This is a genomic window from Rahnella sp. Larv3_ips (genome assembly GCF_003697865.1).
Lineage (GTDB): Bacteria > Pseudomonadota > Gammaproteobacteria > Enterobacterales > Enterobacteriaceae > Rahnella > Rahnella rivi.
In genome coordinates this window covers 6200-49511 of the sequence record NZ_MJIB01000007.1, presented here as the reverse complement: position 1 = coordinate 49511, position 43312 = coordinate 6200, and the positions used below count along the sequence as shown (strand labels likewise).

The 43312-nt window shown below is 51.2% G+C and carries 60 protein-coding genes and 1 other annotated feature; of the genes, 47 read left to right on the top strand and 13 right to left on the bottom strand.

The features are described from left to right. Window positions 1-309: 309 nt before the first annotated feature. From clpB to rluD, 3 genes are all read right to left on the bottom strand, one after another. Window positions 310-2883, bottom strand: coding sequence for an ATP-dependent chaperone ClpB (gene clpB, locus ED901_RS13170; RefSeq protein WP_056772696.1), 2574 nt, complete (start codon window positions 2881-2883; stop codon window positions 310-312). Between the two features lie 130 nt (window positions 2884-3013). Beyond that, the gene (gene yfiH, locus ED901_RS13165) at window positions 3014-3751 is read right to left on the bottom strand and encodes a purine nucleoside phosphorylase YfiH (protein ID WP_122096177.1); all 738 of its coding nucleotides are present in this window, start codon (window positions 3749-3751) and stop codon (window positions 3014-3016) included. Continuing rightward, on the bottom strand, window positions 3751-4728 hold the full coding sequence (gene rluD, locus ED901_RS13160; protein WP_122096176.1) for a 23S rRNA pseudouridine(1911/1915/1917) synthase RluD: 978 nt from the start codon (window positions 4726-4728) through the stop codon (window positions 3751-3753). Before rluD ends, yfiH begins: the two co-directional genes overlap by 1 nt. Before the next feature lie 130 nt (window positions 4729-4858). Between rluD and bamD the strand changes: the two genes are divergently transcribed. The 5 genes from bamD (at window position 4859) to pheA (ending at window position 7719) form a co-directional block, all read left to right on the top strand. Beyond that, window positions 4859-5593 (top strand): outer membrane protein assembly factor BamD, encoded by a 735-nt coding sequence (bamD, locus tag ED901_RS13150; protein WP_056772705.1) that lies wholly within the window; start codon window positions 4859-4861, stop codon window positions 5591-5593. Continuing rightward, window positions 5559-5789 (top strand): hypothetical protein, encoded by a 231-nt coding sequence (locus ED901_RS25135; protein WP_162997868.1) that lies wholly within the window; start codon window positions 5559-5561, stop codon window positions 5787-5789. Before bamD ends, ED901_RS25135 begins: the two co-directional genes overlap by 35 nt. 119 nt (window positions 5790-5908) lie before the next feature. Continuing rightward, complete coding sequence (gene raiA, locus ED901_RS13145; protein ID WP_056772708.1) at window positions 5909-6253, top strand: ribosome-associated translation inhibitor RaiA; 345 nt, start codon at window positions 5909-5911, stop codon at window positions 6251-6253. A gap of 133 nt (window positions 6254-6386) precedes the next feature. Beyond that, window positions 6387-6511, top strand: a sequence feature (Phe leader region). Continuing rightward, the gene (locus ED901_RS25620) at window positions 6388-6435 is read left to right on the top strand and encodes a hypothetical protein (protein ID WP_369794779.1); all 48 of its coding nucleotides are present in this window, start codon (window positions 6388-6390) and stop codon (window positions 6433-6435) included. It overlaps the preceding feature by 48 nt. A gap of 53 nt (window positions 6512-6564) precedes the next feature. Next, the gene (pheA, locus tag ED901_RS13140) at window positions 6565-7719 is read left to right on the top strand and encodes a bifunctional chorismate mutase/prephenate dehydratase (RefSeq protein ID WP_056772712.1); all 1155 of its coding nucleotides are present in this window, start codon (window positions 6565-6567) and stop codon (window positions 7717-7719) included. Between the two features lie 60 nt (window positions 7720-7779). On the opposite strand, the gene tyrA is transcribed toward pheA, so the two are convergent. From tyrA to ED901_RS13125, 3 genes are all read right to left on the bottom strand, one after another. Further along, window positions 7780-8901 (bottom strand): bifunctional chorismate mutase/prephenate dehydrogenase, encoded by a 1122-nt coding sequence (gene tyrA / locus ED901_RS13135; protein WP_056772715.1) that lies wholly within the window; start codon window positions 8899-8901, stop codon window positions 7780-7782. A 6-nt stretch (window positions 8902-8907) separates the two neighbouring features. After that, a complete protein-coding gene (locus ED901_RS13130; RefSeq protein ID WP_056772717.1) occupies window positions 8908-9984 on the bottom strand; it encodes a 3-deoxy-7-phosphoheptulonate synthase in 1077 nt (358 codons plus the stop codon). 293 nt (window positions 9985-10277) lie between these two features. After that, window positions 10278-10868 (bottom strand): phage repressor protein CI, encoded by a 591-nt coding sequence (locus ED901_RS13125; protein ID WP_122096175.1) that lies wholly within the window; start codon window positions 10866-10868, stop codon window positions 10278-10280. A 169-nt stretch (window positions 10869-11037) separates the two neighbouring features. Here ED901_RS13125 and ED901_RS13120 point away from each other — a divergent pair, with 169 nt between their 5' ends. From ED901_RS13120 to ED901_RS13010, 24 genes are all read left to right on the top strand, one after another. After that, window positions 11038-11313 (top strand): DUF5347 family protein, encoded by a 276-nt coding sequence (locus tag ED901_RS13120; RefSeq protein WP_072158066.1) that lies wholly within the window; start codon window positions 11038-11040, stop codon window positions 11311-11313. Further along, entirely contained in the window at window positions 11313-11534 is a 222-nt protein-coding gene (locus ED901_RS13115; RefSeq protein WP_122096174.1) for a TraR/DksA family transcriptional regulator, read from the top strand. Before ED901_RS13120 ends, ED901_RS13115 begins: the two co-directional genes overlap by 1 nt. Before the next feature lie 93 nt (window positions 11535-11627). Next, window positions 11628-13568: a replication endonuclease gene (locus ED901_RS13110; protein WP_122096173.1), complete on the top strand. Its 1941-nt coding sequence runs from the start codon at window positions 11628-11630 to the stop codon at window positions 13566-13568. Between the two features lie 112 nt (window positions 13569-13680). Further along, complete coding sequence (locus tag ED901_RS13105) at window positions 13681-13875, top strand: hypothetical protein (RefSeq protein ID WP_122096172.1); 195 nt, start codon at window positions 13681-13683, stop codon at window positions 13873-13875. Between the two features lie 205 nt (window positions 13876-14080). Further along, window positions 14081-14284, top strand: coding sequence for a tail protein X (locus ED901_RS13100; RefSeq protein WP_056772730.1), 204 nt, complete (start codon window positions 14081-14083; stop codon window positions 14282-14284). Beyond that, a complete protein-coding gene (locus ED901_RS13095) occupies window positions 14275-14496 on the top strand; it encodes an HP1 family phage holin (RefSeq protein WP_056772733.1) in 222 nt (73 codons plus the stop codon). Before ED901_RS13100 ends, ED901_RS13095 begins: the two co-directional genes overlap by 10 nt. Then, on the top strand, window positions 14477-14986 hold the full coding sequence (locus ED901_RS13090; RefSeq protein WP_122096171.1) for a lysozyme: 510 nt from the start codon (window positions 14477-14479) through the stop codon (window positions 14984-14986). Before ED901_RS13095 ends, ED901_RS13090 begins: the two co-directional genes overlap by 20 nt. Beyond that, window positions 14987-15412 carry an Rz-like lysis system protein LysB gene (lysB, locus tag ED901_RS13085; RefSeq protein ID WP_122096170.1) on the top strand — a complete coding sequence of 142 codons (426 nt, stop codon included), beginning with the start codon at window positions 14987-14989 and terminating at the stop codon, window positions 15410-15412. It begins immediately after the preceding gene. Continuing rightward, window positions 15297-15545 carry an Rz1-like lysis system protein LysC gene (gene lysC, locus ED901_RS25400; RefSeq protein WP_240993928.1) on the top strand — a complete coding sequence of 83 codons (249 nt, stop codon included), beginning with the start codon at window positions 15297-15299 and terminating at the stop codon, window positions 15543-15545. The genes lysB and lysC overlap by 116 nt, the downstream gene beginning before the upstream one ends. Then, window positions 15508-15969, top strand: coding sequence for a phage tail protein (locus ED901_RS13080; RefSeq protein ID WP_122096169.1), 462 nt, complete (start codon window positions 15508-15510; stop codon window positions 15967-15969). The genes lysC and ED901_RS13080 overlap by 38 nt, the downstream gene beginning before the upstream one ends. An 81-nt stretch (window positions 15970-16050) precedes the next feature. After that, the gene (locus ED901_RS13075; RefSeq protein WP_122096168.1) at window positions 16051-16692 is read left to right on the top strand and encodes a phage baseplate assembly protein V; all 642 of its coding nucleotides are present in this window, start codon (window positions 16051-16053) and stop codon (window positions 16690-16692) included. Further along, on the top strand, window positions 16689-17039 hold the full coding sequence (locus tag ED901_RS13070) for a GPW/gp25 family protein (RefSeq protein ID WP_056772748.1): 351 nt from the start codon (window positions 16689-16691) through the stop codon (window positions 17037-17039). The genes ED901_RS13075 and ED901_RS13070 overlap by 4 nt, the downstream gene beginning before the upstream one ends. A gap of 5 nt (window positions 17040-17044) precedes the next feature. Then, window positions 17045-17953: a baseplate assembly protein gene (locus tag ED901_RS13065; protein ID WP_122096167.1), complete on the top strand. Its 909-nt coding sequence runs from the start codon at window positions 17045-17047 to the stop codon at window positions 17951-17953. Continuing rightward, the gene (locus ED901_RS13060) at window positions 17946-18473 is read left to right on the top strand and encodes a phage tail protein I (protein ID WP_122096166.1); all 528 of its coding nucleotides are present in this window, start codon (window positions 17946-17948) and stop codon (window positions 18471-18473) included. Before ED901_RS13065 ends, ED901_RS13060 begins: the two co-directional genes overlap by 8 nt. 11 nt (window positions 18474-18484) lie before the next feature. Continuing rightward, entirely contained in the window at window positions 18485-20014 is a 1530-nt protein-coding gene (locus ED901_RS13055; RefSeq protein WP_122096165.1) for a phage tail protein, read from the top strand. Then, on the top strand, window positions 20014-20445 hold the full coding sequence (locus ED901_RS13050) for a tail fiber assembly protein (protein ID WP_122096164.1): 432 nt from the start codon (window positions 20014-20016) through the stop codon (window positions 20443-20445). Before ED901_RS13055 ends, ED901_RS13050 begins: the two co-directional genes overlap by 1 nt. A gap of 138 nt (window positions 20446-20583) precedes the next feature. Next, window positions 20584-21753, top strand: a complete 1170-nt coding sequence (locus ED901_RS13045) for a phage tail sheath protein (protein WP_122096163.1) — start codon at window positions 20584-20586, stop codon at window positions 21751-21753. Between the two features lie 14 nt (window positions 21754-21767). Continuing rightward, window positions 21768-22277 (top strand): phage major tail tube protein, encoded by a 510-nt coding sequence (locus tag ED901_RS13040; protein WP_056772763.1) that lies wholly within the window; start codon window positions 21768-21770, stop codon window positions 22275-22277. A gap of 60 nt (window positions 22278-22337) precedes the next feature. Beyond that, window positions 22338-22622 (top strand): phage tail assembly protein, encoded by a 285-nt coding sequence (locus ED901_RS13035; RefSeq protein WP_056772765.1) that lies wholly within the window; start codon window positions 22338-22340, stop codon window positions 22620-22622. Window positions 22623-22654: 32 nt separating this feature from the next. Beyond that, window positions 22655-22777, top strand: coding sequence for a GpE family phage tail protein (locus ED901_RS13030; RefSeq protein ID WP_200930282.1), 123 nt, complete (start codon window positions 22655-22657; stop codon window positions 22775-22777). Next, window positions 22770-24464: a phage tail tape measure protein gene (locus tag ED901_RS13025; protein WP_122096162.1), complete on the top strand. Its 1695-nt coding sequence runs from the start codon at window positions 22770-22772 to the stop codon at window positions 24462-24464. Before ED901_RS13030 ends, ED901_RS13025 begins: the two co-directional genes overlap by 8 nt. Next, window positions 24461-24931: a phage tail protein gene (locus ED901_RS13020; RefSeq protein WP_056772772.1), complete on the top strand. Its 471-nt coding sequence runs from the start codon at window positions 24461-24463 to the stop codon at window positions 24929-24931. Before ED901_RS13025 ends, ED901_RS13020 begins: the two co-directional genes overlap by 4 nt. A gap of 21 nt (window positions 24932-24952) precedes the next feature. After that, on the top strand, window positions 24953-26095 hold the full coding sequence (locus tag ED901_RS13015; protein ID WP_240993926.1) for a contractile injection system protein, VgrG/Pvc8 family: 1143 nt from the start codon (window positions 24953-24955) through the stop codon (window positions 26093-26095). Window positions 26096-26161: 66 nt separating this feature from the next. Next, window positions 26162-26344 (top strand): ogr/Delta-like zinc finger family protein, encoded by a 183-nt coding sequence (locus ED901_RS13010; protein WP_072158068.1) that lies wholly within the window; start codon window positions 26162-26164, stop codon window positions 26342-26344. A gap of 187 nt (window positions 26345-26531) precedes the next feature. Here the strand turns inward: ED901_RS13010 and ED901_RS13005 are convergent, their stop codons facing one another. The 3 genes from ED901_RS13005 to ED901_RS12995 all read right to left on the bottom strand — a co-directional run bounded on the left by ED901_RS13005 (window position 26532) and on the right by ED901_RS12995 (window position 28970). Next, entirely contained in the window at window positions 26532-27581 is a 1050-nt protein-coding gene (locus ED901_RS13005) for a site-specific integrase (RefSeq protein WP_122096160.1), read from the bottom strand. Window positions 27582-27689: 108 nt separating this feature from the next. Further along, a complete protein-coding gene (locus ED901_RS13000) occupies window positions 27690-28085 on the bottom strand; it encodes a hypothetical protein (RefSeq protein ID WP_122096159.1) in 396 nt (131 codons plus the stop codon). A gap of 9 nt (window positions 28086-28094) precedes the next feature. After that, on the bottom strand, window positions 28095-28970 hold the full coding sequence (locus tag ED901_RS12995) for a phage repressor protein CI (protein WP_122096158.1): 876 nt from the start codon (window positions 28968-28970) through the stop codon (window positions 28095-28097). Window positions 28971-29093: 123 nt separating this feature from the next. On the opposite strand from ED901_RS12995, the gene ED901_RS12990 reads away from it, so the two are divergent. The 8 genes from ED901_RS12990 (at window position 29094) to ED901_RS12955 (ending at window position 33736) form a co-directional block, all read left to right on the top strand. Beyond that, the gene (locus ED901_RS12990; protein ID WP_240993925.1) at window positions 29094-29471 is read left to right on the top strand and encodes a Cro/Cl family transcriptional regulator; all 378 of its coding nucleotides are present in this window, start codon (window positions 29094-29096) and stop codon (window positions 29469-29471) included. A 48-nt stretch (window positions 29472-29519) separates the two neighbouring features. Further along, entirely contained in the window at window positions 29520-30026 is a 507-nt protein-coding gene (locus ED901_RS12985; protein ID WP_122096157.1) for a phage regulatory CII family protein, read from the top strand. A gap of 2 nt (window positions 30027-30028) precedes the next feature. Further along, a complete protein-coding gene (locus ED901_RS12980) occupies window positions 30029-30199 on the top strand; it encodes a phage filamentation protein Fil family protein (RefSeq protein WP_122096156.1) in 171 nt (56 codons plus the stop codon). 7 nt (window positions 30200-30206) lie between these two features. After that, window positions 30207-30509 carry a hypothetical protein gene (locus ED901_RS12975; RefSeq protein ID WP_122096155.1) on the top strand — a complete coding sequence of 101 codons (303 nt, stop codon included), beginning with the start codon at window positions 30207-30209 and terminating at the stop codon, window positions 30507-30509. Between the two features lie 67 nt (window positions 30510-30576). Then, window positions 30577-30855, top strand: coding sequence for a DUF2732 family protein (locus tag ED901_RS12970; RefSeq protein ID WP_240993924.1), 279 nt, complete (start codon window positions 30577-30579; stop codon window positions 30853-30855). Further along, a complete protein-coding gene (locus tag ED901_RS12965) occupies window positions 30855-31196 on the top strand; it encodes a DUF5405 family protein (RefSeq protein ID WP_122096154.1) in 342 nt (113 codons plus the stop codon). The genes ED901_RS12970 and ED901_RS12965 overlap by 1 nt, the downstream gene beginning before the upstream one ends. Further along, window positions 31189-31413 (top strand): TraR/DksA C4-type zinc finger protein, encoded by a 225-nt coding sequence (locus ED901_RS12960; RefSeq protein WP_122096153.1) that lies wholly within the window; start codon window positions 31189-31191, stop codon window positions 31411-31413. The genes ED901_RS12965 and ED901_RS12960 overlap by 8 nt, the downstream gene beginning before the upstream one ends. 79 nt (window positions 31414-31492) lie before the next feature. Further along, window positions 31493-33736 carry a replication endonuclease gene (locus ED901_RS12955; RefSeq protein WP_122096152.1) on the top strand — a complete coding sequence of 748 codons (2244 nt, stop codon included), beginning with the start codon at window positions 31493-31495 and terminating at the stop codon, window positions 33734-33736. Window positions 33737-33775: 39 nt separating this feature from the next. Here ED901_RS12955 and ED901_RS12950 read toward each other — a convergent pair whose 3' ends face one another. Next, on the bottom strand, window positions 33776-34507 hold the full coding sequence (locus ED901_RS12950; RefSeq protein WP_122096151.1) for a hypothetical protein: 732 nt from the start codon (window positions 34505-34507) through the stop codon (window positions 33776-33778). Between the two features lie 96 nt (window positions 34508-34603). After that, window positions 34604-35218 (bottom strand): hypothetical protein, encoded by a 615-nt coding sequence (locus ED901_RS12945; protein ID WP_122096150.1) that lies wholly within the window; start codon window positions 35216-35218, stop codon window positions 34604-34606. Window positions 35219-35420: 202 nt separating this feature from the next. Between ED901_RS12945 and ED901_RS12940 the strand changes: the two genes are divergently transcribed. From ED901_RS12940 to ED901_RS12930, 3 genes are all read left to right on the top strand, one after another. Next, window positions 35421-35618 carry a hypothetical protein gene (locus ED901_RS12940; RefSeq protein WP_122096149.1) on the top strand — a complete coding sequence of 66 codons (198 nt, stop codon included), beginning with the start codon at window positions 35421-35423 and terminating at the stop codon, window positions 35616-35618. 115 nt (window positions 35619-35733) lie between these two features. Then, window positions 35734-35874: a hypothetical protein gene (locus ED901_RS25130; RefSeq protein WP_162997867.1), complete on the top strand. Its 141-nt coding sequence runs from the start codon at window positions 35734-35736 to the stop codon at window positions 35872-35874. Window positions 35875-35938: 64 nt separating this feature from the next. Continuing rightward, window positions 35939-36259: a hypothetical protein gene (locus ED901_RS12930; RefSeq protein ID WP_122096147.1), complete on the top strand. Its 321-nt coding sequence runs from the start codon at window positions 35939-35941 to the stop codon at window positions 36257-36259. Here ED901_RS12930 and ED901_RS12925 read toward each other — a convergent pair. After that, window positions 36252-37268, bottom strand: a complete 1017-nt coding sequence (locus ED901_RS12925) for a phage portal protein (protein ID WP_122096146.1) — start codon at window positions 37266-37268, stop codon at window positions 36252-36254. The two genes, ED901_RS12930 and ED901_RS12925, sit on opposite strands and share 8 nt — an antisense overlap. Further along, window positions 37268-39031 carry a terminase ATPase subunit family protein gene (locus tag ED901_RS12920; protein ID WP_122096145.1) on the bottom strand — a complete coding sequence of 588 codons (1764 nt, stop codon included), beginning with the start codon at window positions 39029-39031 and terminating at the stop codon, window positions 37268-37270. Before ED901_RS12920 ends, ED901_RS12925 begins: the two co-directional genes overlap by 1 nt. A 143-nt stretch (window positions 39032-39174) precedes the next feature. On the opposite strand from ED901_RS12920, the gene ED901_RS12915 reads away from it, so the two are divergent. The 7 genes from ED901_RS12915 to ED901_RS12885 form a co-directional block, all read left to right on the top strand. Then, a complete protein-coding gene (locus tag ED901_RS12915) occupies window positions 39175-40008 on the top strand; it encodes a GPO family capsid scaffolding protein (protein WP_122096144.1) in 834 nt (277 codons plus the stop codon). 44 nt (window positions 40009-40052) lie between these two features. Then, window positions 40053-41198: a phage major capsid protein, P2 family gene (locus ED901_RS12910; protein WP_122096143.1), complete on the top strand. Its 1146-nt coding sequence runs from the start codon at window positions 40053-40055 to the stop codon at window positions 41196-41198. Between the two features lie 3 nt (window positions 41199-41201). Next, the gene (locus ED901_RS12905) at window positions 41202-41858 is read left to right on the top strand and encodes a terminase endonuclease subunit (protein WP_122096142.1); all 657 of its coding nucleotides are present in this window, start codon (window positions 41202-41204) and stop codon (window positions 41856-41858) included. A 96-nt stretch (window positions 41859-41954) separates the two neighbouring features. Then, window positions 41955-42428, top strand: coding sequence for a head completion/stabilization protein (locus tag ED901_RS12900; protein WP_122096141.1), 474 nt, complete (start codon window positions 41955-41957; stop codon window positions 42426-42428). Continuing rightward, window positions 42428-42631: a tail protein X gene (locus tag ED901_RS12895; protein ID WP_056779122.1), complete on the top strand. Its 204-nt coding sequence runs from the start codon at window positions 42428-42430 to the stop codon at window positions 42629-42631. Before ED901_RS12900 ends, ED901_RS12895 begins: the two co-directional genes overlap by 1 nt. 5 nt (window positions 42632-42636) lie before the next feature. Next, on the top strand, window positions 42637-42846 hold the full coding sequence (locus ED901_RS12890; RefSeq protein WP_056779250.1) for a phage holin: 210 nt from the start codon (window positions 42637-42639) through the stop codon (window positions 42844-42846). Next, window positions 42827-43312: lysozyme (locus ED901_RS12885; RefSeq protein WP_205965103.1), on the top strand; the 486-nt coding region annotated here is incomplete at its 3' end. The genes ED901_RS12890 and ED901_RS12885, both read left to right, overlap by 20 nt.

Sequence of the window (43312 nt, the reverse complement as noted above, 5' to 3'; positions counted from 1 at the left end):
GTTACGCGCTTTCGCTTGCTAACTCGAGGTGGCGTATATTACGCTTTCCTCATTCAGTGTCAACCGTTTATTTCACCCGGTCATCACTGTTTTTAATCTTTCCGACCCGGTTACTTCGTGATGTTGTTCACGTTGTTCCCTGTCGATGGAGCGGCATTATAGGGAGTTCTGAGCAGGCCGCAAGGGTTTATTGAAAATACTTTTCCGACCGTTCACAAATAAAGCAAATGGATTAATAACGTTCAAAATACGCATAAAAAACGGGCTCCAAATTACTTTGGAGCCCGTTTTGACCTCTATAGCCTTAGATTACTGCCTTGCGACGATATGATCATTTTCCACATCAACAACAATAGGCTTACCTGGAATCAACTTACCCGACAAAATTTGCTGGGCAAGCGGGTTCTCAATTTGCTGCTGGATGGCACGTTTCAATGGGCGTGCACCATATACAGGATCAAATCCGGTATTCCCGAGCAACTCCAGGGCCGCATCTGTCAGCGTTGCTGAGTAGCCGTGTTCTTCGAGACGTTTGTACAAACGCTCCAGCTGGATTTTCGCGATATTTTTGATATGCGCATGAGCCAGCGGATGGAATACCACGACTTCATCTATACGGTTGATGAATTCCGGACGGAAGCTGTGAGTGACAACTTCCATTACCGACTCTTTCATCTGCGCATAGGTGGCCTCACCAAAGTGCTGCTGAATGATGTCAGAACCCAGGTTAGAGGTCATGATCACAACGGTATTACGGAAATCGACCGTTCTGCCCTGTCCGTCAGTTAAACGTCCGTCATCCAGCACCTGTAATAAGATGTTGAACACATCCGGATGCGCCTTCTCTACTTCATCTAATAAGATGACAGAGTAAGGACGACGACGAACCGCTTCAGTCAGGTAACCCCCTTCCTCATAACCGACATAACCCGGAGGCGCACCGACCAGACGTGAAACGGAGTGTTTCTCCATAAACTCTGACATATCGATGCGGACCATCGCGTCATCACTGTTAAACAGGAATGTCGCCAGCGCTTTACACAACTCTGTTTTACCCACACCGGTCGGACCGAGGAACAAGAATGACCCGATCGGACGGTTTGGATCCGACAAACCTGCGCGACTACGACGGATAGCATTCGATACCGCTTCAACCGCTTCGTTCTGACCGATTACACGGCTGTGCAGTTCCGCTTCCATACGCAGCAGTTTTTCGCGTTCACCTTCCAGCATCCGGGCGACAGGGATCCCTGTCCAGCGTGCCAGCACGTCCGCAATTTCCACATCAGTGACGCGGTTACGCAGCAGCTTCATGGTTTTGCCTTCGGCCTGAGTCGCTGCAGCCAGCTGTTTTTCCAGCTCAGGTATTTTGCCGTACTGCAATTCAGACATGCGACCCAAATCGCCAACACGACGTGCCTGCTCAAGCGTGATCTTAGCCTGCTCCAGCTCAGCTTTAATATTCTGCGTCCCCGTCAATGAGGCTTTCTCAGCTTTCCACTCTTCTTCCAGCTCAGAGTATTCACGTTCTTTCTGGTTAAGCTCCGTTTCCAGCATCTCCAGGCGTTTCACACTGGCATCATCAGACTCTTTCTTGAGTGCCTGTTGTTCCAGCTTGAGCTGAATAATACGGCGCTCGAGTCGGTCCAGAGACTCAGGCTTCGAGTCCATCTGCATACGGATACTGGATGCAGCCTCATCTATAAGGTCAATGGCTTTATCGGGCAACTGACGATCCGAAATGTAGCGATGCGAAAGCGTAGCCGCCGCGACAATTGCCGGGTCAGTAATCTGAACATGATGATGCAACTCATAGCGTTCTTTCAGACCACGTAAAATAGCGATGGTGTCTTCAACAGAAGGCTCGGCAACAAACACTTTCTGGAAACGACGCTCTAACGCCGCGTCCTTCTCTATATACTGACGATATTCATTTAAGGTTGTCGCACCGACGCAGTGAAGTTCACCGCGCGCCAGCGCAGGTTTGAGCATGTTGCCGGCATCCATCGCACCGTCGGCTTTACCTGCGCCTACCATCGTGTGCAATTCATCGATGAACAGAATGACGTTACCTTCCTGTTTTGCCAGATCGCTCAACAGGCCTTTCAGACGTTCTTCGAATTCACCGCGATATTTCGCCCCGGCCACCAGCGCACCCATGTCTAATGACAGTACGCGTTTGTTTTTCAGCCCTTCAGGCACTTCACCATTAATGATGCGCTGCGCCAGACCTTCGGCAATCGCTGTTTTACCTACACCCGGCTCACCAATCAGAACCGGGTTATTTTTGGTACGACGCTGCAGAACCTGAATGGTCCGGCGAATTTCTTCATCACGACCGATGACCGGATCCAGTTTGCCTTGCTCGGCACGTTCGGTCAGATCGATAGTGAATTTTTTCAATGCCTGACGTTGGTCTTCGGCATTCTGATCATCCACTTTCTCACCCCCACGCATTTGATCGATAGCCGCAGTCATTTTCTCGGCTGTTGCGCCGCAAGCTTTTAACATATCTGTTAATGAGCCGCGGTCTTTCATAACAGCCAGAACAAAGAGTTCTGACGAAATAAACGTATCGGCACGTTGCTGTGCCAATTTGTCACAAAGGTTTAAAACACGTACCAGTTCATGCGAGGGCTGAACATCCCCGCCGGTACCTTCAACTTGCGGCAAACGCCCCAAAGCCTGATCAACCTCCGTGCGCAGTTTCTGGGTATCAACCCCAGCAGCTGTTAATAAAGGGCGCACGGTTCCGCCTTCCTGCGTGAGCAAAGCGCTCATCAGGTGGACAGGTTCGATAAATTGATTGTCGCGCCCGAGCGCGAGAGACTGAGCATCCGCGAGGGCAAGCTGGAATTTACTTGTAAGACGATCCAGACGCATAACACCTCCAATACTGAACAAAATTGCTACTGGAGAATAGATGAGGTCAACCCTGACGTTTTCAAGGTTATCTTGTCAGTATATTAATTGGACTATCGGGATGAGTGGTGAAGGGGATTGATTTAAAGGGTTATACCCGCCAAATCAGACTGGCCTGGCGTCCGGTGATCCCGTCACGCCGATAAGAGTAAAATTGGGTGTTGTCAGACACAGTGCAATACTCACCGCCGTAGATGGCGGTGACGCCCGCACTTTGCAAGCGCAGCCGTGCGAGTTGGTAAATGTCGGCCATGAATTTGGCACCTGCCGGTGTAAAAGCCGCTGATGCAGCAGAGTCTGCAGCAACAAAGGCTTCACGCACTTCGCCACCCACTTCAAAATGAGCAGGGCCGATCGCCGGTCCCATCCATGCCATGATCTGTTCAGGTGCGGCTTCAAATTGCGCAACCGTGTTTTCCAGCACACCCGCACACAATCCGCGCCAGCCAGCATGTGCTGCCGCGACTTCATCACCCGAGCGGCTGCAAAACAGCACAGGCAAACAATCTGCCGTCATCGCAGCGCAAACTACGCCTGGTTCGCAAGTATAGGCAGCATCAGCAATAAGGGTGGGTACTACGGGAGTGTGCGAAGTAAGACGAACAACATCGGTGCCATGTATCTGCTCCAGCCAGTGCGGTGCAGCAGGTAAACCGCCGAGCGCAATCAGGCGCTGCCGGTTGGCCGAGACGATCTCTGGCTCGTCCCCGACATGGCTGCCGAGGTTGAGCGAACCGTAAGGAGGCAAACTGATGCCTCCTTTACGGGTTGTCGCACATGACCGAACCGAGGCGGGTTGCGGCCACTGAGGCAGAATAAGCGCACTCATTACCAGTTCATCTGATCCTTGAACTCTTCGGTATCCGCTTTCAGCGCCGTAATCAGGTCAACCATATCCTGAGGAAGTGGCGCATGCCATTCCATCTGAATACCGGTTACCGGATGGTAAAGGCGCAGCATTGTCGCGTGAAGAGCCTGACGATCGAATCCGCGCAGCATATTGATAAAGGACTCGGAGGCCCCTTTTGGCAAACGCGGACGGCCACCGTACAGCTGGTCACCCAGCAGAGGATGGTTGATGTGCGCCATATGCACACGGATCTGGTGAGTACGGCCAGATTCCAGACGCAAACGCAAACGCGTATGGGCGCGGAAATGTTCCATGATGCGATAGTGCGTGGTCGCCGGTTTGCCGGTTGGATGCACCGCCATATGCGTGCGCTTGGTGGAATGGCGCGCAATCGGCTCATTCACTGTGCCGCCTGCCGTCATTGTACCAATCGCCACAGCTTCATATTCACGGGTAATTTCGCGGGCCTGAAGAGCAACAACCAGGTGAGTTTGCGCAGGGACTGACTTCGCCACTACCATCAAACCGGTGGTATCTTTATCAAGACGGTGAACGATGCCGCAACGTGGAACATCTATAATCGCAGGGTAGTAATGCAGTAAAGCATTCAGTACCGTGCCGTCTGGATTCCCTGCGCCCGGATGAACAACCAGATCGCGGGGTTTATTGATGACTAAAATATCGTTATCTTCATAGACGATATCTAAAGGGATATCTTGTGGCAGCCAACGCGCTTCTTCTTCAATTTGCGCATCGATTGCGATAGCCTCGCCACCCAACACTTTTTCTTTTGGTTTGGTCACTTTTTTGCCATTGACCGTAACCCTGTCTTCAAGGATCCAATCTTTTATGCGAGATCTTGAATAATCAGGGAACAATTCGGCCAAAGCCTGATCTAACCGTTGACCGAGTTGAGATTCGGCCACCGTTGCGGTGAGTTGTACTTGTTGTGCCATATGCAGCTTCTTGGTTAACGTTGGGTTTTCACGGCGATGCCGTTTAAAATAATGTGCTATTGTAGCTGGTCTTTGTCGGGAGCTTAACGGACAGTCTCCCAGAATAACACCTGAGGATAATCAAAACGTCATGACGCGTGTGAAATATCTGGTGGCAGCAGCCACGTTGAGCCTGGCGCTGGTCGGTTGCTCCAGTTCCAAAGAAACGGTTCCCGATAACCCGCCTAACGTCCTTTATGCCACTGCCCAGCAAAAGCTGCAGGACGGTAACTTTAAAGGGGCGATTGCGCAATTAGAAGCGTTGGATAACCGCTATCCATTTGGACCTTACTCGCAGCAAGTTCAGTTAGATCTGATTTATGCCTATTACAAGTCTGCTGACTTGCCAATGGCTCAGGCCTCTATTGATCGCTTTATGCGTCTGAATCCAACCCATCCAAATATTGACTACGTCATGTATATGCGTGGTTTAACGGATATGGCGCTGGATGACAGTGCACTGCAAGGATTCTTCGGTGTCGATCGTTCTGACCGCGATCCGCAGCATGCACGCGCGGCATTCCGTGATTTCAGCCAGCTTATCCACGCATATCCAAACAGCCAGTACGCAACTGATGCGACTAAACGTTTGGTATTCCTGAAAGAGCGTCTGGCGAAATACGAGCTGTCAGTGGTGCAATACTACACTAAACGCGGTGCTTACGTCGCTGTCGTTAACCGTGTAGAGCAAATGCTGAAAGATTATCCGGATACTCAGGCAACGCACGACGCGCTGCCGTTGATGGAAAGTGCCTATCGCGAACTGCAGCTGAACAACCAGGCTGATAAAGTTGCGAAAATTATTGCCGCCAACAGCGCTGCATAATTTCAAATGTCCGAACACAAAAACGGTAGCTCTGGCTGCCGTTTTTTTTTGGGATTTTTTTAAGGCACGAACTGAAGGGATTAAAAAACAAGCAGAAAATGATGGGAGTGAAGATCAGGAAAAGCGCACTGATCTTATCAATCATGCTTCATCCGCTGACAAGTCTCAAGACCTTTCCCGCCATTCATTACCCTGAGTCACAGAATCATCACCATTGACAAAAAGTGACAAAAAACCACGACACAGGGGACGCAATTCACAAAAAAGGCTGGTATGTTGGATTCATCGGAGACGGAAAGAAGAGAGGTAAATTATATGACAGTCAACATTACCAGCAAGCAAATGGACATCACTGCCGCTATTCGTGACCACATCGAAGGCCGTCTGAAAAAACTGGAAAAATGGCAAACTCAGTTAATTAACCCGCACATTGTTCTGTCGAAAGAACCACAGGGATTTGTCGCCGTTGCGACCATCAGTACGCCAAACGGCCAGCTGATCGCCAGTGCGACCCACGATGATATGTATGCCGCGATTAACGAGATGACAGCCAAGCTTGAACGTCAGCTCAACAAAGCGCAGCACAAAGGTGAAGCCCGCCGTGCCGAGTCCGGTGTGAAGGAATTGAACCTTGAACCGGTGGAGGAAGAAGAGGAATAACCGGCTTAACAACATGTCTGTGAACAACGCGCTCCTGGAGCGCGTTTTTTGTGTCCAAAGGAAATCTTATTGACACAGGGAAAACCCAGCGGTTACTTTAAGACTCTGCTCAAACTTATGGAAACAATGTATACATGAATACCCGTCTGTTTTTCTTCGCATTCTTTTTTACCTTCCCCTGATTGGGAGGCGTTTCGTCGCGAAAGAATGAATGCGAAGACGAACAATAAAGCCTCCTGAAAAGGGGGCTTTTTTTATGCCTGCGTTTTACACATTTTGCTGAAAGAAAGAACATCTAAAAGGGTAACAACATGACCGAGAACTCATTGCTGGCACTGCGCGAACGCATCAGCGCATTAGATCTGAAACTGCTGGCCCTGCTGGCAGAGCGACGCACAATGGCGATAGAAGTCGCGCAATCTAAAATGCACTCTCACCGCCCTATCCGCGATAAAGAACGTGAAGCAGAACTGATTAACACTTTGATTCAGGAAGGAAAAAAACAAGGACTGGACGGACATTACATCACCCGCGTTTATCAGCTGATCATTGAAGATTCTGTGCTGACGCAGCAGGCTCTATTGCAGCAACATCTGAATAAAACCCCTTCTGATTCCGCCCGTGTTGCCTTCCTCGGCCCTAAAGGATCCTACTCCCATCTTGCAGCACGTCAGTTCGCCGCCCGTCATTTCGATCAATTCATCGAATGTGGCTGCCAGAAATTCCAGGATATCTTCTCTCAGGTCGAAACCGGCCAGGCCGATTACGCCGTGTTGCCGATCGAAAACACCAGTTCCGGCTCAATCAACGACGTTTACGATTTGCTGCAACACACCAGCCTTTCGATTGTGGGTGAACTGACTAACCCAATCAATCACTGCGTGCTGGTAGCGACCGACACTGACTTGTCGCAAATCCAGACCGTTTACAGCCATCCGCAGCCGTTCCAGCAATGCAGCCAGTTCATTAACCGCTTCCCGCACTGGAAAATTGAATATTGCGAAAGCACTGCAGCGGCAATGGAAAAAGTGGCGGCCGCCAATTCTCCACACGTTGCCGCGCTCGGCAGCGAAGCGGGTGGTGCGTTGTATCAGTTACAGGTTCTGGAACATAACCTGGCTAATCAGCAGGAAAATATTACCCGTTTCATCGTGCTGGCCCGCAAAGCGATTGAAGTGACAGATCAGGTTCCGGCCAAAACCACGCTCATCATGGCGACCGGGCAACAGGCGGGTGCGCTGGTGAACGCGCTGCTGGTGCTGCGTGAACAAGGCATCATCATGACCAAGCTGGAGTCACGCCCGATCAACGGCAATCCGTGGGAAGAGATGTTTTACATTGATGTACAGGCCAACCTGCGTTCAGACGAGATGAAAAAAGCGCTGAAGGATCTGGCGCCGATCACCCGCTCGTTGAAAGTGCTCGGCTGTTATCCAAGCGAAAACGTCGTCTCCGTCGATCTGTAATTACGCAAATAAAAAGGGCGCTGCACGGATGCAACGCCCTTTTCTTTCATCATGGATAACTTACTTGCGGTTGTCGTTTGCTTGTCTCAGCAATGCGCCACTTTCCTTGAGGAAACGCGGGGCATAATCGCCAAACCAGTTTTCAACCTTTCTGAATTTATCGATAAATGCTTGTTTATCGCCATTTTCCAGCAACGCTAACGCATCACCAAAACGCTGGTAGTAACGTTTTATCAGCGCCAGATTGCTTTCTGACGACATAATAATATCCGCATACAGTTGCGGATCCTGCGCAAACAGCCTTCCGACCATGGCCAGTTCGAGACGATAAATCGGCGAAGACAGCGCCAGCAACTGCTCAATCTGAACATTCTCTTCGGAAAGATGCAGGCCGTACGCAAAGGTCGCAAAGTGTCGTAATGCCTGAATAAAGGCCATGTTCTGATCGTGTTCGACGGCACTTATCTTGTGCAAACGCGCGCCCCAAACCTGCAACTGCTCCAGCAACCACTGGTACGCCTGCGGTTCGCGACCATCGCAATACACGACAACCTGTTTTGCCAGACTGCTGACATCCGGGCCGAACATCGGGTGCAGGCCCAGCACCGGGCCTTCGTGCACCGCCAGCATCGCCTGTAACGGGCGGTTTTTCACTGATGCCAGATCCACCAGAATACAGTCTTCAGGCAACTTCGGCAGACGGGCAATGACCTGTTCCGTCAAATGGATCGGCACACTGACAATCACCATACCGGCATCGGCAAGCAGCGTGTCTGCCTGCGGCCAGTCTTCCTGCTCAAGGATTTTGACCTGATAACCCGACAACTCCAGCAGACGGGTAAATAACCGCCCCATCTGACCGCCACCGCCGATAATCACCACCGGGCGCAATTCAGGATGCAGCGTTTTAAAACCTTTGTCGTTTTCGCTTGAGTAGGACTCACGCATCACACGGCGCAATACATCTTCGATCAGATCGGGCGGAACGCCCAGGTTCTGCGCCTCCTGACGACGTGAAGCCAGCATCGCTGCTTCACGTTCAGGCACATAGATCGGCAAACCATAACGGCTTTTGACTTCCCCGACTTCTGCCACCAGCGCCAGACGCCGTGATAAGAGATCCAACAACGCTTTATCTACGTCGTCGATCTGATCGCGCAACGCGTTAAGTTCTGCCACCATAAAAACTTACTCTCCTGCGATTCGTGCCGCCAGCGCGTCGCCCAGTTCCTGATGCATGGTGCGCAGCAGGGTTTCCGTGGTTTCCCAGTTAATGCAGGCGTCCGTGACAGACACGCCGTATTTCATTTCTGAGCGCGGTTGTTCAGACGACTGGCTGCCTTCATTGAGATGGCTTTCCAGCATCAGGCCCGTAATAGAGCGGTTGCCTGCTTTAATCTGATCAATCACTGACTGAGCCACAACAGGCTGACGACGATAGTCTTTGTTTGAGTTGCCGTGACTGCAATCTATCATCAAGGAAGGATGGAGTCCCGCGTCGCTCATCTGTTTTTCACAAGCCTTAACGTCCTGCTCGCTGTAGTTTGGCGTCTTACCACCGCGCAAAATCACATGCCCATCAGGGTTACCCTGCGTTTGCAGCAGACAAACCTGCCCGGCCTGATTGATCCCCACAAAACGGTGCGCCATTTCTGCCGCACGCATAGCGTTAATCGCCGTACCCAGGCTGCCGTCAGTGCCATTTTTGAAACCTACCGGCATGGATAAACCCGATGCCATTTCACGGTGAGTCTGAGATTCCGTGGTACGCGCACCAATTGCCGACCAGCTGAACAGGTCGCCTAAGTATTGCGGGCTGTTAGGATCCAGTGCTTCAGTCGCCAGCGGCAAGCCCATGCCGACCAGTTGCAGCAGCAGGTTACGCGCAATGTGCAAACCCGCTTCCACATCAAAAGTGCCGTCCATGTGCGGATCGTTGATAAGCCCTTTCCAGCCCACGGTGGTACGCGGTTTTTCGAAGTACACGCGCATCACGATGTACAGGCGATCGCTTAATTCAGCCGCAAGCGTTTTCAGATGGCGCGCATAGTCCAGCGCAGCATCCAGATCGTGAATAGAGCATGGGCCACAAACCACCAGCAGACGAGGATCACGGCCATGCACGATATCCGCGATAGTTTTACGGGCTTCTGCAATGCTGGTTTCATCACTCACGCTCAACGGAAAACGATTTTTCAGCTCTTCCGGCGTGATAAGAATTTGTTCAGCAGTGATATGGACATTATTCAGGGCATCTTTTTGCATGATAGTGATTCGCTATTCAGGAAAATGGGCAGCCACTCAGGCATCTGCGGACAACATTAACACAGCGCGTAAAGTTATCAAGCCTTAGTTGTAAACTTAAGATTACCAATTGCCGGATATAAAACGAAAAGTGGAAATTAAAGTTTACATTATGTCGATTAATGACGAAGAGAGTGTACCGCCAGCATTACATGGCATTATTGCTTAACAGGGAAGTCACAACGAATGAGGGTAAAAAGAGAAGGATAGCGGCGGGAATAACACCGGCCACCTGCGGCAGCCGGGAGAAACGATTACAGGTTACGATCCAGAGTGATAAAGACCTGTCCAAGCGCAGAGACGTCATCAACGCTGCACTCAAAATGGCTGTCCTGACGCGTGACTTTCAGGCGGTTGCCGGGAATTCGCGCCACGTCATAAACGTCGACATCACCGTCGATATCCAGCAACCAGCGGCCATTGCCCGGATGAGTGCTGCCCATATCGATAATCCACGAGTCGTTGCCTTTAACAATATAAGCCGGATCAGCCAGTGAATCGTCCAGCAAGGAAGAGTCGGCGGTCCACAGACCTTCATCCTCCAGCGCCCCGCCTCGCAATCTCAACTTTCTAAGCTGGCGGACACCTTGCGTTGCCCCGGTTCCTGTAACGGCGGGATCCTGCATCGTGCCCTTACCCGTCGCCAGCCAGCGCAACGAAACACCCGTATCCAGCGCACAGGCCACGACCACATCACCGGGGAAATAATCTCTTCTCACCCAGGTACTTATCGTGCCAGACGACAAACCATACAGATCACCCAACTCTTTCTGCATGCTAAAGCCATACGCCTGAAGCATGCGCGACAGTACGGCTTTTCCTCCTTCGAGTTCATCTAATTGCATCTGGCGAAAACCCCTGGGCTTGTAAATACCAACTTGACAACTCGCAAATGCAAGTTTAGATTGTTTATGTAATATACCGAACCCCGTCATGATACCAAATTTACGGCGTGGGGGGAGGATCAGTAAGAAATCTCGCCATAACGTTAAAGACAGTCAATGAGGAGTCGCGATGTTTTTAGGAACAGAGCAACAGCGCCAGACGGGCTTACGTCACATTGCCCATCTGAAAGACACCCATTTCTCTGATAAGAGAAATAAGGTCGAAAACATATTTGATAATGCCCCTGATAAATGGAAAACCACATTGTGTTTTCATGCCGGTCTTAAACGCCGCCATGTTCATCTTCCGTATGCCGATATGACGTCCGATGAACAATTAAAAATAATTCAGGCTTTATTATCACTACGTCATTTTTCATCATTATTAAGAGGAGATTTTTACTGATGGCAGACTGGATAGATGAATCACAAGAACACCAGCTCCGGTTACTGGAAGAACAGATTGCAAAGGTAACCCAAACACGGCACGGCGCATCAGCCCTCTTCTGTGAAGACTGTGACACGCCCATCCCGGAACAGCGACGAAGCGCAATATACGGTGTCCGGCGTTGTATTGAATGTCAGGAAATTAATGAAATTAAAAGCAGGAATTATCGCCCGATATAATTAATTCATCGTCTGTTATTTCAATAAAGTTTTATCCTGAAATATTCATTTTCGGGAGCGGCATTCTATTACTTTTATGACGGAATTAACGCCATGCCTGATAATATAAGAGCAAGGATTTTCCCTGCCTCACCTCCTGCCATTAATGGCACAACGGATAAACCCTTTCAGGGTTTATGGTGGTGGAATGCGCCGCGACCGGCGATGACGTGCCCTCTCGAAAAACCGCTGACACGGGATTTCTGCCAGCGCCAGCATGCTGCACTTTCACTTATCGCCACCCTGCCGCGCTGCCTGCGCACGCCCTTGCAGCAGCGTTATCAGTTTTTGCTTAACACCAAAGGCGTCCGTCCTGCCTTTCACTTTCTGATGACGGTGTTCATGCAGCGTCTCTGGCCACGCATACAGCGGGTTAATGAACGCCATCAGTATTCGCGATATATCTCGCAAAAGCATCTTGCCGCAGAAGAGACGTTTAACCGTTTACCTGATTTGAATGACAACAGCCTGAAACGTCTGGCGAATCAACTGGCGATTGCCATGCAGGATGCCTGTGAGTATCAGTGTGAAAAGTGGCTGAAAAGCCGCCCCGCAGAACCGGACATTCTGCTGAGAGACAGCACACAAAATAAAATTTATGGTCACCTTGCCGCGATGGCGCGCGCCTGTCGCGTTCAGCCGCTTTACTGGCGCGCCTTTAAAAATGGCCGGTTAACAGCCCATACCGCCGTCGCCAGCATGTTACGTCTGGTCAGCGGCGACTGGTGGGAGAAACAATTACGTGCGCAGCAGCGTCTGTGGCGGGAAGCCCTGATGATTGCCTGTGGTTACGTGAGCCGTGCCACGTCGCCTTACGCCAGCAAAAATGCCATTCGCGATGTGGTATCACGTCGTCTGTCGGCGCTGAATTATCTTCGGCAGTGCGATATCGAAAATATCCAGTCGGGAGAAAAGCTGAGTCTGCTGGACACAGTTTTAGCCAGTATTTCCAATCCAAAACTGCGCCGCATGGAGCTCATGACCCTGATTGCCGGCGTCGAGGACGTTGCGGATCAGCAACAGGATCGCGGGTTGTTCATTACCCTGACCACGCCTTCAAAATATCATCCGATGAAAACCACCGGCCCGCACTCTGCCCCGCAGTTTAACCATAAATGGGATGCGCAGGCGTTTACGCCGAAAGATGCGCAGCGTTACCTGGTCGCTGTCTGGGCGAAAATCCGCACCACGTTCAAAGACCGAAATCTGAAGGTCTACGGCGTACGGGTCGTGGAACCCCATCACGACGGCACGCCGCACTGGCACATGATGCTGTTTACGCCACCGGCGCAGCAGCAAAAAGTCATCGACGTCATGCGCAAATACGCCCTTGAGGAAGACGCGCAGGAGCCGGGTGCCGACGTGTCGCGTTTCAATTGCAAGCCGCTCAACCGGGGAGGAGCGGCAGGATACATTGCCAAATATGTGGCTAAAAATATCGACGGTTACGCGCTGGAAGGTGAAACCGATTTTGATTCGGGTCGTCCGCTGACTGACGTCGCCACTTCCGTCACGGCCTGGGCATCCACATGGCGGATCCCGCAGTTTCACGCCATCGGGATCCCCTCCGTAGGCGCATACCGTGAGTGTCGCCGCATTCGCCATATCAGCCTTGCCTGCCAGTTTGATACGCGGGTCGAAGCCGTACGCTGCGCGGCTGATAGCGGCGACTATGCCGCTTACATTCATGCGCAGGGCGGCATTCATATCGGGCGAAAAGATCACACCGTACGGGTCGCCCGCCAGCAGACCGATGAACTGAATGTCTATGGCGAACCCCAAAATAAAGTCGTGGGTATCTACGCCCCGCATCTTGGTGCTTCGCACATTTTCCCCACTCACACGGAACGCTGGCGAATCGTCCGCCGCCGGTCCTCTTCACCTGAAAGATCACAGGCAATACCGGCATTGTGCCCGCCTTGGAGTTCTGTCAATAACTGTGGATCGCTGGCTTCGCCCTTAAAGCTGTTATCTATACAAAGTCCGAGCCAATAAAAATTAATCCGTAAATTCAATGAATTGTATTTTTTAAAATGCGCAGAGTGTTGACGTATTAGCTCAATTAAAGAATACTGTATATAAACACAGTATCTGGCGAGGGGAGAAAATGGAAAACCTGACTAAACAACAGCTAACGTTGTCCAGGATACAACTGATCGCAGACATTTCGCAGACGGCGCAGTGCAATCCAAAAGAATTTCTGGTCGTGATGTCACTGATATCGGAACTGGCCAGCCAGGCTCTGACGGACGAACATCAGGATGCACTCTTCTGTAACGGGAGCACTGACGACGCCCACTGATCGCCAGAGACTACGGGCGGTGTTTGTCACATACCCGGCGCTTACCCTTCCCCTTTCAGGCCGGACTAAGCGCCCCGCCATTTTCGTCCATCCCCCTTTCTTGTTGTGCCAATAGTTTCACAACCCCCTTACGTTGCCGCCTTCCTCTCTCTTGCGCAGACTGAAATCACCTTCTGACGATTTCATTCACCCGCGGAGAACCCCCATGAAACTTTACGCAGAACAGGGCGACACAGTGGATTCCATGTGCTGGCGTTATTACGGCCGAACCGCTGTTGTTGTCGAGAAAGTCTATGCGGCGAACAAAGGCATTGCCGATCTGGGCGCATTGTTACCCCACGGCACTGCCATCGACATGCCAGATGTCGCGGAGCAACCCCAGCAGGAAATACTCAAATTATGGGACTGAATACCGAACGCATCAGCTCAGCCTGCGCATATTTCATCGCCACGTCACTGACCTGGCTGGCGGGTATCACCTCGCAGGACATTGCCTTTCTGATTGGATCCGCCGTCGGTATCGGCACCTTTTTAGTTAACTGGTACTACCGGCGCAAAAGCTTTCAGCTGCTGGCACGCAACGGTCTGAACAAAGACACCTATGAAAACCTCAACTCTTAAACGCTGCAGCGCCGCGGTGGTGTTAGGGCTGATGGCGGCACTGCCAGGCTACACGTCATTACAGGTTTCGGAAGAAGGTTTACGGCTGATCACCGATTTTGAAGGCTGTCAGCTGCAACCCTATCAGTGCAGCGCTGGCGTATGGACCAGCGGTATCGGCCACACGGCAGGAGTGAAGCCGGCGCAGGAGATAACCGAACATCAGGCCGCTGAAAACCTGCTGGCAGATATTCAGCGAACCGAGCGCGTCCTCAAAAAATGCATGCCGGGCGTGATGCCGCAGCCGGTTTTTGATGCCGTGGTGTCATTCAGTTTTAACGTCGGCACCGGAGCTGCGTGTCAGTCAACACTGGCGTTTTTCATCAACAAGCAACAATGGCAACAAGCCTGTGACCAGCTGCCACGCTGGGTTTTCGTCAACGGTGACCGCAACCGGGGTCTGGAACGCCGGCGAAACGCCGAACGTGCTCTCTGCCTGAAAGGGGTCTGAATGCGCATATTACTGGTCATTCTGACCGCCATGTTTTTGCTGATCGTCATCCTGCTGCTTTCCAATCGCTCACTACAGCACGATCTCAACCACGCCGCTCAGCAACGCGACGCGCTGGCGATTTCACTGCAACAACGTGAGCAGACGATCACTGCGCTGAACCAACAAATGCGCCAGCGCGAACAGGCTGAACTGGCATTACGCGAAGACCTGAGTTCCGCCCGGCAAATAATGCAAACCCGCGAACAGCAAAGACAAAGGAGCCTTCATGTTAATGCGCAAAACCGTCAGTGGGCTGACGGCGGGCTGCCTGCTGATATTAGCCGGTTGCACCAGCGCCCCGCCTTCAGCTCCGCCAGCGATTATTTACGTTGGCTGTCCGGCGGTCAGCGCCTGCCCGATTCCGGCCAGCCATCCCGTCACTAACCAGGATCTGAGCGCCGACATTCTTCAGCTGGAATCTGCGCTGATGGACTGCGGCTTACAAATTGAAGCCATCAAAAAGTGTCAGGAGGCACAACATGCAAAAACCGATTCAGTTGCAACAACGGCTGATTGAACAGATCCCGCTGCTTGCAGCCGCACCTGAAAAACTGGTGCTCGCCACCGGCCCCGGCAAGGTGGTCGCCACATCAGCGCCGTCGCTTTCTTTTGAATACCGCTATCCGCTGACGCTGACCTTTACAGACGACGCACTCAGCGAAACCCTGGTTGATTTGGCCGTGGTCACCGTTCTCGACTGGCTGCAGGTTAATCAGCCTGAAATTCTTGGCAACGCCCTGCACCGGCTGAATGATTTCACGTTCACTCAGCAGGCGGGCAGCCTGGTGCTGACGCTGCAACTGACCGAGCGCGTGCAGGTTTCCGATACAGGTGATGTTCGCACCATCACTCACCTGCCTGAACCGCCGCTGCCGGAAAACGTGGCGCTGCCGCGTCAGGTTTATCTTAACGGAGAACTGATCAGCAGCTGGACGGTGTGACCCGATAAACCTTGTTGTGTCAGCCGCGGCCGAACGGCCACCGGTTGTCGCTCAACCCCCTGAAACGGCATCCTTTATCCCATGAATACGACTCTTCAACTCAACGACATAATGCGACTGATTGGCAATCTGGTGCGCATCGGTAACGTCTCAGAACTGGATCTGGCTAACGCCCGCTGCCGCGTCGCGACGGGCAGCAACGTGACGGCCTGGCTGCCGTGGATGACGCACCGCGCAGGCCGCACGCGCAGCTGGTGGGCGCCCTCTGTCGGCGAACAGGTGTTGCTGCTCTCGATGGGCGGTGAACTGAATACGGCATTCGTCTTACCGGCTGTTTTTTCGGATGCCTCGCCCGCACCTTCGGCTTCGGCGGATGCCCTTCATCTGGCCTTTCCGGACGGCGCCATTTTTGAATACGAACCGGCAAGCGGCGCGCTAAAAGTCACCGGCGTCAAAACGGCGGTGATCAATGCATCGCAGAACGTGGAGGTCACAGCACCGGAAATCCGCTGCACCGCCAGTACGCGCATCACTCTGGATACGCCGGAAGTGGTTTGCACCAGCAAGCTGACCACCGGCTCACTCGAGGTCAAACAAGGCGGCACGCTGACCGGCAATGTAATTCACAGCGGCGGCAGCCTGACATCCAACGGCATTATTGTGCACACCCACCGCCACAGCGGCGTCCAGACCGGCGGTGGCCAGACAGGAGGCCCGCAATGAGCAAACCTAAATACCTGGGAATGGACAGAAACAGCGGCACGGCAATTGAAGATCTCGACCATATCCGCCAGTCCGTGAGCGACATTTTGACTACACCGGTGGGTTCCCGTGTGATGCGCCGCCATTACGGCTCGCTGCTTTCTGAACTGATTGACCAGCCGCAAAACGGCGCGTTGCGGCTGCAAATGACCGCAATTTGCTACACCGCGCTGTTGCAGTGGGAGCCCCGCATCTCACTGAATGCCATCACTTTCGACTCCGATTACACCGGCAAGATGGTGGTGGAACTGACCGGAAGCCGTACCGATACGGCGACGGATTTCTCCCTGAACATTCCTGTGAGCTGACACTTATGGCAACGATCGATTTGAGCCAGTTACCGGCCCCCGATGTGGTCGAACAACTGGATTATGAAAGCCTGCTTGAAGAACGTAAAACGACGCTGATCTCCCTATACCCGGCCGACCAGCAGGAAGCTATCAGCCGCACGCTGACACTGGAATCCGAACCGCTGGTCAAGCTGTTGCAGGAGAACGCCTACCGCGAACTGATCCTGCGCCAGCGCGTCAACGAATCCGCAAGGGCGGTGATGGTGGCGTATGCGACGGGCAGTGATTTGGATCAGCTGGCGGCAAACAATGGCGTACAGCGACTGGTACTGACGCCTGCGGATAACACCAAAGTTCCACCCGTCCCGGCGGTCATGGAAAGTGATGCCGACTTCCGAACGCGCATCCCGCAGGCCTTTGAAGGAATGAGCGTCGCCGGTCCTTCCGGCTCTTACGAATTCCACGGCCTGTCAGCCGATGGGCGGGTAGCGGATATTTCGGTTATCAGCCCGTCCCCCGCGAATGTCACCATTTCCGTGCTGTCACGCGAAGCCAATGGCATCGCTCCGGAAGATTTATTGGCCAAGGTGCGCATCGCATTAAACGACGAAAATGTTAGGCCAATAGCCGACCGGGTTCTGGTTCAGTCGGCCAGCGTGGTGCCGTATGAAATTGACGCCACGCTATACCTGTATCCGGGGCCTGAGTCTGAACCTATCACCCTCGCAGCCGAAGAAAAGCTGAAATCTTATATCAGCGATCAGCACCGCCTCGGACGTGACATTCGGCTATCTGCCATCTATGCCGCATTGCACGTAGAAGGCGTCCAGCGTGTGGAACTTGCTAAACCCGCCGCAGATATTGTGCTCGACAGTACACAAGCTTCTTACTGTACAAACTACGTCATTACCGTCGGAGGCTCCGATGAGTAACAGGTTGCTACCCAGTGGTTCCTCCGCGCTGGAACTGGCAGCCGCAGAAGCCTGCGCTGAACTGGCCCGTGTAAATGTTCCGCTGAAAACGTTATGGGATCCGCAAACCTGCCCGGCCAACTTTTTGCCCTATCTGGCATGGGCGCTGTCTGTCGACCGATGGGACAGTGAATGGCCTACGACGACAAAGCGCAGCGTGATTCAGTCCGCCTGGTTCATCCATCAGCACAAAGGCACCATCAGCGCTATCAAACGCGTGGTCGAGCCACTGGGTTATGTCATTAAGGTCACAGAATGGTGGGAAACCGATGATCCACCGGGCACTTTCAAACTCGATATCGGCGTCCTCGATTCCGGTATTGATGAAGCTATGTACAAAGAAATGGAACGCCTGATTGATGATGCGAAGCCTGCCAGCCGTCACCTAATCGGGCTGACAATTACCCAGGATATTCCCGGCACCGTTTATCTTGCCGCGGCAATGTATGACGCAGAAATACTCACAGTTTATCCGGACTGATAAGGAATCTTATGAGCAAATTTAAATCCGTCGTCACTACCCTCGGGCAGGCGCGCATCGCGTCAGCCATCGCAAGTGGAAAAGACGTCAATATTACCCAGCTGGCCGTCGGTGACGGTAATGGCAGCGCGACTGAACCCTCTATGGGGCAGACGGCACTGGTCCATGAAACCTACCGCCTGAAGCTGAACTCCATCAAAATCGATAATAAAAATGCCAACTGGATTATTGCTGAAGCCATTATCCCGGCAGAAATCGGCGGTTTCTGGATTCGTGAAATGGGGTTATTTTCCGCAGAAGGTGAACTGATTGCCGTCAGTAATATGGCCGACAGCTATAAACCTACGCTCGAAGAAGGTTCCGGCCGGACACAAACCCTGCGCATGGTGTTAACCGTCACAGATACCGATGCGGTCAGCCTGACCATTGATGACACCCTGATTATTGCGACCGAAGAATACGTTAATAATTTGCTGGCAGAACACGAAGCCTCACGGCATCACCCCGACGGTACGCTTACCGCGAAAGGTTTCGTTCAGCTGAGCAACGCGGTGGACAGCACCAGTGAAATTCTGGCAGCAACGCCGAAGGCAGTAAAAACGTCTTACGACCTGGCGAAATCTGCGAATGATAATGCTAACGGGCGCTTACCCGCAGGCGGAACTGCTGTTGCAGCGGCCAAGCTGGCGACGGCAAGGAAAATAGCAGGAGTGGCATTTGATGGGACGGCGGATATCTCGCTTAATGCATCTAACATTGGACTCGGAAATGTAGGCAATTACCAGGCAGTCCAGGCTGGCGGTGGATTAAATTACGTGGAAAATCACAGAATTTATATTGACTGGGGTAAAGGCGATAAACTTTATGCGACCGTGGATAATGTGAGTCAGGGTGTTATTTACACGGGGAAAAATCCACCGACTCCTGGGGAAGTAGGTGCCTATCCGTCTACAGGAGGAAATGTATCCGGTTATGTAAATGCACAATTCTTAGGTGCAAATGGATTGCCGAATCCAGGTTTAGGGCAAGGCACATATATTGGCTGGAATGAAAGTAATGGGCAGGGTGAATCAAGTTTTGTAAATAATAAGGGCGGTGGTTCTGGAGGATTTAATTTCAGAATAGTCAATTACCAAAACAGCGTACAAACAGGTCAAGTTACTATCTCTGGCACCGGCAACCTTAATACATCAGGAATACTGAGTGAGGCAGGGCAACGTGTTTATAGCCCTAACAATCCACCACCATCAGGTGTAACCCGAACAGGAAATTATTCCGCTTATTACTCACATTCAAACGGTCAGATATTTTTGCAATCTATAGGTGGTATTAATTCAAATTCTAGTACTAATCCAGATGTAACTATTACTCTGCCTGCGACATTCCCAACGGGAATAATTGCAATCAGCGGCTCCTATACTGGTACCGGCGGTAAGGACTCAAGCAGTTGGTGGACAGCTACACCTGTTGGGAATAATCAAATCAAGCTTCATACAACCAATTGCAGCGGAAGTTGGGCATTCATAGTGGCGGGGTATTAATGATGAGCAACTATTATTTTAGTTCTAAAAAATGCGGATTTTATCCCTCATCTTTAAAGTCAGCCTATGAAGCATCCCCTGAAGGATGGCCAGATGATGGTATTCCTGTAAGCGATGACGATTATTACGCTCTTTTTGCCGGACAAAAAAAAGGGCAAATAATAACATCGGACAGTGAAGGACGTCCGTCGCTATCCGCACCTGCAGCTTTAACCCGGGAACAATTCGTTCTTATAGCGCAAGAAAAACTTACCACTCAATTAGTATTAGCTGCAAAAGCAATCTTGCCGCTGCAAGATTCTGTCGATCTTGATATTGCAACAGAATCAGAGTTGCTTCTTCTCAAAGACTGGAAAACCTACCGTGTCGCTCTGAACCGCCTGGATCTTTCAACCGCCCCTGACATCACCTGGCCTGAAATTCCGGCCTGACTTAAGCCCCTCCGGGGGCTTTTTTATTATCTAATCCCCCCTCTGTTGTGCCACCGCCCCCACGCCCCTGATCGAATGCGCTTTTTGTTGTGAACCGGCATCCTTGCTTCACCACCCACAACAGAGAGAGTCACCCTGATGGCTGATTATCATCACGGCGTACGTGTCGTTGAAATCAACGACGGCACCCGCGTTATTTCTACCGTTTCCACCGCAATTATCGGCATGGTTTGTACCGCAGAAGATGCGGATGCCACTGTATTTCCTCTCAACACGCCGGTTCTTATCACTGACGTTCTGGCGGCCAGCGGGAAAGCCGGGACCAGCGGGACGTTGCGTGCTGCGCTTCTGGCGATTGCTGACCAGTGTAAACCGGTCACCGTCGTGGTACGTGTTGCCACTGGCGATGACGAGGCCGCGACCACCAGCAATATCATTGGCGGTTCTGATGCCAATGGCCGTTACACCGGCATGAAGGCACTGCTTTCTGCGCAGGCAGAACTGGGCGTGAAACCGCGTATTCTGGGCGTCCCTGGGCTGGATAATCAGGCTGTCGCAACCGCGCTGGCAGCCGTTTGCCAGCAGCTGCGTGCCTTCGGTTATATCAGCGCTTACGGCGCAAAAACGCTTTCCGATGCAATCAAATACCGCGACAACTTCAGCCAGCGTGAACTGATGCTGATCTGGCCGGATTTTGTGAACTGGAATACGGCGACCAGCCAGTCTGATATTGCTTACGCCACTGCACGCGCTTTGGGCTTGCGCGCCAAAATCGACCAGGAAACCGGCTGGCATAAAACCCTGTCAAACGTGGGTGTGAACGGCGTGACCGGTCTGTCGGCCAGCGTGTTCTGGGATTTGCAGGCCAGTGGTACCGATGCAGACCTGCTGAACCAGGCGGGTGTGACGACGCTGGTGCGCAAAGACGGTTTCCGTTTCTGGGGCAACCGTACCTGCAGCGACGATTCACTGTTCATTTTCGAAAACTACACCCGTACCGCGCAAGTGCTGGCAGACACCATGGCCGAAGCGCATATGTGGGCGGTCGATAAACCGATGACCCCGACGCTGGTACGCGACATGATCGACGGCATCAAAGCCAAAATGCGTGAAATGAAATCAGCGGGTTACATCATTGATGGCGACTGCTGGTACGACGAAGCCGCAAACACAGCGGAAACACTGAAAGCCGGCAAATTGTATATCGACTACGACTACACCCCGGTTCCTCCGCTGGAAGACCTGACCTTGCGCCAGCGCATCACCGACTCTTATCTGGTGAACTTTGCCGCGTCCATCAACAGTTAAGGAGACAATGACTCATGGCACTTCCTAAAAAATTAAAATACCTGAACCTGTTCAACGACGGGAACAGCTACCTCGGCCTGGTTTCCTCACTCACCCTGCCGAAACTGACCCGCAAGCTGGAAAACTATCGCGGCGGCGGCATGAGCGGTTCAGTCGCGGTGGATTTCGGTCTGGATGACGATGCACTGACGCTGGAATGGTCTATCGGCGGTCTGGATGAACTGGTTCTGCAACAATGGGGCAGCGTTTCCGATATCCCGCTGCGCTTTGCCGGTTCCCTGCAACGCGACGATACCGGTGATGTGTCAGCGGTCGAAGTGATGATGCGTGGCCGTCACAAGGAGTTTGATTTTGGTGAATATAAGCAAGGTGAAGACACCGAAACCAAAGTCACCACCCAGTGCACCTACTTCAAACTGACTATCGACGGCAAGCAGCTGATTGAGATCGACACCGTCAATATGGTGGAAATCGTCAATGGCGTTGATCGCCTGGCGCAACACCGCACCGCGCTCGGCCTGTAATTCCCCCTCCCAGAGCCGGCAGAGATTGCCGGCTTCACTTGTGCTTAAACAGGAAAACGCATGAGCCAGACTGACAACAACAACACCGTGATTCTGGATGTGCCGCTAAAACGTGGCGACACCGACATTACTGAAATCCAGGTGACCAAACCGACGGCAGGCAGCCTGCGTGGCATCGGGCTTGCCGCGCTGGCGAATGCCGACGTCGATGCGCTGATCACGCTTTTGCCCCGCATCACTTATCCCAACCTGACCAAAGAAGAGTGCTCACGCCTCGAGCTTCCGGACCTGATTGCGCTGGCAGGCAAGGTGATTGGTTTTTTATCACCGAAACCGGCGGAGTAACGCTCTCCCCCCGCCTCACCGTGGATGATCTGATGGCTGACATCGCGGTGATTTTCCACTGGCCGCCGTCCGAAATGGACGGCATGTCGCTCACCGATCTGTTGAGCTGGCGCTATAAGGCATTGCAACGCAGCGGAGTAAAAACAGATGAGTAATGTCGAACAATTACCCACGACGTTGGGGAAAATAAATAAACAGCTGAAATCGCTGAAAGCGGCCACGGCGAACGCCTGGCAGACGTTTACCACCCTGCCGAAGAAAAGCTTATACAACGCGATGTCAGAAGACATCAGCGACGTTATCTGGGAACTCAGATCTTTAGATAATCAGTCACGCCCGCTGGCGCATTTCCTGAAACCGCATGTTGAACTGTCGGCGGGAGATCCGGAGTCAGTTAAACCCGCCAAACCGGTTAATCAATACGCGTCCGAACGCAGGAGCGCGGAAAGTATTTCGGCTGGGCGCCGGGCCGTTGTTGAGCAGAAAGGCATGGAACCTGGCGAGCAGTTTACGCATCGCGAGGAAATTATCGGGCAACTGAAATCGGCCAGCTCAGACGCCATCAGCTTCGCCCTGCCTCAGCTGGAACTGGCGAAAAACTTTCTCAAACCCGGCGCGGATCTGCAAGTCAGCCTTTCTGAGCTTCAGTCGGTGCTGGGCCTGCAAAAAGAAGATCCGCGCGTTGCGGCGTTGCGTCAGCAAAGTCTGTCGATGGCGACATCAGGTCATTCACCGGCGGACGTGGTGGCCGCGCAGAAAAAGTTAGCGGATAGCGGGCTCGATGCCACTCAGGTTCTGGCACAGACGCCGGGGGAACTCAACGGTTCAACGCCGGCGGCACAAACGGCCATCACCGTAAAAGGCGACAACCTGGATGGCGACATAACCAAACTCTTTGCCACCTGGGACACGCTGCGCATCAATCTCTTCGAAGGGCAAAGTGCGGCGCTGCGCGAACTCACACAAACCGCCACTCAATGGCTGACCACGCTCAATACCTGGGTCACCGATAATCCTCAACTGGTCAACGCGCTGCTCGGCATGGCGCTGGGGATCACCGGAGTGATTGGCGGGCTGGGTTCGCTCGGCATGGCCATCGCCCCGGTACTCAGCGGCGTCAACATGATGATGGCTGGCGCCGGATTGCTGGGCACCGTCTTCACCAGCACCGGTGGCGTGATCGCTGCCGCGTTTACCGCTATCGGATTGCCGCTATTGCCGGTCATCGCGTTGATTGCAGGGATCGGGATTGCGGTGGTGAAACTCTGGGAGCCGATCAGCGCCTTCGTCAGCGGAATGATCGCCGGATTCAGTTCAGTCATGGGGCCGTTAAGTAATGCCTTTGCCCCCTTTAAATCGGCCCTCAGCTGGATTACCGATCTTCTGGCACCCATCAAATTCACTCAGGACGAACTGCGTGGCTACACCGATATCGGCAAAGCAGTCGGGGCAGCCATCGGTGAAATTTTCGTAACGCTGAATAAAGCCGTGTCTCAAATCGGTGAAGTATTTAACTGGGCGCGTAAAAGTGTCGATTCCGTGCTTAACATTTTCAGCAGCGACAATGACGAACAGACAGAAGCTCAAAATCCGCCTGCTGCGTTTAATCCCGCTTTATCGGCGACGGGCGGCACACTCAGCCTGTATCAACCGGCCAAAGCCAGCGTGGCGAATAGCCTGACGGATAATCGGACCACCACGATGAATGTCAGCTTCACGGCCACACCGGAAACGGATTACCAGCAAATTCAGAGCTTTATTACCCGGACGCTCAACGAGCGCGACTGGAATAACGAAAATGCGCAACACAGTGTGTTTGATAACGGAGGGTTCTACTCATGATGATGTCGCTGGGCTTATTTGTATTCAAATTAAGCTCCCTGCCCTATCAGAATATTAACCATCAGGTGAATTACAACTGGGGCGAAAATGCTCGTTTTGGTCAGCGGGCGGTTTCACAGTTTCTCGGTTTGGGTCAGGAGAAGTTGACGCTGAAGGGTCAGCTGTTACCGGAGCTCACCGGGGGAGTGCGGTATCTGCAGGCATTGCAAAGTATGGCGGACTCGGGCCGCGCGTGGCCTCTTATTGAAGGTACCGGCACCATTTATGGCATGTTTATCATTGAGAGTCTGGTCAAGGACAGCGGCGAATTCAATACCCGCGGTCAGGCGCGCACTATTACTTTTACCCTCAACTTAAAACGCGTCGATGAATCCCAGGCGGCAATGTTTGGCGATCTCCTCGCTCAGGCCGAGGGCTTATATAACAAGGCGAGTTCGGCAGTCAGCAGTGTTATCGCAGGAGTCTAAACCATGCTTACGGATCTTCAGTTGCCCGCCGGCGCACGCATCGCCCCGGTGTTTACCCTAAAGATAAAAAATAAGGTCCTGGAAGAGAATATCACTGAGCGGGTGATCAATCTGACGGTGACTGATTACAGTGGCTTTGCTGCAGACACCCTGACGCTGACGTTTGACGACGGCGACCGGCAGCTGGAGATGCCCGCCAGAGGTACCGTTTTGCACCTGCATATGGGGTGGTCTAAACAGGCTTTATACGATTGTGGTTATTTTACGGTGGACACCGTCACCCATTCCGGAAGCCCTGACAGAATCGCCGTCACTGCCCGCAGCGCAGATTTTCGTGGCTCATTTGAAACCAAGCGGAGTCAGTCTTATGACGACTATACGCTGGGCGCGATCGTCAGAATTATCGCGAGCCGCAATAATTTCCCTCTGCCGGTTATCGATCAGGATCTCGATAATATTCCGATCCCGCATATTGATCAGACGGATGAAAACGATGGCTACTTTCTCACACGACTGGCACAAAACTACGGAGCCCAGGCCACGGTCAAAAATGGCTCGATCCTGTTTTTTAAACCTTTTACTGGCCGGACAGCATCCGGGCAGGCGTTGCCATGGAACACGCTGGTGCGCAGCGATGGTGATTCCCACACGTTTAAACTGGTTGATACGCTTGCCTATGAGAGCGTAAAAGCCCAGTGGCATGATGTGAAGAAAGCAGCAACGACGAGCGTAGCGCTGAAACGCACATCCACGCAGACTTCAAACTCGCAAAAGCAACATCCTGCATCGGTAACGCCGTCAGCAGAATTGAATACGCCGGCCAAAGAGGAGACAAAAAGCTATATCGCAGGGTCAGGTAATAAAGTTCTGCTGCTGACGACCCTGTATCCCGATGAACAATCTGCCAGGCGTGCAGCGGATTCTGTCTTCAATCGAATCCAGACAGAATCTTCAACTTTCAGCATAAAACTGGCGCTGGGGCGCGCCGATCTCAGCGCACAAATGCCGGTGACCGTGCAGGGTTTCAAGGATGTCATAGACCGCCAGCGGTGGGTGATTAACTCTGTCGTGCATAATCTCAATGAGAAAGGATTCACCACCACCTTGAATTTGAAGGTTTACACCGCGGATATTACTTATCAGTCATCCACATCGGCATTATAAACTTGCTTTTGCAAGTTAATAGATTCATAATCACCTCATCGCCTAACTGTCATGCCGGAGGTTTTTATGATGCATTGCCCGCTTTGTGGAAAAGTTGCCCACACACGTTCAAGCCGTTATCTGAGTGAATCAACCAAAGAACGGTATCATCAGTGTCAGAATATTCAGTGCAGTTGCACGTTTGCCACACATGAGTCCGTCGCCAGGGTTATCTCTAAACCCGGCGGAAACCAGCCATCTGCGGCATAGTCAATTTGTCGTCACTGATGCAAAAAAAGGGGTTAGCCGATGGCTAACCCCTTGTTCTATATTAACTAGTAGATGTCGCGTTAGCGATACCTTAGTTAAGACGCTTTTAAGGCGACATATTGAATTACATAGCTTTTTATTATTATTCAGTAAGTTAAATCAATACTTAACGCAATGAAATGCAGTGTTATGCAACCTCCGCCGCCACTTTGCCGCCATTTTTGAAAGCTAACGGATTCAAGTTTATCGCCTCTTCCAGGTGGTCTGGAGCAAAGTGTGCATAGCGCATTGTTTCACGAATATTGGCATGACCGAGTATGCGCTGAAGCACCAATATATTGCCGCCGTTCATCATGAAATGAGATGCAAAAGTGTGTCGTAAGACATGCGTTTTTTGCCCTTCTGGTAGTTCGATATCTGTAAGGGCTAACGCCTTTTTAAACTCTTGATAGCATGGTTTGAACATCTTACCCTGCATCACTTTTAGTTCATCATACAGCCAGTCTGCTATCGGGACGGTTCGGTTTTTCTTACCCTTGGTTTTGAAAAACGTCAGTTTATTCGGTGACAACTGAGAACGACTCAGCCCTTCGGCCTCACTCCAGCGCGCTCCTGTTGCTAAGCAAATCTTGACAATACAAGTTAGGTTTTCTTTTCCATAGCGTTCACATGCTGCAATCAGTTCCTTGATCTGCGCGTCTGTGAGCCAGGACATTTCCTTTTCTTCTTCTTTAAACGTTCGCACACCATCCAGCGGATTCGGAAGCGACCATTCACCCAATCGCTTTAGCTCGTTGAACATAGCATCAAGATACTGTTGCTCTCTATTCACTGTTATCGGTTTGGCAATCCATTTCTCTGGATTCTCATGATAACCATTGCTGATTTCTCCCCGCAGGCGCTTACCTCGATATGTTGACCAATCTTTAGCTGTTACCTGTGAGGCAATTGGATCCTTAAGACCGTTACAAATAATATGTAACTTCCCCATGCGAGACTTGCCAGCAGAAAGCGTCTGACCGTGAAGCTTATCCCAAAGCTCAATTAGTTCACTGAGCTTACGCCGATCCGCCTTCTCACCGAGCCACGGCTTATTCTTGGCTTCTTCCAGAGTGTAAGTTTCAAAAGCTACGGCCTCTCCCTTTGTGGCAAAAGTCTTGCGCAGGCGCTTTTTATCGCGTCCGTTCGGATAACATTCAACAAGCCATAATCCTGAGGGGAGTTTTCTTACAGTCATTTCTGTTTACCATCTGAGGAAGCCAGGAACACATCTGATGCGTGTCTTTTACTATTGAAAGCCCGCATTAAAAGGCTTTCAATATAATCAGCGGTTTTGGACGTGTTGTTATTTATTAGTATACAAGCGGGTTTTGGACAAAAGAGTTACTTTGGATTCATCCGGTTGAAGCTTTCCAGCTTCATCGCATGTTGTACGAGGAGATTCGAAAGCATATCCCGAATAGCTAAACTTATTCAGAATGTGTACTTCCTTCGTATTTTTTAAATATGCGGAATTATTGCTATTCATCCAGGCCGGAGAGCACACACCCAAGATTGCATTATCATATATATCAGGCGTTATTGAGGCTTCATTTAATACAACTGTAATGATGCCACGGTCATCACTTATAGATATAGGTTGCATATCATTTAGAGATTTCTGTAATTCTGTTAAGTTCGCTGATTTCGCAAACGTTCCAAATGATGATAGTGCCATTAATGCAACTATTGTCCTTTTCATGAAGATTCCTTAAAAATGTATTTCTGTAGTAGTAGCGATCAACCCAATGGCTTTTAACTCATTGGATAAGCACTGAAATTCTGTTGACTCATTTTTAACTTTTAATTTATTACCAGGTAAACGAGAAATATTATAAACATCGATATTTCCATCTAAATCTATAAGCCATTTACCATTGGCGATGTTATTAACAGCCAAGTCCGCGAGCCAAATATAACGGCCTGAAAAAATAAATGCTGGCGAACTTATGCCGGGTGGCAGCATGGATGATGCCGTGCTCACGGTTCCGGAGGCTTTCAACTGACCGGCAGTTAACTGATATTTATTAATACTCTGCGCTGACGGTGTTTCTGGTGCATGGCTTACCGAAACCTCTATCTGCTGCTGAGGTTTCGGTGACGATTGACCTGTCGCCAACCAATACAGTGGGACTCCAGTATCTAGGGCACAAGTGATAACTACCTCACCAGGGAAAAAATCTCGCCGTATCCAGGTACTGATGGTTCCTGATGAAAGGTGGAAATAATCACCGAGTTCTGTCTGAGTTTTAAAACCATAGGCGTCCATTATTCGCCGAATAAGCTCTTTGCCACCAGATGCTTTTAAAAGGTTTTCACGTAGTTCACTGCCACGCAGACCCTGGCTATCCCTCACCAAATTTCTTGCACCTGCAAGATTCCCATTCACCAGCCAATTGAGATCCACGCCCGTTGTTATGGCGCAATCAATGATTGATTTACCAGGAACGCTACCTCGTTGCTGCCAGTTACTTACAGCATTCGCAGGTATTTCTAATTTTTCAGCCAATTCCTTTTGAGTCTTAACCCCATAAGAAATAAGCATTCTTTCAATAATCGCGCTTGAGCTATCGAGGTTTTCTTTCATATACCGCCCTAAAACACACAGAATGAATGTTTACAACATCACACAATGTGTTTTAAAGTGTCGTTCATCGACCAAGATGCACAACACTGCACTAAAAACACACTTAACCGGAGATAATGCGATATGGCACAGCAAATTGCAACGCAGTCACCCGTTCAACTACAAGAAATTCCATCATCAGTTCCACAGCTGAACCAGTTAGTTTCATTGTTAGTTCCTGCATTAGTAGAAGCTTTACTGCCTAACCTAGCTCGTTCTGTTGGTATCAATACCGCTGAATCTGTAACTGTCCGCGACTTCGCAACTTCCGTGGGAATCAGTGAGCGCCTTGTCTGGCAATGGCTTGAAGACGGTATTCTGTTAGCAGCCCCGACCAAAGACACATCAAAAACCCGCTCAACCAAAAAGAGCGCGGTCACAAAATCACGCACTCTGATCAACATGACAGCCTGGCGTGCTAAGCAACATCAGCAAGCAAAGGATTGTAAGTACATTCGTTAATGATGCGTTTAGTTAATCTTGAGTATTCAAGAATTGCAGGAGATTGTCATGTTTGATTATCGCGTATCTAAACAACCTCATTTTGACATCGCATGTACAGCATTCGTTAGAAAACATAACGTTGCAGAACTTGCTAAAGAAATGGGCATTGGCTCACAGGTACTTAGAAACAAACTAAATCCAGAACAGCAACACAATTTAAGCTGTCAGGAACTTTTGATTCTTACAGATTTAACAGAAGACCCTACGTTGATCGATGGTCTGCTGGCTCAATTGCAATGTATGCCAGCGGTGCCGGTTAATGAGTTGGCGGAGGACAACATTGCGGCCTATACGCTCCATGCAACTGCGGCTCTTGGTTCAGTAGCTGCGGGCGCAGTATCTAAAGAACGCCACACACGTCAGGCCAAAAACGCAATTATGGAAAGTGTGAATGCCGGGATCCGCCACCTTTCACTAATCGGTTTGGCTATTCAGGGGCGTGTCGAAGGTTCGCCGGTGCTGGCCTCTGCCGTCGGCGCTGTCGCCAGCGTTGCCACAAACGGGATGATGTGATTATGGCGATCTCAATTGCTCCATTTTTAAAGCAGCAAAGTCCTTCACGTCATTTCAGTCATGGTTGTATCGAGTTGCCAGGCGGAAAGCGTTGGAGTCCTTCCATAACAAATGCCACTGCCCCACAGGCTGTGAGAAATACAAAGCCGCTTTTAAAGCGCCTGTTTCGTTGAGGTGATTATGTTTTTAGGAAACGCAGAACATATTCAAATAGGTAAAAAGCATCTTTCTAAAATTAAAGAGATGTTAGAACACAAAAAGAATGTAGCGCAGGAAACATTTGATAATCAGCCGCTGCATATGCGCAAAACAATCTGCTTTCACGCTGGCCTTAAAAATCGCCATGTCGAGATGAAGTTTGCAGAATTAACGCCGACGGAAAGGCATCAAGTGGTTGCGGCGCTGAATTCTTTAATTGGTTTAACAGAATCACTGCCGAAATTTATCAGTGAAGATGATTGCAAGATAAATATTAATCACTAACCCGAATTCAAATTAACAGGCGTAAACCCGCCGGGCATTCTTTTGCCTAAAAACAGGAGTTTTATACATGAAAGAAATGATTAATAAATCCCAACACGGTTTTGCTGGTTCGCCTGTCGTTGGTTTTGACATGGCCTCAGCTGAAGGTGATTCCACCGCCACCCTGACCTTAATGCTCAATGCCGCCCGTAATGACGAGCGCGGCAACCGTGCCAAAGTATTCGCCTCACGCCTGGAAGCTATCGCCTGTTTCATCATTCAGCAGGAAATGAACGGCATCGAGGCCGCCGAAGCCTTACGCGTCGAAGCGACTCGTATCCAAAACGAAGCGGGAGATTTTCACTAATGATGAAGCATGAAGAAGCAACACAGGAAATGGCTGAGGCAATCGCAAAACGCATTGATATCGATCTGGCGTTCACCATCATCCCTAAAAAGAACGGTGATCTGATTCTGGCTGAAATTAAGACGGATAAAGAAACCCGTAAGCAGTATTGCAGCACGCTTGCCGTCTACCAGTACCAGATTGCACTCGCTAACGACTTTGTGAGCCGCTGCGTATCCCGTGCTCTTTGGGCGAAAAAGATTAGTGATGCCTTAACCATGCGCCGTGAATACAACCGCGCTGCTGATCTGGTATTTGCTGCGTTGGTCAAAGTGGCTCGTCCGGAGGTCTCAAATGGCTGATGTAATCGATACAGCCCAAGAACGCGCAGACCTGATCCTGGCGTCTCAAATTCAAGCCGCCCGCACAAATGTAGCGGGCACATCTGCAATGTTTTGCACCTCTTGTGATCAACCTATCCCCGAAGAACGCCGCGCAGCTCTGCCTGGTGTTGAGCTTTGCGTGTACTGCAAAGCGGCGGCAGAAATCAACGCCAAACATTATCGGGGCAACAAATGATGATTTTCACGGTGGCTTTCTTTGCGCTCGCTGTTGTGAACGCTGGCTTTTTGGTTTCCGATATCAAAGATGGTATGTGATGCGGTTTATACCTATCCCTCCGCAAATTGAAACGCCCAAAGCCTGGGCGTTTCCCTGGAACAAACCACGCCAGGCCGTTTCTGGCCTGGAAAGACCGCTTACCCGTGACGAGTACGATCAGGGGCAAGCTGTTTTAATCAAACTAAAAACCCTTTCAACCGATCTGCAGGAAATCTTCACTGGCCGCCATAAGCACCTGCTGAAAACTCAGGGCATCCACGCCGCGAATAAATACCTGGTTTATACCCTTGGCCGCAGCATTCTGCCGCGCGTTGAAGCCGTGAATGCGGCTCACGCGATGAATGTAAATTCCTCTATGAAATTCCTGTCTGAAGCTGATACTTATCACCGCCTGCCGAGCATGAGCGATAAGCCACTGCGCCGGTTCGCTCAGGACATCGCCGGTCAGCTCAAGGAAATCTATGAAGAACGGTGCGATCAGTTGCTTGCTGAAAATGACGGTGACAACGCCATTCTTTTTGAGCTTAAAACTCAGCGCGGTTTGTACTGCGATATTGCTGGCATGTCCCGCGCTTTCAACGTCACGCCGTTGTACTGGAAGAAATACTGCAAAGGTAAATTAGATACAGTTTCAGCCATCGCCGGTATGTCGCGCCTGGTTAATCCTGATTGGTGGTTAGGTCAGTTGAAAGGCCAGCGCACCCGCTGGCGTGAATCTTTGCTGATCGCAATCGGTAAGGTAAACCGCGACGCTTCCCCGTACGCCAGTAAACAGGCCATCCGTGAGGTGCGCGCACGCCGTCTGTCGAATCTCGACTACCTCAAAAACTGCGACCTTGAAAACATTGAAACCGGCGAGCGCATCAGCCTGATCGACAAGGTGATGGCGAGTATTTCAAACCCTGAAATCCGCCGCATGGAGTTGATGAGTACGATCGCCGGCACCGAGAAATACGCCGCTGCAAATGGTGACGTAGGGATGTTCCTCACTATTACCACCCCCTCCAAATATCACCCGACTCGTATCGTGGGCAAGGGTGATAAAAAGCGTGTCCAGCGGAATCACGCCTGGGACGAAAATGCTTACACCCCGAAAGATGCGCAGCGATACCTGTGCGGGATCTGGAGCAAAATGCGCACCGCTTTTAAAGATAACGATCTGTCTGTCTACGGGATGCGGGTGGTGGAACCACACCACGACGCGACCCCGCACTGGCACATGATGTTATTCACTAAGCCCGCCATGCGTCAGCCGGTGATCGATATCATGCGCAAATACGCCATGAGAGAGGACGGCGACGAACGCGGCGCGGCAAAAAATCGCTTTGACTGCAAACATTTAAACCGTGGCGGTGCTGCGGGATACATTGCCAAATACATCGCAAAAAATATCGATGGTTACGCTCTGGAAGGCGAGCGCGACCATGAAACCGGCGAGCTGCTGACAGACGCCGCTGCTGCTGTTACTGCCTGGGCTGCTACCTGGCGGATCCCTCAGTTTCACCCTATCGGCCTGCCTACCATGGGTTCCTACCGTGAGTGCCGCCGCATCCGCTCAATCAGTCTGACTGAAACCTTTGATGAAGAAGTGGAGGCAGTTCGCGCTGCTGCTGATGTCGGTGACTTTATGGCGTACATGACGGCTCAGGGCGGCGCAAATATTCCCCGCGACGAACAGACCGTGCGTGTAGCTCGCCGCGTAGCTGCGGAGCTGAACGCCTACGATGAAGAAGTGAAAAAGGTAGTTGGCATTTTCGCGCCTCACCTTGGCGATTCTCATGTTTACGAAACCCGTACAACACAATGGCGCATCGTTTCTTCTGCCGTTGACGTTGAGGTTTTGACTTTAAAAAGCGCCTCCGGCGCGCCTCGGAGTCCTGTCAATAACTGTGGGTTAGGTGGAAAGAAAGCTGCCGCAAATGGGCATAATCGTCAGGCTGGGAGCGACGCCACAGCGATCATTTCTGCCAACCAACCGGTAATTGACTGGACAGACACAGCCGCCGTGAGGGCGATTGTGGCACGTATACGCGAGGAAACTCCAAGGGTCAGCAAGGCTCAGCGCAGTTTTGACCCGTCCAAAGGACGTAATGTTGCCCCGTCGGCGAGATTGACGTCAGAAGAACGGGCGCGCTTGCCGGAAATCGAACGCGAATTGATGAAACACAACATCTCTGCGGAACGCTGGGAACTGGAAGCGCTGAGCCGTGGGGCTAAAGTCAGCTTTGGTGATCTGGTTATGAGTTTTGAAGCTCTACCGGATTGGGCTGAGTTTGAATAACAAGTGCTGACTTTAAATTGCCAAATTTTTTAAAAAAAATTACTTAACATTAGAATAAATAGATAGTGTAACTCCATTCAAATCCTTAACTCTAAAATATGTTAACTCTTTTTTTAAATTTCCATCTACCACCTGCCAAGTAAAAACGTTATCTCCATATATTTTAACGATAGCATATTTGCTCCCACCTAATGAAAATGAATCAAATTTATCACTATTAATACTATCCCTACCAATTAGCAGAAAAGTACTAGCCATAAGGAATATCATTAGGCCTAAGTTAACAAAGTTATTATAATATTTATTTAAACCTGAATTGAAATTTTCATCCTCGTTTGTTTCTTTTTCTGTACAACGCTCATCATCATTCAAAACTATTGAATGATGATCAAGAATTAAACATAGTAAGACAAAATACATTCCACCTAAAAACAATGACATTATAATAGTGGTGAAACCAAATTCTAAATACCTTAACAAAGAGAAAGCATAGACAAATCCTGAAAAAAATGCAGACAAATATCTACTTCTACTCGACTCTTTAGTACATAGGAACTTAAATACAATAAACGTAATCGCTACAATTGGGAAAATAAACAAAAAGAAATGAATGTAATCATTTATTATTGTGGGTAAACTAATAGTTATCAAATCTAACGGAATGTGAAGAGCTACGGCTGAGCCACGCTCAAAAAAATATACTGACGTGTACATAAACACGGTTATAAATCCAACAATGAATGCTTCTTTTTTGAAAAAATCATTTAACATTTTAAATTTTCCATATTTAAACATCTAATTTAAAACTCGTTGTGAATTTGTATAAAGCTACTTGCGTGATCGTAAGTAGCTTTATGAGATAATTTATTACTGAAAATATTGTATAAGTTCGACAACCGCCGGTACCACTTTAACAACATCAGGCAAGGCACTAAGTAGAGTTTTAATGATAGGTTTTGATGGTTCTGATGTTTTTAGTTGGCTTTCTATAATTTCTAAGCTTTGATTTGCGGTTTGAAAATCACTTTTATCGATTTCAGATGATTTGATTTGCTCCCGCGCAGCATCAATAATCTCAAGAATTTCTTTGAGATTTTCAGTGCTTCCAGTGTAATTATATGAATTATCAGTTGATTGATGATTAACACGGCTATTATTTCCAAACAGGTTATACGTATTTGTAACGCTTTGCGGTTGGTTTTTCTCTGTAGAATTAGCAAAAGATGATTTTCGCTTTACATCCATCTGATAACCGGCGGGAATACCCCCTAAGCGATGATGAAAACCTGGTTCAACTACAATATATTCTTCATCCTTGCCACCTGGCATGGTACGTACTATCTCATCACCTTCTTCAATGGAAATATCTCCATTGTGAATGTAGATTCTGTTTTTTTGTACATTACCCTTTATACCTTCTTGTCGACTACCATCTTGCTTAATTAGGGTAAGCGTATCACGCATCGTCCGACCAAAAACCATTATGAGCTCCAGAAGTATCAGTTATGGGATACGCACAATATCTCACAAGAAATCGTCCATGCGAAATCTGTAACAGGTGCTTTTACACTGTTCTGTAAGATCCACATAAAATTTAATAACTTGCAGAATATTATGGAAATTATGACTGCAAACACCTATAGTACTGTATACATACACAGTACTTATGAATCAGGAGTGAGTAATGGATTCCTCGCATAAGCTAAAGATTGCTTTGATAAAAATCCGGCTTATGGCTGATATCTCGCGCGATGCACAATGCAAAACCGGTGAACTCCACATGATTATGGAGATGATTTCTGAGCTTGCTGATCGCGTTTTAGAAGAAGGCGAACAAGAGAAAATCACGCTCTGCGAGACCATTTCTGATGTTGAAGATTAATATCTAATCTCTTAGGTGCCATATCGGGGTGTAATGCATGCATAACGTGCATTGTTTTGCATGGCGCTTATCCCCTAAAAAAAAGCGTGTCCCGCCAGTACTGGCAAGGATCCGAGTGGATCGTGCAACTGCATTAAAAGCGACCTATAAAGCGGGCAGGCGAGGCGGGGATAGCATTGCGCGCGGAGGCATTTGGATCCAGAAAAATGGCATCGCCTGCGGCACGCTGGGGGATTTTTTAAGAAAAACCACGTAAGAGCGCATCCATATTTTGATGCTCTCAGAATGCCGCACAGGCTATTAGGTTTGATGTGAGGTGAATGATGCGAACAGTCAGAATAGGAACCCTTTTTATTTTCCTGGATCCAGGCGAGTCTATCCCTCGGTTTTCAGACCAGGAATTTTACAGCGGCTATACCTACCTCATAAGACCGGCTGAAAATGGTTTTGAAATTCTGCGGCATGAACCGAAGCGGGGCTGGTATCAAAAACCTGAACGGCTCTTTGATACCGCTGATGCCGCCTTGAGCTATGGCTATGAGGAGCATTCGCGGGAGTGGGAGGAGGTTAACGCACGGATGGAACGGCCAAAATACAGCCCCGACTGGCGGGGCATGAAAAACTGTTTTGAAATTAAGTGAGTGTATAGGGTTTGAAGGTGATCACCTCTTCCCCGAACCAGTCATTAAATTCTTTCATCCGTTCCTGCAATGGCGTTAACTCGTTACGGACAAAGACGCTTGCCGCCTTTTCTACGTCGCCGAACCCGCCCGCATTATCAGGGATGATGCCCATCATCTGCGGCGGTACGCGGTGCGCACTCAGCAGGTCATCGCGGCTTGATTTCTTGATGTTGAAAAAATCATCTTTTGTAGCGACTTCACTCAGCGGCAAAATCTGGATCCCGTCTTTCTTTCCGTTCGGCGCATACATAAATAGGTTTCGGAAGTTACCTAAGCCTTTGCTGTCTCTCATGGCCTGCCGCATTTTATCGACGTCGGTGCTGGATTGAGAAGCGTCTGTCATATACAGAATATAGCCAGCGTGCGCGCCGTTCTGATAGTACTTACGGCGGAACAGCGTCGCCGCCTCGTTTAGCCAGGCGGAGTTTAATGCGCTGAGGTATTCCGGCAGGCCGTACAACTCTTGATTAATATCCGGTTCGATCAGATGAAACACCTTGCCAGGTGCAAACTGGTGCGCGTCCAGTCCGGGCTGCACAAACCAGTAAGCATCAGACTCTACGCCGCGACGGGTGTATTTAGAGGGGCTGGCTTTAAAGTGCAGCGGCTCCTTCAACTGGTTATCAATCTGCTCAAGATACGCATTCCCAAACACCAAAAAGTCCAGTGCAAAGCGACTGAACTCCTGCTGCGATAGCAGCGGGTGCCCGGTAAACGTTGACGCGAGAATGTTGCGCTTAACATACATCGGGCTGCTGTGGTGTACCGCTGCGCGAACGCTGCGAGCCAGTCCATCAAAGCTGATAGGCGGCTCATACCAACGCCCATTGCCGGTACATTCCAGGTAATCCAGAATTTCGCGACGGTCGAGCACTGGCGTCGGATCACCAAAGCTGAATACTTCCGTTCCTTGCTGTGCAGGCGCTGCCAGCGTTTGCGTTGTTTTACGAGGTCTGCGCTTACTCATTAATAAAACTCCAGGATGTTAGGACTTTGCCCGCCATTGGCAGCGGTCAGCGGTTCGTTGACGAGTGCGTGCATGATTGCCCACGCGACGTCTGCGTGGCTGGCTTCTTCACTGCGGCTGGCGACGTAGGTCGCGCGGCTTCCGCTGGCGGTCATGGTTTTACGGATTGCCATAAACGAGGCGGTGATATCGGTGTGGCCGGTGTCGTACTCCAGGCGGCCTGAGTTGATAGTGTCTTTTGCTTTCAATACCAGGCCGGTTTTAACTTCGGGGCTGTAGCTGATTTCTCTGGCAGCAGGAAAGAACTGCTGAACAAGCTGGAACACGCCTTGCCCGATGCCGGTGGCATCAATGCCGATGTATTCCACGACAAACCGCTTTGTCAGGTCTTCGATACTTTTGGCCTGCGCGGCAAAATCCATTCCTTTCCACTGGTGACGTTCCAGCACGCGAAATTTCCCCCCAGGCACGGAGGGCGGTGCGATCACCGCGCAGCCTGCGCTGTCGCCGGTGTGCGACGGGTCATAACCGATCCAGACGGGGCGATAAGCAAACGGGCGAACCAGGTACGGGTCGAAATCCTCCCATTCCTCCAGGCTATCCACCATGCAGCCCTGTAATTCAGAGAACGGGAACACCGACGCCTGGTCGTCAACAAATTCACACATCAGCAGGTTGTCGAACTCGGCGGGGCTGTATTCCAGTTGCAGCTGATCCAAGTCGAACAGGTTACAGCCGCCGTCCAGTGCATCCTCTACCGTGACAATCTGCCGCCACTGGCCGTCATCGCACAGCGAGCCTTTCGACAGGTGCGCATGGGTTAAATCCAGGTCAATCCTGTCGGACTTATTGCGGCGCCCTTTGTTGAACAGCTCACCTGACCAAAACGGATAGGCGCTGTGTGCCAGGCTGGACGGCGTAGAAAAATAGGTGCTCCGCCATTTTTTATGCAGCGACATGCCGGAAGCCACTTTGCGCAGTTCCTGGAATTTCGGGATCCAGAAATATTCGTCCAGGTACAGATTCCCGGTGTAGCTTTGCGCGGTGCGAACGTTGGTACCGAGGAAAATCAGGCGCGCACCGTTCGGCAGCACAATCGGGTCGCCTTTTAAATCGACGTCCACCTGGCGGGCAAAGTCGATAATGTAGTTTTTAAAGACGTGCGCCTGCGCCTTACTGGCCGACAGGAAAATCTGATTGCGGCCGGTGGTCAGTGCATCAATAAACGCCTCTCGGGCAAAATAGAACGTTGCCCCGATTTGGCGAGATTTGAGGATGTTGCGGATCCGGTGCTGGAGTCCGGCGCGGTGCCACCCGCGCTGATATTCGAAAGACTCACTGATAAAAATATCGCTAAGCTTTTCAATGGCGGCATCACTGACCACGTTTTTCTCAGGCGCTTTGCGCTCCCCCTTGTTGCGGTTAGCAACGTTAGGATTTAAGTCTGCCTCACTGCCGGTCATGCTGTACCGGTTTACCCTTGCCAGGCGTTCAATCTGGCGGCCTAACAGGTCAATTTCTTTGTAATCTTTCCCCTCTTTAACGTCCTTCATAACGAGCTGGATCAACCGGGCTTCCATGCTGGTTTCAACGCGCGAAATTGGGGCGATGTCCTCCCATTTATCGCGCGTTTTCCAGCTCTGCACGGTTGGCGTTTTTTGGCTCAACATTTCCCCAATTTGCCGCACAGAAAAACCCTGCCAGTAAAGCAGTGCCGCCTGTCGGCGCGGGTCGCTGATGATAGTGGAGTTTGATGTATTCATGCCGCCACGTTACCGCCTGCCCTGCGGCTTTTCGCGCTGCCCACGTTGTGCCATCGAGCATCAACCCGCATCGGCTGGCGGTGTCGGGCGTGTGTCGGGAAACTTAGATTTCTCAGAAGCACACACCGACTGGAGTCCGACAAATGGCAGCAAAAGCAAAGCGCTTTCGTATCTGTACCGAAGGGGCAACAACCGACGGCCGCGAAATTACCCGCAGCTGGATCGAACAGATGGCCGCGACCTATGACCCGAAGGTTTACGGCGCACGCATCAACATGGAGCACATCAAGGGTTACTTACCTGATAGCCCATTCCGTATGTACGGCGATGTGACCGGAGTCTATGCCGAAGAAATTGCCGACGGCGCGCTGAAAGGCAAGCTGGCACTGTATGCCGATATCGATCCAACGCCTGAGTTGGTGTCAATGGTGAAAGCCCGCCAGAAGGTATACACCTCCATCGAAGTGAACCCCTCCTTTTCCGATACCGGCAAAGCCTACCTGATCGGCCTGGCCGTGACTGACAGCCCCGCCAGTCTGGGCACGGAGTACCTGCAATTCAGTGCGAAAGCGAATCAAAACCCGCTCGCAGGCCGTAAGCAAAGTGCGGAAAACCTCTTTACCGCCGCCCAAGAAACGGTGTTTGAGTTTGAAGAAATCGAAAACCGCCCCTCGCTTGTTGATCGCGTTAAACAAGCTTTTTCCCGCAAGTCCGCCTCAGATGATGCCCGTTTTAATGACGTGCATGACGCCGTGGCTCAGGTCGCCGAACACGTGCAGGCCGGTCTGGAACAGCAGGACACCAAACTGTCCGGCCTGGTGAAACGTTTGGGTGAACTGGAGAAAACCACCGCTGCCGATCACAAAGAATTCACCGAGTTGAAAGGCAAGCTGGAGAAGGAACCTGCGCATACCTTTGGTAAACGTCCGCAGGCAACCGGCGGCGCAGGCGTTGACGAAACGGTCACCGACTGCTGATCCCGTAATCCATCACACTTGAATTCATTAATAGGAAATTGGTCATGAAAAAAGAAACGCGCTTTAAATTTAATGCGTTCCTGTCCCAGTTGGCGAAACTCAACAACGTTGATACCGATTCGCTAAATAAGAAATTTAACGTTGAGCCGTCCGTCACGCAGACGCTGATGACCCGCTTACAAGAATCATCAGAGTTCCTAACCCGTATCAACATCATTCCGGTGGACGAAATGATGGGGGCGAAAGTGGGCGTTGGCGTGACCGGCACGATTGCCAGCACGGCCAATACCGACGGCGGTGACGAACGTGAAACCGCAGATTTCACCAAGCTGGATCAGGAACAGTACCACTGCACTAAGACCAACTACGATTTTCACTGGATGTATAACAAACTGGATTTGTGGGCGCGTTACAACGATTTCCAGACCCGCCTGCGTGACGCGATTATTAAGCGTCAGGCGTTGGATCGTATCCTGGTCGGCTTCAACGGCGTTGCACGCGCACCGACGTCTAACCGCGTACAAAATCCGCTGCTGCAAGACGTTGGCGTGGGCTGGTTGCAGAAATATCGCCTCAATTCCCCGCAGCGCGTACTGGGTAGCAAAACCGACGCGGACGGCAAAACTACGGCTGCGCCGGTCAAGGTCGGCGGCGACAATACCTATCAGAATCTGGATGCGGTGGTGTTTGATACCGTCAACGAACTGATCGACCCCGTTTATCAGGACGACACCGACCTGGTGGTGATCTGTGGTCGCAAGCTGATGGCAGATAAGTATTTCCCGCTAGTCAATAAAAACCAGGCGAACACCGAAACGCTGGCCGCTGACCTGATTGTCAGCCAGAAACGCATCGGCAATTTGCCTGCTGTCCGCGTGCCAGGCTTCCCGGCTAACGCCATGCTTATCACCCGCCTGGATAACTTGTCGATTTACTGGCAGGACGGTACGCATCGCCGTCACATTGAGGAAGTGCCGAAGCGTGACCGCATCGAAAACTACGAATCCATTAACGAGGATTACGTGGTGGAAGATTACGGCTGTGGCTGTCTGATTGAAAATATCGAGATTGTCCCAGTTGTTGAAACCGCGCCTGAAAAAGCCGATTTCAGCGAACTGACTGCGGCACTGGTTGGCGCAATCAACGCCGCTTCCGGTAAAGCAACCGAAACCGAAGAACCGAAGGAATAAGCCATGACCAGCCCTGCCCGTCAGCACCTGCTGCGGCAGTCAGCTATTCAGGCCGCGCAGCAGGATCCCCGCCTGCTGCGTCATTCCACCGGCTATGAATTGCTGCTGCAAAAGCTAAACGCAGACATGAAGACCCTGAAAAAGACGCACAGCACCGAAAAGAAAGCGGAGCTGAAACGCTCCATGCTGCCCGATTACGTGCCGTGGGTTGATGGCGTGCTGTCCGAAGGTAAAGGCGCACAGGATGCCATCCTGATGACCGTCATGATCTGGCGTATTGACGCCGGTGATTATGCCGGTGCGCTTGAAATCGCCCGCTACGCGCTGAAATACAAGCTTTCTATGCCGTTCGGTTCCCGTCCGGCTGCTTATGCGGTGGTTGAGGAAATCGCCGACATGAGCACCCGCGCCTATACCGCCGGTGAGCCGGTCAGCCTCGACGTGCTGATGACCACCATGGAACTGACAGAAAGCCAGGACATGCCGGATCAGGTGCGGGCAAAGCTGCACAAAATCACCGGCTATGTATACCGCGAAACAGAGAAACCCACGCTTGCCCTGGAACATCTGAAACGGGCTTTTCAGTTGAATGCTAACTGCGGCGTCAAAAAAGATATTGAGCGGTTGGAATCAGCCATCAAAAAGGCAGCCAACGGCTAAACAGAACGCGCCCCGCGCCGGACGGCACGCCAGCCGCGACAGGTCAGTGACCTTGTTCAACGCTGGCGTCCACCGTCCACCTATTCAGAGGTCACTATGTCGTCTCTTGTCATACCTGCACCAAAGCCGGACGCCGCGACGGAACCCGCGATTAAGAACACCCATTTTTGGCCTGATGTCGAGCCGGTTGAGCTGCGCGACACGCTGCGCCTGGAGGGCACCGTCACCGCTAAGCGTCTGCGTGCCGCCGCAAAGTTTGCCATGACAGAAGTTAACGCCGAGCTGTACAGCTATCGCGAAGCGCAAAAGTCCCAGGGATTTAAGACGCTGGAAGACGTGCCCGCCGATCAGATTGACGATGAAAGCGTGAAGGTCGGTGCCTATCAGCGCGCCGTGGCGTCCATTGCCGCCGCATATCTGGCAGAGCGTTACCCGAACAGCGACACCACCGACGCGGGCAGTAAAAAGGCCGTGATCGTCGAAAGCACCGTTGATGATTTATGGCGTGACGGTAGAAATGCGATCAGCGACGTCGCCGGTGTGTCTCACTGCATCATCGGGCTGCTCTGATGAAAGTCATTGCCGAACAGGGCGACACCGTGGATTCGCTCTGCTGGCGTTACTACGGGCGCACCGAATCGGTGGTTGAGCAGGTTTACGCGGCTAACGTGGGGTTAGCTGCCGCCGGGGCAATATTGCCCCATGGCTACGCGGTGGAGCTGCCGGACATAACCCAAGCCGCAGTCAGTGAAACCGTCTCACTTTGGGACTGATGACCATGGAGCGCATCACCTCGTTTATTTGTTACTGCGTCGCCGTCTTTCTGGCCTGGCTGGGGGGCATGTCTTATCAGGATATCGCCTTTTTGGTGGGTGCCGCCGTCGGCGTCGCTACCTTCCTGGTGAACTGGTACTACCGGCGCAAAACCTATCGCCTGTTGAAAGCAATGGGCATCAGTGGAGAAATCAATGCAGCCATCAATCGTTAGACGCTGCGCCGTCGCCGCTGTCCTGGCGATTGCCGCAATGCTGCCGCAAACGCCGACGTTGAAAACGTCCGCCGCCGGTCTGGCACTTATCGCTGATTTTGAAGGCTGCCGCCTGTCGGCGTACCAGTGCAGCGCGGGCGTCTGGACAAACGGCATCGGGCACACGGCGGGCGTGAAGCCGCAGACGCAAATCAGCGAACGTCAGGTCGCCGTGAATCTGGTGGAAGATGTGATGCGGGTGGAGCAAGGCATTGCGCGATGTATGCCGATCGACATGCCGCAGCCGGTTTATGACGCCTTTGCGTCCTTTGCGTTCAACGTCGGCGTGACGGCGGCGTGTAAATCCACCCTGGCGTTTTTCATCAACAAGGGCGAATGGCGAAAAGCCTGCGAACAACTGCCGCGCTGGGTGTTTGTGAACGGCGTGCGCGTCACCGGGCTGGAACGCCGCCGCGCGAATGAGCTT

Coding starts and splice junctions, on each gene's coding strand:
- clpB (WP_056772696.1), bottom strand. CDS start 2,883: ATGCGTCTGGATCGTCTTACAAGTAAATTCCAGCTTGCCCTCGCGGAT.
- yfiH (WP_122096177.1), bottom strand. CDS start 3,751: ATGAGTGCGCTTATTCTGCCTCAGTGGCCGCAACCCGCCTCGGTTCGG.
- rluD (WP_122096176.1), bottom strand. CDS start 4,728: ATGGCACAACAAGTACAACTCACCGCAACGGTGGCCGAATCTCAACTC.
- bamD (WP_056772705.1), top strand. CDS start 4,859: ATGACGCGTGTGAAATATCTGGTGGCAGCAGCCACGTTGAGCCTGGCG.
- raiA (WP_056772708.1), top strand. CDS start 5,909: ATGACAGTCAACATTACCAGCAAGCAAATGGACATCACTGCCGCTATT.
- pheA (WP_056772712.1), top strand. CDS start 6,565: ATGACCGAGAACTCATTGCTGGCACTGCGCGAACGCATCAGCGCATTA.
- tyrA (WP_056772715.1), bottom strand. CDS start 8,901: ATGGTGGCAGAACTTAACGCGTTGCGCGATCAGATCGACGACGTAGAT.
- ED901_RS13130 (WP_056772717.1), bottom strand. CDS start 9,984: ATGCAAAAAGATGCCCTGAATAATGTCCATATCACTGCTGAACAAATT.
- ED901_RS13125 (WP_122096175.1), bottom strand. CDS start 10,868: ATGCAATTAGATGAACTCGAAGGAGGAAAAGCCGTACTGTCGCGCATG.
- ED901_RS13120 (WP_072158066.1), top strand. CDS start 11,038: ATGTTTTTAGGAACAGAGCAACAGCGCCAGACGGGCTTACGTCACATT.
- ED901_RS13115 (WP_122096174.1), top strand. CDS start 11,313: ATGGCAGACTGGATAGATGAATCACAAGAACACCAGCTCCGGTTACTG.
- ED901_RS13110 (WP_122096173.1), top strand. CDS start 11,628: ATGCCTGATAATATAAGAGCAAGGATTTTCCCTGCCTCACCTCCTGCC.
- ED901_RS13105 (WP_122096172.1), top strand. CDS start 13,681: ATGGAAAACCTGACTAAACAACAGCTAACGTTGTCCAGGATACAACTG.
- ED901_RS13100 (WP_056772730.1), top strand. CDS start 14,081: ATGAAACTTTACGCAGAACAGGGCGACACAGTGGATTCCATGTGCTGG.
- ED901_RS13095 (WP_056772733.1), top strand. CDS start 14,275: ATGGGACTGAATACCGAACGCATCAGCTCAGCCTGCGCATATTTCATC.
- ED901_RS13090 (WP_122096171.1), top strand. CDS start 14,477: ATGAAAACCTCAACTCTTAAACGCTGCAGCGCCGCGGTGGTGTTAGGG.
- lysB (WP_122096170.1), top strand. CDS start 14,987: ATGCGCATATTACTGGTCATTCTGACCGCCATGTTTTTGCTGATCGTC.
- ED901_RS13080 (WP_122096169.1), top strand. CDS start 15,508: ATGCAAAAACCGATTCAGTTGCAACAACGGCTGATTGAACAGATCCCG.
- ED901_RS13075 (WP_122096168.1), top strand. CDS start 16,051: ATGAATACGACTCTTCAACTCAACGACATAATGCGACTGATTGGCAAT.
- ED901_RS13070 (WP_056772748.1), top strand. CDS start 16,689: ATGAGCAAACCTAAATACCTGGGAATGGACAGAAACAGCGGCACGGCA.
- ED901_RS13065 (WP_122096167.1), top strand. CDS start 17,045: ATGGCAACGATCGATTTGAGCCAGTTACCGGCCCCCGATGTGGTCGAA.
- ED901_RS13060 (WP_122096166.1), top strand. CDS start 17,946: ATGAGTAACAGGTTGCTACCCAGTGGTTCCTCCGCGCTGGAACTGGCA.
- ED901_RS13055 (WP_122096165.1), top strand. CDS start 18,485: ATGAGCAAATTTAAATCCGTCGTCACTACCCTCGGGCAGGCGCGCATC.
- ED901_RS13050 (WP_122096164.1), top strand. CDS start 20,014: ATGATGAGCAACTATTATTTTAGTTCTAAAAAATGCGGATTTTATCCC.
- ED901_RS13045 (WP_122096163.1), top strand. CDS start 20,584: ATGGCTGATTATCATCACGGCGTACGTGTCGTTGAAATCAACGACGGC.
- ED901_RS13040 (WP_056772763.1), top strand. CDS start 21,768: ATGGCACTTCCTAAAAAATTAAAATACCTGAACCTGTTCAACGACGGG.
- ED901_RS13035 (WP_056772765.1), top strand. CDS start 22,338: ATGAGCCAGACTGACAACAACAACACCGTGATTCTGGATGTGCCGCTA.
- ED901_RS13030 (WP_200930282.1), top strand. CDS start 22,655: ATGGCTGACATCGCGGTGATTTTCCACTGGCCGCCGTCCGAAATGGAC.
- ED901_RS13025 (WP_122096162.1), top strand. CDS start 22,770: ATGAGTAATGTCGAACAATTACCCACGACGTTGGGGAAAATAAATAAA.
- ED901_RS13020 (WP_056772772.1), top strand. CDS start 24,461: ATGATGATGTCGCTGGGCTTATTTGTATTCAAATTAAGCTCCCTGCCC.
- ED901_RS13010 (WP_072158068.1), top strand. CDS start 26,162: ATGATGCATTGCCCGCTTTGTGGAAAAGTTGCCCACACACGTTCAAGC.
- ED901_RS13005 (WP_122096160.1), bottom strand. CDS start 27,581: ATGACTGTAAGAAAACTCCCCTCAGGATTATGGCTTGTTGAATGTTAT.
- ED901_RS13000 (WP_122096159.1), bottom strand. CDS start 28,085: ATGAAAAGGACAATAGTTGCATTAATGGCACTATCATCATTTGGAACG.
- ED901_RS12995 (WP_122096158.1), bottom strand. CDS start 28,970: ATGAAAGAAAACCTCGATAGCTCAAGCGCGATTATTGAAAGAATGCTT.
- ED901_RS12990 (WP_240993925.1), top strand. CDS start 29,094: ATGGCACAGCAAATTGCAACGCAGTCACCCGTTCAACTACAAGAAATT.
- ED901_RS12985 (WP_122096157.1), top strand. CDS start 29,520: ATGTTTGATTATCGCGTATCTAAACAACCTCATTTTGACATCGCATGT.
- ED901_RS12980 (WP_122096156.1), top strand. CDS start 30,029: ATGGCGATCTCAATTGCTCCATTTTTAAAGCAGCAAAGTCCTTCACGT.
- ED901_RS12975 (WP_122096155.1), top strand. CDS start 30,207: ATGTTTTTAGGAAACGCAGAACATATTCAAATAGGTAAAAAGCATCTT.
- ED901_RS12970 (WP_240993924.1), top strand. CDS start 30,577: ATGAAAGAAATGATTAATAAATCCCAACACGGTTTTGCTGGTTCGCCT.
- ED901_RS12965 (WP_122096154.1), top strand. CDS start 30,855: ATGATGAAGCATGAAGAAGCAACACAGGAAATGGCTGAGGCAATCGCA.
- ED901_RS12960 (WP_122096153.1), top strand. CDS start 31,189: ATGGCTGATGTAATCGATACAGCCCAAGAACGCGCAGACCTGATCCTG.
- ED901_RS12955 (WP_122096152.1), top strand. CDS start 31,493: ATGCGGTTTATACCTATCCCTCCGCAAATTGAAACGCCCAAAGCCTGG.
- ED901_RS12950 (WP_122096151.1), bottom strand. CDS start 34,507: ATGTTAAATGATTTTTTCAAAAAAGAAGCATTCATTGTTGGATTTATA.
- ED901_RS12945 (WP_122096150.1), bottom strand. CDS start 35,218: ATGGTTTTTGGTCGGACGATGCGTGATACGCTTACCCTAATTAAGCAA.
- ED901_RS12940 (WP_122096149.1), top strand. CDS start 35,421: ATGGATTCCTCGCATAAGCTAAAGATTGCTTTGATAAAAATCCGGCTT.
- ED901_RS12930 (WP_122096147.1), top strand. CDS start 35,939: ATGATGCGAACAGTCAGAATAGGAACCCTTTTTATTTTCCTGGATCCA.
- ED901_RS12925 (WP_122096146.1), bottom strand. CDS start 37,268: ATGAGTAAGCGCAGACCTCGTAAAACAACGCAAACGCTGGCAGCGCCT.
- ED901_RS12920 (WP_122096145.1), bottom strand. CDS start 39,031: ATGAATACATCAAACTCCACTATCATCAGCGACCCGCGCCGACAGGCG.
- ED901_RS12915 (WP_122096144.1), top strand. CDS start 39,175: ATGGCAGCAAAAGCAAAGCGCTTTCGTATCTGTACCGAAGGGGCAACA.
- ED901_RS12910 (WP_122096143.1), top strand. CDS start 40,053: ATGAAAAAAGAAACGCGCTTTAAATTTAATGCGTTCCTGTCCCAGTTG.
- ED901_RS12905 (WP_122096142.1), top strand. CDS start 41,202: ATGACCAGCCCTGCCCGTCAGCACCTGCTGCGGCAGTCAGCTATTCAG.
- ED901_RS12900 (WP_122096141.1), top strand. CDS start 41,955: ATGTCGTCTCTTGTCATACCTGCACCAAAGCCGGACGCCGCGACGGAA.
- ED901_RS12895 (WP_056779122.1), top strand. CDS start 42,428: ATGAAAGTCATTGCCGAACAGGGCGACACCGTGGATTCGCTCTGCTGG.
- ED901_RS12890 (WP_056779250.1), top strand. CDS start 42,637: ATGGAGCGCATCACCTCGTTTATTTGTTACTGCGTCGCCGTCTTTCTG.